The sequence below is a fragment of the Acidisarcina sp. genome, assembly GCA_035539175.1.
Taxonomy (GTDB): Bacteria; Acidobacteriota; Terriglobia; order Terriglobales; family Acidobacteriaceae; genus JANXZS01.
The window spans coordinates 979,302-1,036,972 of the sequence record DATLIY010000007.1 but is presented as its reverse complement, the minus strand read 5'-3'; the positions used below and the strand labels follow the sequence as shown (position 1 = coordinate 1,036,972).

Sequence of the window (57,671 nt, the reverse complement as noted above, 5' to 3'; positions counted from 1 at the left end):
TCAAACCCCACGGTGCGGTTGCGCGAGAGCGATCCGGTGCAGGTCAGCACCAGGTCGCCGATGCCCGACAGTCCTGCCAGCGTCTCGCGGCGCGCGCCGCAGGCTACGGCGAGCCGGGTAATCTCCGCCATGCCGCGGGTAATGAGCGCGGCGGCGCTGTTGTAGCCCAGGCCCAGTCCGGCTACCGTGCCGCAGGCAATGGCGATCACGTTCTTGATCGCTCCGCCAAGTTCCACTCCAATCACGTCGTCGTTGGTGTAGAGCCTCAGCGTCGGGCTGCTGAACTCGTTCTGGATGCGTATCGCATGCGCCATGTTGTCAAAGGCAATCGTGATCGCGGTAGGGAATCCGGCGGCAACTTCGGCGGCAAATGTTGGCCCGCTCAGCACTCCGCAGGCCAGCTTCAGGCCCTGCTCCGCCAGGGTTGCGCGGATCACCTCCGTCATGCGCAGAAAGGTCACATCCTCCACGCCTTTGGTGGCGCTGACGAGCAACTGCCCCGCATGCAGGGATGGGGCAATGCGCCGGTAGGTCTGCCGCAGAAACTCCGACGGCACCACACTGACTACAATCTCTGCTTCGCTTACCGCCTCGCGGGTGTCGGCGGTGATGCGAATCTCCTCCGGCAGAGGGAAGCCCGGCAGAAAGTCGACATTCTCGCCACGCGCCACTATGTCGTCGCAGATCTCCTGCGCATGCGTCCACAGTGTCACTTCGTGGCCACCGCGCCGGGTAAGGCTCAACGCAATTGCGGTTCCCCACGCCCCGCTGCCTAGAACTGCAATCCGGCTCATGCCGCACTTCCTTTCGGTTTGCCAAAGCGAAACTCGCTGCCCGTCAATAGACGGCGAATGTTCTGGTGATGCTTGACGATGATCACCGCCGGCATCAGAAACAGCGCCAATAGAAACAAGGGAGTATGCCATTCCGGGTACAGCCACAGGCCAAGCGGAGGCAACGCGATCGCCGCCAGGATCGAGGCCAGCGAGACGTACCGAGACAGGGCGAAGACCACTGCGAAGACGACGAACGAGCCGAGCGAGGCCAGCGGTAGCAGGAAGAGAAAGACTCCTAAGCCCGTAGCCACTCCCTTCCCGCCCTTGAAGCGCAGCCACACCGGGAAGACGTGACCCAGCAGGGCAAAGAGACCGGCGACCGCCGCCGCATCTCGTGGGTTGATGCTGCCCGCAAAGTAGCTGCGCGCCAGCCATGCCCCGGCAAATACCGCCGCCGCTCCCTTTGCTGCATCCAGCAGCAGCGTCAATGCTCCCAGGCCCTTTGAGCCGGAGCGCAATACGTTGGTGGCGCCGATATTGCCACTGCCCACGGCGCGGATATCCTCATGGCGCACATAGCGCACCAGAAGATACCCAAAAGGGATCGACCCCAGGAGATACCCGGTAAGAATAAGGACGAAGTAGTGTATTGCCAACATTCCGTTGGTAAGTCTATCAGCAGGGAGGCAATCGCCCGTTGTCCGGGGGCGTCGAAGGCCGGAAGGTCAGTGCTGAAGACCTGACTGTAGAGAGGAATCCGTGGTGTCAATGCTGCAAACTCTTGCGTATTGACTTCAGGTCCTCTGAGGCAAATCATGTTTCCCGGTCTTAGATCCTTCGCTGCGCTCGGGATGACAAGCGACAACTGCGCGCAGGATGACAAGAGTTCCGATCCAACAATCCATGTCAGGAGCAATCAGAGATGAAGAAGCAAATCCTCTCCAGGTTTGTTATCACGGCCGGCCTGGTCCTCGCCTTGCCAGGGATCGGATTCGCGCAGACCATAACCCGCATCCAGCCCTCCGGAACAACCCGGCCAGCCGCAGCAACTTCGGTCGACGCTTTGCAGACGGGCACCGCAGTCGGTGGCCCGGAGATCGATCCCGCCTTCACCTCAGACAGTGCGAACAACGCCACCGGTGCGGTCGCAATCAACCGTTCCATCGCGAAGCATGCAGGCGTGCCTATCGGCATTCCCGGCGGTCCGAAGTTTAAGTCCAATCCGGTGCTGGCCGGCAGTTTCGACGGGCTGAATCTGTACCAGCAGCGCTTTGCCAATGGCGGCAACCAGTTCACGACGGAGCCGCCGGATCAGGGGCTCTGTGTCGGCAACGGCTACGTGGTGGAGTCGGTGAACCAGGTCCTCCGGGTGTTTGATACCGCTGGCGCTCCGCTCATGGGCGCGGTGGATCTGAATACCTTTTACGGGTACGCGCCGGCGATCACCCGTTCCGGTCCAAACACGGGGCAATATGGCCCGGAAATCACGGACCCCTCCTGTTACTTCGACGCACAGACACAGCGCTTCTATCATGTGGTAGTCACGCTCGATCGCGTGGGAACCACCTCCGCGCTCTCCGGCCGGAACCATCTCGATCTCGCCGTGAGCAACTCATCGAATCCGCTCGGCTCCTGGACGATCTACAAGATCGACACCACCAACGATGGGAACAACGGCACGCCGGACCACCACTGCGACCAGGGCTTTTGCTTCGGAGATTATCCCCACATCGGTGCCGACGCCTACGGCTTCTACATCACCACGAACGAGTTTTCGCTGTTCGGGTCAGGATTTAACGGGGCGCAGATTTATGCCATGTCAAAGCGCGCGCTTGCTGCTGGCGGGCCGGTCTCGACGGTGCTCTTCAACACTGCGGATTCTCTCGATTCCAATGGGCTGCCGGGCTTTACGGTATGGCCTGCCGTCTCGGCTGCCATGCAATATGACACCAACTCCGGCGGAACAGAATTTCTGCTGAGTTCGGATGCAGTCTTCTTTGACAGTCAGTTTGATAACCGGCTTCGCCAGTGGAGCCTGACGAACACCTCCTCGCTTGACAGCGGCAATCCGCAACTCATCCTTGGCAATCGCTTCGTTGCCGTCAACGGTTACGCTGTGCCGCCGTCCTCCACGCAGAAGGCTGGCGATTATCCGCTGGGTCAGTCGCTGGGCGACCCTGAATCGAGGCTCGACAGCAACGACTCGCGCATGCAGCAGGTGTACTACGCCAATGGCAGGCTGTGGGCGGCGCTGGACACCGGCGTGACCTTTGACGGGATTCACGCGCTGGCTGGGGCTGCATACTTCGTTCTCAACCCAAACAGTGGTCATGTTATGACGCAGGGCTACCTCGCCGTGCCCAATAACAACGTGACGTACCCGGCGATTGCCGCGACAGCGAACGGGAGGGGCGCAATGGCGTTTACACTTACCGGACCGGACTTCTACCCCTCTGCGGGATACGCCTCGGTCGATGCGATTGCCGGCGCGGGCACTGTACAACTTGCGGCCGCCGGGGTGGGGCCATCGGACGGATTTACCGGTTATCCGCAGTACTCGAATCGTCCGCGCTGGGGCGACTACGGAGCGGCGGTGGCGACCGGCAATGATATCTGGCTCGCCAGTGAATACATTGGGCAGAGTTGCACGCTGGCCCAATGGATGGCCGACTCTACCTGCGGTGCTACCCGCGCCAAGCTGGGGAATTGGGACACGCGCATCTCGCGTTTGCAGATAAAGTAGGCTGCATTTCCGGGGGCCGCCGGGAAGCTGGCGGCCTCCTTCGTTACATCAGACGGCCGCTACATCAGGCGGCGGCGCACCATGTCCAGTGCCTGCTGCGTTGCCCACTGGCGAACGCGTTCGCGGTCTCCGCTGAATTGCTTCTCCAGCACATCGGTGTGTTTCCCATCGGAGACGGCAATATATACCAGCCCCACGGGCTTCTCTTCCGTGCCTCCGCCGGGGCCTGCGATGCCGGTGATGCCGCAGCCGAAGGTTGCTCCCACGCGCTCGCGGATGCCGTCGGCCATGGCTTCCGCTACTTCACCGCTGACCACGCCGTAGTCGTCAATCAGCGTCCGCGGAACGTCGGCAAACTCTGTCTTCAGGTCGTTGCTGTAGACGACTGCTCCACCGAGGAACGATCTGGAACTGCCACTGATCCTTGTCAGCCGCTCGGACATAAGCCCACCGGTGCAGCTTTCCGCCACGGCCAGAGTCGCTCCGCGCATTTCCAGGTAGTAGAGGACGATCTGCTCCAGCGTCTCCGCCTGCGAGGAGTAGATCGAGTCGTCCAACTCCTCTTCGATCTTCTCCGCCAGCTCGTCCACGCGATGCTGCGCCAGGTCCATCGCTTTCTTCGCGCATAGCAGATTGATCTGGATATCTCCGGTACCCGCCAGGATCGTCGTCTCCACGTCTCCGTATTTCTGGTAGATGGGAGCGATCCGCGCATCTGCCGCGGATTCGCCGATCATCGCCGCTTTCAGCGTCCGGCGGGCAATAAAGCGCGGCGGCAGCGTGGACTGCAGCAGCGGCATGCACTCATTGTCGAACATGGGCTGCAACTCCGACGGTGGACCCGGCAACAAAATCACCAGCTTGCGATGACCGCCATACACCGTATCCAGCCACTGCCCTGGAGCCGTTCCGTTCGGATTGTCGAGGATGGTTGCGTTCTCCAGCCTGTCGCCCTGCCGCGTATTATTCGGCGTCATCTGCGTGCGCCTCGCCGCAAAGCGGGCATACAGCTTGGCCACAATCTCAGGGTCGCGCTTCAGCGGAATCTTCAGCGCGGTGGCTACCGCTGGCCGTGTCAGGTCGTCTTCCGTAGGCCCCAGGCCTCCGGTCAGGATCAGGATGTCAACCCGGCGCAGCGCTGTCTGGATGGCGTCAACCAGGTGATCCTTCCGGTCTCCCACAATCGTCTTGAAGATGACGCGCACGCCCAGCCCGTACAAGCGGTCGGTGACAAAGAGGGAGTTGGTGTCCTGCCGGTACGGCGTCAGAAGTTCTGATCCGACGGCGATGATTTCACAGTTCATCTGGGCCGATCTGTACCTGATAAATTTGGGCCGATCCGTTTTCTTACGCTCGACCCAATTCACAACCAACGCAGGATGCTACCACTGGAGCCAGGGATTTCTGGACAAAAAACAGCAATGTCTTGCAGGCCAGCCCCTTTTCCCTGAAACGCACCATGCTCCTGCCAGGCTGAGACTAGAAGAAGCGCAGGCCCTCAATCCCCAGGAAAACATGATAAACGGCGGTGCCGGTAGCCAGGACCATCATTCCATCGCGGCCCAGGGCCAGCCCTACCAAATTGGAACCTGCCAGCACCAGCGATGCCTCTCCGGAACGAGTGATGCGGATGACTCCGCGCTTGCCCCCCAGCGAGGCTGTTACATACAGGTTGCCGTGGGTGTCGACCGCCAGTCCCTGCGGGCGTCCCAGGCCGCTGTAATAGACATGCGTGGCCCCGTCGCGGTCGATCGCATATACGTTGTCGTGGCTCGAAGTGGTTGGCCCGGTTACAAAGAGCGTGCCATCCAGTCCAAAGGCAAGGTGGTAGGCCGCTACGCTCGGCTCCAGCGTGGCAAAGACGAAGATCTGCCGGTCCCGCGAAATCTTGAAGATAGTGCCGGAGCGGTCCCCAACATACAGATCACCCTTTTCGTCGAAGGCCAGCCCGGTAGCCACGCCCATTCCTTCGGAGTACAGCGAAGCAGCGCCCTCTGGCGACACGCGATACACCGTGCCTTCGTGCCGCGACGAAACATAGAGATAACCCGCTGGATCCAATGCCAGTCCGGTAGCGTTCATCACGCCCGTCAGAAAGCTCTCCGGTTCGCCATCCGGCGTCACCTTGAAGACCGAGACGGGCGTCTGCTGCCCGCGAGGCCCGGAGAAGGTGACGTAGACATTTCCCGCAACATCGATCACCGGATTGCCGACGGCATGCACACCCTCGGCCAGCAACTGTGCAACCTTCAACTCCAGCGGGTTGCTGTGCACCTCGCCCTGTTGAATCCGCACCTCTCCTGCGCCGTGGGTCTCCGGCACGCGGACGATCATGCGTTGCGAGCGGCTCAGCAGCACTGCCGCCGCCGACCCGTCCACCAGGGCGGTTGGGATTCGGGAGTCGATCGGCCCCAGGTTTGCTCCCCGAAGCTCTACTTCTCCACCCGGCAAGGCTGCTCCGGGCACGACTGCGTCAAGCACCGGCCGCAGCGTTGTGTTCCGTTCGCGATTCAGAAAGGTCATCTCGGTCCCGTCATTCCCATCCGTGCCGTTGGCCCGGTGCGCTCAAAAAATCATTGCGCTAAAACCAATGGCGGGCAAACTGCAAGATAAGCAAAGCATACAGCCCGGCGGCTACATCATCGAGCATGATGCCCCATCCGCCCGGCAGATTTTCCAGTTGCCGCGCAGGCCACGGTTTCACAATGTCAAAAGCGCGAAACAGCAGCAGCGCCAGCAAGGGGTGTCGCCAGTCCACCGGGCAGGCGATCAGTGCGATCCACTGGCCCACTGCTTCATCCACTACCACGTGGCCCGGATCTTCGCGGCCCGTCTCCCGGGCCACGATGGTTCCCGCCGGAATCCCAATCACGGTCGCCAGCAACGCAGCCGCGGCGGTAATCAGGGCAAGGTGCAGCGTCGACGGAGCGGCAAAATGCGCCAGCAGCCACCACAGCAACAGCGCTGCTATGGAGCCCCATGTCCCGGGCCCCGGTTTACCCAGCCCCGCGCCAAAGAAGGTTCCCACGACCCATGCCCAACGCGTCTTCAGTCCCGGGAACCTACTCATCGTTGCTCGAACTCTTCTCCGCTGAAGGAGGCAGATCTTCCAGCACGTCAGGGTCAAGGATGGGCGATGAAATCCGGTACACCCCGCTCGCCCATTTGCCCAGGTCGATCTGCCGGCAACGATCACTGCAGAACGGATAATCCTCGTCCTTCATGGTGACGATCGTTCGGCACGTAGGACAACGGAGAATAGTTTTCTTTGCGGCTTTCTTTTTCGCTGTGTTCATGATGACTGGCAACCCAACTGTATCCTGCTGCGTTACACGATCCTTCCTACCACATCGTATTCATGCGCCTCGGTGATCTCGCAGCGGTAGAAGTTTCCCGGCGTCAGCTCTTCCTGCTCCCCGAAGTCGTTGATATAGATCTTGCCGTCAATCTCCGGTGCGTGGAACTGCGAACGAGCCTCCCACAGCATCGAGGTCTCCTCGGATTCGCCTTCAACCAATACGTCCAGCGTGCGGCCTACCCATTGCTTCTTCGCCTTTTTGCTGATGCCTTTTTGCAGGCGCATCAGAGCCCGCCGCCGGGCCTCAATCGTGCGCTTCACCACCTTGTCTTCATGGTGGAAGGCCTTTGACCCGTCTTCATCCGAGTAGCTGAAGACTCCGAGCCAGTCAAACCGCGCCTCCCGCACAAAGTCGCTCAATACGGCGAAGTCGGCATCCGTCTCGCCGGGGAAGCCGACGATAAATGAGGTCCGCAGCGCGATTCCCGGCACGGTGGCGCGAACCTTCTCCAGCGTCTTCAGGAAGATCTCCGCCCCTGCGCCGCGCTTCATGTTTTTCAGCACTGCCGGCGAGGCGTGCTGCAACGGCACATCCAGGTATTTGCAGATGTTCGGGTGCAGCGCGATGGTCTCCAGCAGCTTCCCGGTGATCTTATTGGGATAGGCGTAGAGGAAGCGCAGCCACCGCAGCCCTTCGATGCGTGCCAGCCTGTCGAGCAGCAGCGCCAGGCCGTCCTTCATGCCAAGATCCTCGCCGTAGCAGGTGGTGTCCTGACCCACCAGCGTAATCTCCTGCACGCCCTGCGCCACCAGCCGCTGCGCCTCTGTCACCACCGACTCAAAGCGGCGCGAGCGAAACTTGCCGCGCAGATTGGGAATAACGCAGAAGCTGCAGGGATGATCGCAGCCCTCGGCGATCTTGATGTAGGCGGAGGAGCGCGGCGTTGCCAGCAGCCGCGGCGTCGTTTCGTCGTAGAGGTACTTCGGAAGCGCAGGCGCTGCGCCGTCCCACTCCGTGCGCGCAAAGCGGCCTTGCTGCTCGCGCAGATCTCCCTCTGCCCGCGAAGACTCGGCAGCGGTCAGGATGTTGAAGGGCGATGGCGCCTGGTTGAGCATGGGCCGCTGCAACCCCGCGGCTGCCAGGATCTGCTCCAACTCGCCTGTGCCCACCACGGCGTCCACTTCGGGGATGTTCCTGCGAATCTCATCGCGATAGCGCTCCACCAGGCAGCCAGCCACAATCAGCTTCTTGCCCGCACCGGTCGCCTTGTGCTGCGCCATCTCCAGAATCGCGTCCACCGACTCCTGCTTGGCCGAGTCGATGAACGAGCAGGTGTTCACCACCAGCACATCGGCGTTCTCGGGAGACGAGGTCATCTGTGCCCCGGCCTGGTTCAGCAGACCCATCATCACTTCGCTGTCCACCAGGTTCTTAGGACAGCCAAGGCTGACGAAGCCCACCTTCACCGGCGCTGCGGAGCCAGGTTGGGCGAGGTCGATGGAGGGACTCGGCAGAGCGTCTGTCGCGTCGATTGCAGGTTTCTGGGGAAGATGCTTCACCCTACTATTCTAACGGAGCCGCCGGTCTTCGGCTTGGTCAGCGGCTGAGTCAGGGGCTTGGTCAGAGGTCGGCCGAGGTCGGGTCAGGGAGTAGAGTCGGGCCCAGCCTGGCGCAATTGCTGCCCGTAAGCATTCGTCAGGTTCCCTCGCGGATGGCTGGTCGCTCGGGAACCTGCAATGACGATGCGCGATGGAGATGCGCTAGAACATATAGCCGAAGCCTACCGAGAGAACCGGAAAGAACGATGCGTAGCTCAGATTGTTGTTGTTGCGCGCTATAAATGCTGCGAGATTCTTCTGGAAGCCCGCGTCCTGCATAACAGGCTGACATCCGATGGCCGGTGGCAGCGTAGGATCGCACGCGCTGCCGCTGAAGTTAACCTTCAATCCGGGCTGGCCCACATAGTAGAACCCAAGTTCTGTAGGGATGCTTATGTGACTCCGTTTGCGCGGGACGATATTGCCGAACCCAAGGGTAAAGCCAGGCGAAGTCCTGCGAAAATCGACCGATCCGCTTCCGTGCAGCGGGTCGGTTGCACTGCTGACGTAATCCTGGCCGTTCAAGGTCACTGTGCTGCCTGGGGGAATCACTGCGGTCGCCTGCATCCGGTTGTTGTTTGCGAAGACGACCTGCGGGCTCAAGCGAAACCGCCCGCCGAATGGAAACCAATCCAGAGATGCGTGCCCGGATCGCAGACGGAAGTCGATGGCGACATTCGCTCCCTGCTCCTGGAAGGAGGTGGAGTAGCTGAAGAAGTCTGAGCCGGCGCGAAGATTGAACTTCCTGGAGAGAGGCGTTGCTACATCGAATCCAACTCCGCCAAGTCCTACGTGCGAGTCAATGCCAATCCTCGAAAAGGGACGAATGGCTTGGGGTATACCAGTGCTGGGAGCAGGAAGAATTGCAGAAGTTGCCGCGGCGGAGTCTGCGTCGGCAGCGCGGTCACGACTCGAGCTGAAAGCGTGCAGCGACTGAAATGAGGCATCTGAGGTTGAAGCTGAATAAGCGGCTCGTCGTCCGGACAGGCTTTGCGACAGTCCGCTATTGTCGAAGAGAAGCATGGTCAGGATAGCTGTACCGAGGATTCTTGATTTCATTCTGTAGCGGGTTCCGCCCTCTATGAAAATGAATGAAGATTGAAGAGAAAACTTTCTCTCCCTACCTCTATCGGCAGCCCGCAGGAAAAGCTAAAAGCCGCCGCTCAAATTCCCGGATCCACAAAGACGCACTTCAAGGCTGTACTTCGCCACGACCTACTTCGATTGGCCCTCGGCGATGGTATGATTCAAGAGTGCCGGGTCCTACGCGACTCAATCCCGCCAACCCCGCCAGGTCCGGAAGGAAGCAACGGTAACGGGTCGTTGTGTGCGCAGTAGGTCGCCCGGCATACACTTAGCCCACCTTCCCGGCTCATGGACAGACGCATCCCCTTCAGTAGAGAATATGGGCTGGAACACGGCCTTCAGGAGATATCCATTGAGCTTAGAAGTGCGTCCGCGTGTGGCAAGACGCGCCAAGATTACAGCCCTCGGTACTTACGTCCCGCCTCGTATCCTCACCAATGCCGACCTGGAAAAGATGGTAGACACCAACGACCAGTGGATCGTGGACCGCACCGGCATCCGCGAGCGGCACATCGTCGATCCCGGAGTGGCAACCAGTGATATGGCTGCGGAAGCTGCGCGCCGCTGCCTCGCCGAACGCGGCATTGCCGCAACCGATGTCGAGGCCATCATTGTCGCCACCGTAACGCCGGACATGCTCTTTCCGGCGACCGCCTGCCTGGTGCAGGACAAGATTGGCGCCAAGGGCGCATGGGGATTCGATCTCTCCGCGGCCTGCTCTGGCTTTGTCTATGCTCTGCAGGTTGGCAGCAAGCTGGTTGAGTCCGGAGCGCACTCCAAGGTCATGGTGATCGGCGCGGACACGATGTCGTCGATCCTCGACTACACGGACCGCTCCACCTGCATCCTCTTCGGCGATGGCGCCGGCGCTGTGCTCCTTGAGCCAGCGGAGGAGGGCGAACTGGGCATGCTCGACTTCGTACACGAGATCGATGGCTCCGGTGCCTGCTCTCTCTATATGCCCGCTGGGGGAAGCCTGCATCGCCCCAGTGCCGAGACTATTGAAAAGAAGATGCACTATGTCCGCCAGGACGGCCAGGCGGTCTACAAATACGCCGTCCGCAAGATGGCTGAAGTCGCGGAGAAGGTACTCACGAGAAACGGCATCACCGGCAAGGACCTCGGCTGCTTCATCCCTCACCAGGCGAATAAGCGCATCATTCTCTCCACCGCGGAGCGCCTCGGGCTGACGCCTGAGCAGGTCATCATCAACATCGATCGCTACGGGAATACCACCGCCGCAACCATCCCGCTGGCCATGGATACCGCGCGGCAGGAAAACCATCTGCATCGCGGCGACCTGGTACTGATTGCCTCGGTTGGCGCAGGGTTCACTACCGGAGCTTCGCTGCTGCGCTGGGAGATTTAGCGGGTCAGCGAAGAAGTGGTCACAGAGTCCGCAGAAAAACGGCCGGCAAGGGGATTCATCCCTGCCGGCCGCGTTTTTTAGAGGCTCGTTTTTTCAGCCGAGGGGTGCTTCGCCGAGCCGCTATCTAGCTAGTTTTGGCGGCTGTCGTTAGCTCGCGCAGCGCCGGAGCCTTCGGTAGCACGCCGCACTCCTCCGCATAGCGGAAGAACAACCTCATCGCTTCCATGCAGCTTTCGTCCATTACGTAGTGGATATTGTTCGTGAGATACGAGCGGATCGCCTCGCGCGAGAGCGAAATCCTCGACGTCCATTCCTCCGCCAGATCGTCGATACGCTGCATCCCGTGATCCCGCGACTGCACAAAATCCTCGACGATAACTTCCTCGCTCACGCCTGCTGCTTGTGGAGCCTCGCTGCGCACGGCCCAGAAAGCGGAAACCCAGGGCGTGCCCGTATGCAGTCTCCACTCGTGTGCCAGGTCGATATATGCCAGCTTTTCTCCGGTGCGCAGTTCGCGGGCTGGCGCATCCTCAAGCGCCATCAGCGCCCGGTCGCCAATCAGCAGAGCCGCATCGCAGTGCTCCAGCATCGCGTCCAGAGAGGGTGCGTGCTGCACAAACTCCGGCTGTCTGCGCCAAACGCGCTGGAAGAGGATCTGTGTGTAGGCCAGCGAAGCACGCGACGAAGTATCCGCCGCCACGGTCCTCACTCCATCCATGGCTTTTGCCTGCGGCACCACCAGCAGGATCGAGCGCACGAAATCAATTGAGGCGATTGCGCAGCCGGGAATAATGGAAAGATTCGGGGTGGTTGGATACGTGGCAATCGGCACCAGTCCGATATCCGCCGTGCCGTCTTTCAACTGTGCGGCGCACTGCGAAGGCATGGTGCGGTGGATGCTGTAGCGTCTTGCGAGTTTGGCTTGTTCGGGATCGTGCTCGAAGTCCCACATCAGCGGGGCCGGATTCAAAAAGTCAATCGCTGCAATTCTTAGTAGGGGAAGTTTTTTTGAGTGACTCACTTTTCCAGTCTACCCCCACACTTTGCCAAGGCTTTGCGGCCTCTTCTCCGCACGTCCGCGGGCTGCGCGCGTCCTGCTCCGCTTGACACCAAACAGCCACGCAGCTAGTGTGAGCGCAACTAGCAAAAAATAAATCTCCCATGCAGGGTGATCTCGAATCGCTCCTGCAGATGGATGTTTTGCGCTGAGATGAAGCTTCCTTCTCTAGTAAAATCCGGCAGTCCCACCGCGCCCGCCGCAGCCGCTCCCTTGCCCGCTCCATGGACAGAGGACCGCCTCGCGTGGCTTGCCCTCTCGCTTACCTCCGGCCTCGGCCCGCGTCGAATCCTGCAGGCAGTCGAGAAGCTTGACTCGCCCGCCCGTATCTTCCAGCTTGCTCTAACTGAGTTGGAGTCGCTCAATTTTCCCGCCGCCGCGGTGCGCTTCGTGGCGGAAGGCAAAGCACGTGCCGAGGCGGAGGAAGAGTGGAAGCGTGTCTACGCCGAAGGGGGATCGCTGCTCACATACTCGGATGACGATTACCCGGAGCGGCTCAAGGAAATCTACGATGCCCCGCCAGTTCTGTGGATTCGCGGCGATCGCTCGCTCCTGGCGCGGCCATCGCTCGCCGTCATCGGCACGCGTCATCCCACGCCATACGGAGCAGGGATGGCGGAGATGCTTTCGCGGGATCTCTCCCATCGCGGCCTGGTCATTCTCAGCGGCATGGCCCGCGGCATCGATAGCGCCGCGCACAAGGGAGCGCTGGCTGCCAAGGCTCCCACCATCGCTGTCTGGGGCACGGGGATCGATGTGATCTATCCCAAGGAAAACAAGTCTCTTGCCGAGCAGATCCTGCTGGGCGGCGGAGCCATCGTCTCCGAATACCGCCTTGGCACGTATCCCGCACCGGCGAATTTCCCTCGCCGCAACCGCATTCTCAGTGGCATCAGCGTGGGCGTGCTGGTGGTGGAGGCAGGCGAAACCAGCGGAACCCGCGTCACGGCCCGCTGCGCCCTCGAGCAGAACCGGGATGTGTTCGCTGTACCGGGAAATGTGACCAGCAAGACGGCATGGGGCCCGAACACCCTCATCAAGCAGGGCGCAAGGCTTGTAGCCACCTGGGAGGATGTCTGGGAAGACCTGCCATCGCAGGTGCGAATCCAATTGGAAGAACAACTTGCGGCGGAATCCGGGTCGGCTGGGGCGGGCGGGTCTGCATCCAATCCACCGGCTTCTGCATCCCTTGTTCAGGATTTGCCGCTGGTGCCGAATGAGAATCTCGTGCTGCAGGCCCTGCATCAGGATGAAGCGCTGCAACTGGACGAGATCATGGAAAAACTTGAGCCGGAACTGACTTCTTCTGAAGTGTTTACCGCGCTGTTTGAGTTGGAGCTCACGGGGCGCATCCGGCAGCTACCGGGAAAAAATTATGTTCGCAGTTTTTAATGAGTCGCTGCGAATTCAGGCCGGTTGGCGATGCATGCCGCGGAAATTTTGCCTCTTCGCAGGTGGATTCAAAACGCAGGACGTGGTAGCTTCCAGAAAATCAGAGGATGAGTCGCGATGCACATTAGCTGCATCCCCTGTAAAGGAAAACAATGAGTAAATCTCTCGTGATCGTCGAATCTCCCGCGAAAGCAAAGACGATCAATAAATATCTCGGCAACGACTACGTGGTGGAGGCCTCCTTTGGCCACATCATGGATCTGCCGAAAAAAGATATCGGCGTCGAGCTTGAGCACAGGACGTTCAAGCCGACCCTCATCGTCACACCAGACAAGGAGAAGCTGGTAGCCAAGCTCAAGAAGCTTGCCGAGAAGGCGGATACCGTCTACCTGGCGCCCGATCCTGACCGCGAAGGCGAAGCGATTGCCGCTCACCTCGCCATCCAACTCACCCCATCGCTGAAGGGCAAGGGCAAGATCCGCCGCGTTACCTTTAATGAGATTACGAAGAAGGCAGTCGTCGAGGCCTTCAAGCATGCCCGCGATGTGGATAAGCACCTCGTGGATGCGCAGCAGACGCGCCGCGTCCTGGACCGCATCGTCGGCTACCAGATTTCACCCCTGCTCTGGGACAAGGTTCGCCGCGGCCTCTCTGCCGGCCGTGTGCAGACGGTCGCCGTGCGCCTCATCGTCGAGCGCGAGCGGGAGATCAAGGCATTCAATCCTGTCGAGTACTGGACGATCGATGCCGTGCTCACTCCACTCCCCTCGGGACCGGAGTTTGTTGCCCGCTTCGTCGGCATCGACGGACGCAAGGCCGAGGTGCCGACCGTCAGCACCGCCAGCCTGCCCGATCAGTCAGCCACCGATGCTGTGCTCGCAGCGCTGCCGAATGCGGCATGGCGCGTGCGTACCGTGGAGAAGAAAGAGCGCCGCAAGAGTGCCGCTCCTCCCTTTACCACCAGCAAGCTGCAGCAGGATGCTTCGCGGCAGTTGGGATTCAACGTCAAGCGCACCATGGGCATTGCCCAGCGCCTCTATGAGGGCGTCGATATCGGCCCGGAAGGCACGGTCGGCCTCATCACGTATATGCGTACCGATTCGACCCGTGTTTCACCGGATGCCATTGCGTCCGTGCGCGGCTACATCGGTAAGAAGCTTGGCAAGGAGTACCTGCCTGCCCAGCCCAACGCCTTCAAGTCGAAGAAGGACGCGCAGGATGCGCATGAAGCGATCCGGCCCACCAACGTCGAGTTGCACCCGGACGAGATTCACCGCTACCTCAGCGAGGAGCAGTACAAGCTCTACCGCCTCATCTGGCAGCGCTTTGTCGCATCGCAGATCGTGCCCGCTGTCTACGACCAGACCATCGTCGATATCGAAGCCAAGGCGGATCGCTCGTATGACTTCCGAGTGACCGGCTCGGTGCTCAAGTTTGACGGATTCCTGCGGGTGTATGAAGAGGCGAAGGACTCCAAGGACGAAGACGACGAGTCGTTGAAGAACTCGCTGCCCGCGCTCAGCGATGGGCAGAAGCTCAAGCTGAACCAGACCTTGCCGGAGCAGCACTTTACCGAGCCGCTGCCGCGATACAACGAAGCTTCGCTGGTCAAGGTGCTGGAGGAGCGCGGCATCGGACGTCCGTCCACCTACTCGTCCATCATCACCACCATCCAGGACCGGAAGTACGTGACCAAGGTTCCTCCGACGGGTCGTGCGGGACGCTTCTATCCAACCGAGATTGGCATCGTTGTCACCGACCTGCTGGTCGCCAACTTCCCCTACATCTTCGATACGCAATACACCGCACGCCTCGAAGAGGAACTGGACGAAATCGAAGAGGGCAAGGAGAAGTGGACCGACCTGCTGCGCGGCTTCTACGGACACTTTGAAGAGGAGCTCCAAAGCGCCGAGAAGCACATGGAAAACATCAAGCGCATGGAGCATCCCACCGATCAGAAGTGCGACCTGTGTGGATCTCCCCTGGTGATGAAGTGGGGCAAGTTTGGCTCGTTCTACGCCTGCAGCGCCTACAACAAGAAAGACAAGAATAGCTGTACCTTTACCAAGGAAAACTTCGAAACCAAACCCGACCTCAACACCGCGGAGGCGCAGGAGGCCGAGCAGGCGGAGGAGTATTGCGAAGCCTGTGGCCGCGTCATGGTGCTCAAGCGTGGACGATTCGGCATGTTCATGGCCTGCCCGGGATACAACGAGGATCCGCCTTGCAAGACCACCCGCAAGCTGGATCAGAAGGTGCAGCAGAAGCCGCCGGTTCCGCTCGAGGAGCACTGCCCCAAATGCGGCGAGCAGTTGGTGCTGCGCAATGGGCAGTATGGCGAGTTCGTCTCCTGCTCCGGCTATCCCAAGTGCAAATACATTAAGCAGAACACCATCGGCGTCCACTGCCCCCTGTGCAAGGATGGGGAGATCGCCGAGAAAAAGGCGCGTCGCGGCAACCTTTTCTACGGCTGCACGAACTATCCCAAGTGCAACTTCACCTCCAACAACAAGCCGGTCGATCAGAAGTGCCCGGAGTGCGGCAGCCCGTACCTGGTGGAGAAGACGCTGAAATCCGGCGTTTATCTCGTGTGCCCCAACAACAAGAAGACCGCCGCCGAGGACGAGGCTCCCAAGCGGAAGAAGAAGGGGGAAGAGCCGGCTGCCGAGACTGTCTCCTGCAGTTACAGCAAGCGCATTGGAGATGCTCCTGTCCCGCCTCCGACGCCAACGCCCGAGACACATGGCCCGGTGCTGGAACCGGATCCTCCTGTCCCTGTCAGTTGAAGGGATGCGGTGCAGGGAAGCTGAAGTGGTTCATAAGAAAGCCCAGGCTCGCGGCGCGAACCTGGGCTTTTCCATTGCTTCGGCGGAACTGCGCTGAGAACTGTGTGACGAGTGATCCCGGCTCGAAGCGCGACCCGCTATACTAGGAACTACCGGACATACTAGGCACTACCGAATCTTCCTCCAACGTTAAGCCGCAATTACGCGATCACGATCATCATAGGAACGCACTCTCCATGGAAAAGCTCGCAACCAACGACGACGCGATGTTGATTCTCAAGCTCTACGAACTCCGTACCGAAGCCCTTCTGCGGGAGGCGCGTGCCTGGATGACGAACGAGTTCTGGCCCGCTAATGCAGAAGAGTTCTTTGCCGTGCAAAGAGCTGCCGGAACGCGCGAAAACGCCTTCCTGAGGCAGGTCACGAGTTATTGGGAGATGGCCTCGGCCTTTGTCCTGCACGGCTGTCTTTCGCCGGAGCTCTTCCTCGACTGCAATGGTGAGAGCATCTTCCTGCTGGCAAAGTTCGATCCGTTTCTCGACCAGATTCGCGAGCAGACGCCAACGTTCATGGCCAAGACGCAGGAGATTGTACGCAAATACCCCGAGGCTACAGCGAGATATGATCGCATCCGGCAAAACGTCGCCAAATTGCGTCCCGTCCGGCAGTAATCTCTTCTGACTGCCGATGCTCCCTGACCAGAGCGGCTCCCAGGGCAGATATCAAAGAACGCTCGACCGACAGAGGCACCAGGCTCCCTGCGCGCCGGCTCCCGGTTCCCGTTTTCACGGGGCCGGAAGCTGGCAGGAACCCTGCTCCGGCGGCAAAAGAAATCCCATTCTGCTAATGTTTAGAAGAAGCGTTTCCCCGCGATCTTGTCGCAGCAAAGGCAAGAGGGTCAGAAAGTCAGCGAGATGGCAAAAGCAATTTGGAATGGAAAGGTAGTCGCCGAGAGCGACGCCTGTGAAACGGTCGAAGGCAATCTTTATTTCCCCGAAGCGTCGATTAACCGCGAATATCTGCGCCCCAGCTCCACGGTTTCTACCTGTCCGTGGAAGGGGCAGGCCCGCTATTACAGCCTGCTGATCGATGGGCAGGAGAATCCGGATGCGGCCTGGTATTATCCCGATCCTAAACCCGCCGCCCGTAACATCAAAAATCATGTCGCCTTCTGGCGTGGCGTCGAAATCGAGAAGTAGGCCGACCCTAGGCAGCCCAAGGCCATTGATTTGAGTGGGCTACAGCCCAGCTTCCGCCGCGCGATGGCACGCTTGTTTGTTAGTAGGCCTGCAACTGCGCGATCGGCAGCTGAATCTGGAAGCAGGTAGCTCCCGGCTTTGACTTCACCGTGACGTAACCCCTGTGTTTGTGGATGATGCGGGTCACAGTGTCCAGGCCGAGCCCCAGTCCTTTGCCTGGCGGCTTGGTCGTGAAAAAGGGTTCGAAGATCCGGTCCTGCAGATCCGGCGGGATTCCGGGACCATCATCCCATACCTCGATCAGGATGTTCTCTCCGGCCTGACGGCAGCTTAGTTTCAGGTGTCCCTTGTCCCGCATGGCGTCGAGGGAGTTTTCAATCAGCGCGGTCCAGACCTGATTCAATTCACTCGCATAGGCGCTGATCATGGGCAGGTCGGGCTGGTAGTTGCGCTCAATCTCCACATTCGTCAGGCGCGATTGCAGCATGGAGAGAGTGGCCTCGATGCCCTTCGGAATGTCGATCTCCTGGATGGGCGCCTGGTCCATGTAGGAGTAGTCCTTGATGGCTCCGATCAACTCGAAGATGCGGTCGGTGGAGTGGAGCATCGCGTCTGCGATCTTCTCGGCCCGCAGCACGGACGCAAACTGCGTCAGCACCACCGCCACCTGCTCCAGATTCAGGAATTCCGCGAGCTCGTCCAGTTGCGCGGTCGTGGTGCCAAGCTCCGCCAGGTCCGGCGCGATCAGCCAGGTTTCGGGGACCCGCCTGCTCTCGAGCCAGCCGATGATGTCATCTTCGCGCTGCGGCTGGTGAGCCTCATCGAGCGCGGCGTTCGCCTTGCCGGATGCGTGGACCGCTCTCTCCCACGCTTCGATCTTTGCGGACTGCTGCTCGTTGAGGCAAAGTCTGCCCATGCGAAATTTTTCATGGCCGTAGACGCGCAACTCCTCCAACAGGCCCGAGGCGGCCCGCTGCGCCGCTGAGGCGGGGTTGTTCAGCTCATGCGCCAGATTGCCAGCCAGTTTGCCCAGGGCGGTCAGCTTCTCCGTCTGCTGCTCGATGCGCGTCACTTCGCGTACGCGATCCAGCAGCACGGAGACGATCCGCTGTCCGAACGAGGGGATGGTCTGCAGAATCTCGGGAAACAGAGAGCGGTCGAACTCCAGCGCCCATGTGTCGGATGTGGTAAAGCCCAGGCCGCCATAGCTCTTCATCCGGGAGAAGGGAAGCAGGGCTGTGATCTGGCCGGCGCGGCCAACAAAGATGGCGGTCGATGGACCACGTTCCCGCCTTACATGAACCTCGCCCTTGAGAATGATCATCATCTTTGTGGCGGGGTCGCCCTCGTGGAAGAGAGTGCTGCCTGCCGGAGCGAACCTCTCGGTTCCGTGGGCAGCCAGCCACTCCAGTTCGCCCTGGGAGAGATCGTGCAGGGGAGCGACGCGCTTCAGCGCAGCCGCGATATCGGGCAGCGGTGTCGGCGGATGATTCCCGGCAAACGCGCTGGTGCCTGAAGCCACTTCGGGAGCGACGGATTCGGAGGGGAGCGAAGTCATCGATTCACCTGTACTAATGGTAAATGAAGGCTGTGGATTACAGAGGAACCCACGGCCGTTGACGCTGCCGGCCGCGCTTTAGTCAGCCGAGGTGGGGTCGATTCTATTCCGCACCTGGAGAATCGAGTTTGCCGGAAATCCGCCCAGCCGGGCGTGCTCGCGGATCGTCGCCTCATCCGGTGCAATATAGATGCAGTAAATCTTGTCGTCGGTGACATACGACTCAATCCACTGGATTTGAGGGCCAAGATTTTTGAGGACGTCACAGGAAGTTCGGCTCACTCCTGCCAGCTCCTCACGGGTGAGTTTCCCAACACCGGGAATATCGCGCTCGATCACAAATCTGGGCATCCTCGGCCTCCGCCGCCAAAGCATATCACGCTCATCGGCGCCCATGAACTGGGTAGAAAGCCAGGGCCCGTTAACCCTAATCGAGCGGCGGCGGAGGGGGCGTTTTTTCGAGTTCCAGCGGTTTAGAGTTCCAGGAGTGAGGATCGCCGCATACCGGGTGTCTGCTAGAGAAAAAGGACAACGAAATCGGGAGAATCGGCTAAGTTTTGTCATCCTGAGCCTCATTTAGCCTTGTGATTCTGAGCCTTATCTAGCCTTATCATCCTGAGTCTTATCTAGCCTTATTATTCTGAGCCTTATCTAGCCTTGTCATCCTGAGCGAAGCGAAGGATCTGCTTCATAACGCGAATCGCGCATCCCAGGCAAAGGACCCGCCACCGCCGTCGTCCTCCGCTTCGTCTGGCGCAATTTCCCCTCGGAACGCCACCCGCTCAAGTAGGGTTAACAGGCTCTAATTTCTGCCCCCAAAATGCACGAACCGGACGGCTTGGCAGCCGCCCGGTTCGTGGAATCCAAAAGTCCAGGGTTGCGAGCTATTTTGCCCGCTCCGGGACTCCGTTTACCATGACGACGGGGTCGAGGAATGGCATCGCGGCGCGCAGCTTGGCGCCCACGGCTTCGATCTGCAGGCCAGCCTCCTGCTTCCGCATCTCCTCGAACTTGTGGCGGCCGGTCTTGTTCTCCTCAATCCAGTTCTTGGCGAAGGTCCCGTCCTGGATCTCGCCGAGGATCTTCTTCATTTCGGCGCGGGTCTGATCGTTGATCAGCCGCGGACCTGCGGTGTAATCGCCATACTCTGCCGTGTCGGAGATGGAGTAGCGCATGTATCCCAGCCCGCCGCGGTAGATGAGATCGACGATCAGCTTGAGCTCGTGCAGGCATTCGAAATACGCAATCTCCGGCTGGTAGCCAGCATCGACCAGCGTTTGAAAGCCAGCCTTGATCAATGCGCTGACGCCGCCGCAGAGGACTGCCTGTTCGCCGAAGAGATCGGTCTCGGTCTCTTCCTTGAAGGTCGTTTCAATCACGCCGGCGCGGGTGCAGCCGATGCCCTTGGCATAGGAGAGCGCCAGGGCATAAGCACCACCGGTCGCATCCTGATGAACGGCCAGCAGGCCCGGAGTGCCGCCGCCCTCGGTAAAGACCTCGCGCACGCGGTGACCCGGAGCCTTGGGCGCAACCATGGCAACATCGACGTCTGCGGGCGGCTGGATGGCGTTGTAGCGGATGTTGAAGCCGTGCGCAAACATCAGCATCTTGCCCTTGGTAAGGTGCTGCTTGATCTCGTCCTCGTAGATCTGAGCCTGCGACGTGTCGGGTGCAAGGATCATGATCACGTCCGCCCACTTGGCGGCGTCCGCGACGGAGAGAACTTCCAGGCCGGCCTTCCGCGCCTTGGCGATGGACTTGCTGGTGGAGGGCAATCCGATCCGTACTTCGCCGCCGGAATCCTTCAGGTTGAGGGCGTGTGCGTGCCCTTGCGATCCGTAGCCGATGATGGCCACTTTCTTCTTCTGGATGAGGGTCAAATCGGCATCTTGATCGTGGTAAGTCTTCGGCATTCTTCTTTTCCTCGTGTAAGTGGAAACAGCTAAACGTTTCGATGGATCAGGTACAGAAGATCAGATTGCGGTCCGCGCTCAGGAGAGCAGGTCGCTCTGATCCGGCATAAAATCCGGTAAGGGTTTGGTTGCGGACAGCAGGCCTTCGCTGGGCGTCGTCATCGCTTCCAGCACGCGGCTCGTGTGCTGGCCACGGCGCATCACCATGCGTCCCGTACGCGAAATCTCCAGGATGCGGTCGGAGCTCTCGTTGAGAATCTGGATCAGGCCCTCAATCTTGCTCTGGACACCGGTGATCTCGATCATCAGTGACTCCGATGTGAGATCGACGACGCGAGCGCGGAAGACCTCCACCAGTTCGAAGATGCGGGACCGTGTCGCAGGTGTGGCGGCAACCTTGATCAGCGCCAACTCCCGCACCACACACGGCGATTGCCCGACATCATCCACATCCAATACATTTTCGAGCTTATACAGGCTGGCTCTCATGCGATGGGCTGCTCCTGCCTCCGCTTCTGCGACCAGCGTCATGCGCGAGACCCCGGCCTGCTCGGAACGACCTACGGTAACCGAGACGATGTTGATGTTCAATCGGCGAAAGAGCGATGCCACGCGCGTCAGAACGCCGGGTTTATCTTCGACCAGTGCAACAAATGTATGCAGCATTCCTTCTCTCTTCCTCTAGCAACACCTAGTTATCCGTGGCGTCTTCGACAATGGGCGTGCGGGCCGGACGGCGGATCATCTCATGCAGAGCCTTGCCCGCGGGAATCATCGGGTAGACCGAGTCTTCCTGTTCTACCAGGAAATTGATCAGGTAGGGACCGGCCGTCTCGCGAGCGGTCTTCACCGCGGTCATCACATCGGCACGCTTGGTTACTGCCTGTCCAGGGATGCCAAAGGCAGCGGCAAGCTTGACGAAATCCGGGCTGAGGAGCGGCGTGGACTGGTAATTCTTCTCGTAGAAGAACTCCTGCCACTGACGCACCATGCCCAGGTAGCCATTGTTGATGATGGCGATATTCACGTTGAGATTTTCCTGGGCAATGGTCGCCAGCTCCGCCATTGTCATCTGGAAGCCGCCATCGCCGGCGATGACCCAAACCTCTTTTTCCGGACAGGCCACCTTGGCGCCAATGCCGGCCGGCAGGGCAAAGCCCATCGTTCCCAGACCGCCCGAGGTGATCAGCGTGCGCGGCTCGTCGTGCTTGTAGTACTGTGCCTCCCACATCTGATGCTGCCCTACATCCGTCACCACCACGGCCTTGCCATTGGTGGCGCGCCACAGGTCGTTGATTACGTGCGCGGCATACAGGTGGCCATTGTCCGGAAGGTTCTGAATGTCGCGGACGGAGGCGTTCCCCTTCATGGTCTGGATCGTGTGCAGCCATGCGGCGCCGTCGCGCTTGGGCAACAGAGGCAGAAGCTCTTCGAGAACCGCTCGCAGATCTCCAATCAGCGCGATGTCGACAGCAACGTTCTTGTTGATCTCCGAAGGATCGATTTCAATGTGAATCTTCTTCGCATTCGGCGCATACGTCGAGGGAAGCCCGGTGACGCGGTCATCGAAGCGCATGCCGCAGGCGATCAGCAGATCGGCCTCCTGGATCGCATGGTTGACCCACGTCTCGCCATGCATGCCCATCATGCCCAGGTTGAGCGGGTGAGAGGCCGGAAATGCGCCCAGCCCCAGCAGCGTGCAGCCGACGGGAATCTGTGCGCGCTCGGCAAGAGTGCGAACCTGCTCCATCGCGCCGGAGCGCAGAATACCCTGTCCAGCAAGGATCACAGGACGCTTGGCTTCGAGAATCATGCGGCCGGCTTCCGCGAGCGCATCCGCGTTCACCGAGAGCATGGGATGCGGACGATACCGTCCAGGCGCTGCGGCGGCAAAATCGAAGTCCGCTACCGCCTGCTGCGCATCTTTGGTGATGTCGACGAGCACCGGGCCCGGCCTGCCGGAAGCAGCAATCTGGAACGCCTCCCGCAACACCGGCGCGATGTCCTCCACCTTGGTCACCAGGTAGTTGTGCTTGGTGACGGGCAGCGTGATGCCGGTGATGTCGACTTCCTGAAAGGCATCGGAGCCGAGGAGCTTGCTGGAGACCTGACCGGTGATGCAGACGATGGGAACGGAATCGAGCATCGCGGTGGCTATGCCCGTCACCAGGTTCGTGGCGCCCGGTCCGGAGGTGGCAATGCACACGCCAACCCGGCCCGAGGCCCGTGCATAGCCGTCAGCCATGTGGGCCGCGCCCTGCTCGTGACGTACCAGAATATGTTGAACCGGGAACTTGCGCATGGCATCGTATACCGGCAGAATTGCTCCGCCGGGATAGCCGAAAACTTCGCGTACGCCCTCTCCCGCCAGCGTTGCCCAGACAATCTCCGCACCGGTCAGGCGTGCAGCTTGAGTTGGATTTGCAGGATCTCCGCTTTTTCTGGTGTCGCTCATGCCCCGTCTCCTTGATTCGTAACTACTACAGGTACGAAATAGTCCTAATTTGTAACCGCTCCTGTTGCAGCGGAAGAAACGCGATCGGTGTACTTGCGGAATACGCCCCGTGCGTAATGCGGTGCAGGTGCGGTCCACTGCTTCATGCGGTTGGCGATCTCCTCCGCCGAAATCTCCACCGTCAATTTGCGGTTGGGAATATCGAACTCGATGATGTCCCCATCGCGCACCGCGGCAATCGGGCCGCCGACCGCTGCTTCCGGCGCAACGTGTCCTGCCATCAACCCGCGTGTGGCGCCGGAAAAGCGTCCGTCCGTCAGCAGGGCAACACTCTCGCCCAGATCGGTTCCCGCAATGGCCGCCGTAACCGCGAGCATCTCCCGCATTCCAGGGCCTCCGCGCGGGCCTTCGTAGCGGATCACCACTACGTCGTCCGGCTTCAGGCTGCCGGATTGCACTGCCGCGAAGGCCTTCTCCTCCGTGTCAAAGACGCGGGCCGGTCCGCGATGCGTAAGCCGCTTGTGTCCCGCGACCTTGATCACGCAGCCATCCGGTGCGAGGTTGCCCTTCAGGATGACCAGTCCGCCGGTCGGCTTGATCGCCTGGTCCACCGTGTGGATCACGGGCTGTCCGGGTGTCTCTTTCGCCTGAGCCGCTTCCTCGGCGAGTGTCTTTCCTGAGATGTTCAGGCATTCGCTGTTCAGCAGTCCCGCAGAGATCAGGCGCTGCGCCAGCAGGCGGCTGCCACCCGCGGCCTGGTAGTCCGCAGCCATGTAGTTGCCGCCGGGCTTCAGGTCGCAGAGCAGGGGAGTGCGGGCCGAAATGCGGTCAAAGTCGTCGATGGAGAGCGGAATGCCCATCTCATGAGCAATCGCCAGGAAGTGCAGTACAGCGTTGGTAGAACCGCCCGAGGCCGCCACGCTGGCGATCGCATTCTCAATTGACTTCAGCGTAATCAGCTTGCTGGGGCGCAGGTCATTGCGGGCCGCCTCCATGATGAGGACACCGGCCTGCCGCGATGCTGCATGCTTGTCAGGAGAGAGCGCCGGTACTCCGGAGAGCCCCATCGGCGAGATGCCCATGAACTCGCACGCCATTGCCATGGTGTTTGCGGTGAACTGACCGCCGCAGGCTCCGGCGCCAGGACAGGCAGCCGCTTCCAGCACTTCGAGCTGGGCGTCGTCGATCTTTCCTTCGGCCCGCGCGCCGATGCCTTCGAACACATCCTGAATCGTGATGTCCTTGCCGTTCACGTGTCCGGGCGCGATCGATCCGCCGTAGAGCATAAGCCCGGGAATATCCAGGCGCGCCATGGCCATCACGGTGCCGGGAAGGTTCTTGTCGCAACCGGCGATGCATACGATGCCGTCAAAGAGATTGCCCCGTGCTACCAGCTCAATGGAATCCGCAATCACCTCGCGGCTGATCAGCGAGGCCTTCATGCCTTCCGTGCCCATGGTGATGCCGTCGGAGATGGTGATGGTATTGAACTCCATCGGTGTCCCGCCTGCCGCACGAATGCCTTCCTTCACTGCCTCCGCAATGTCGCGCAGATGGAAGTTGCAAGGGCCGATCTCCGTCCATGTATTCGCAATGCCGATGATTGGCTTGTGCAGATCTTCTTTGGAGAAGCCAACGCCGCGAAGGTAGGAGCGCGCTGCCGCGCGGCTAGGACCTTCGGTGAGAGGGATGCTGTAGAATTTGGCGCCGTGCTTCTTATCGTCTTGGGTCATCGTGCGGTCTCTGCTTTCTCCTGTGGACGGGGCGCAAGCCAGAATGCGCCGTCGTGCCTGTGTTCAAAGGTGTCCAGGGCAGCCGCGTGACGCAGCGTCAGCCCGATATCGTCAAGGCCTTCCAGCAGGCACTCGCGACGGAAGGGATCAATGGAAAAGCTTGCGGCGAATCCATGTTCGTCATGGATCGTCTGGTCTTCGAGCGAAACGGTCAGCTTATAGTTCGCGATGGACTGCGCCCGCTCCATCAGTGTGGCTACCTGATCCTCAGGCAGAGTCACCAGCAGGATTCCGTTCTTGCCGGCGTTCGAAAAGAAGATGTCCGCGAAGGACGGCCCAATAACGCAGCGGAAGCCGAAGTCCGAAAGTGCCCAGGCGGCGTGCTCGCGAGACGATCCGCAGCCGAAGTTCTTTCCCGTGATCAGAATCTCCGATCCCTTGAATCGCGAATCGTTCAGCGGGAAGGCTGGGTCAGGCTGACCATCGGCACCCTTGCGCCAGTCGAAGAAGAGAAAATCTCCATACCCGGTGCGCTCAATGCGTTTCAAAAACTGCTTGGGAATGATCTGGTCCGTATCGACATTCACGCGATCCAGCGGTGTGGCCTGCGAAGTAAGTTTCCGAAAAGGCTTCATCGTTAGTTTCCTGCCTTTCCGCCCTTGAATTTCCATTGGCGAACATCGGTAAAGTGGCCTTCAATCGCGGCTGCTGCGGCCATCATGGGGCTGACGAGATGCGTTCTGCCTCCGCGGCCCTGCCGTCCTTCAAAATTTCGATTGCTGGTGGAGGCGCATCGTTCGCCGGGCTGCAGAATGTCTGGATTCATGCCCAGGCACATCGAGCATCCAGGCTCACGCCAGTCAAAACCAGCCTCGCGGAAGATGGCATCCAGCCCCTCGCGCTCGGCCTGCGCCTTTACCTGCTGCGAGCCGGGAACCACCATCGCGCTAACCTGCGGGTGCACATGGTATCCGGTGATAACCTTCGCGGCGGCACGCAGATCCTCGATGCGCGAGTTGGTGCAGGAGCCGATGAAGACGCGATCGATCGCCACCGATTCCAGCGCCGCGCCCGGCTTCAGGTCCATGTACTCCAGCGCGCGTTCGAAAGCACGGCGATCCGCATCGTTTGTGGCTGCCGCAGGATCGGGTACGCTGGCCGTGATAGGCGCAACCATCCCCGGACTAGTTCCCCAACTGACGAAGGGTGCCAGATCTTCTGCGCGCAGCACCAGTTCGCGATCAAACTTCGCGCCGGGGTCACTCGGCAGCTTCTTCCACTCCGCAACGGCCTTCTCCCACATGGCGCCCTGCGGCGAATAGCGGCGGCCTTCCAGGTAGCGGAAGGTAGTTTCATCGGGAGCGATCATGCCGGCGCGTGCACCTGCCTCGATGCTCATGTTGCACAGCGTCATGCGGCCTTCCATCGAGAGCGAGCGAATGGCGGAGCCGGCATACTCAATCACGCAGCCGGTTGCGCCGTCGGTGCCGATGCGGCCGATAATCGCCAGCGCGATGTCCTTCGCGCCAACCGCGGGAGGCAACGTGCCCTCGACAGAGATGCGGAAGGTATTGGGCCGCGATTGCGGAAGACACTCGGTCGCGAGCACGTGCTCGACCTCGGAGGTTCCGATGCCAAAGGCGAGTGCTCCGAAGGCGCCATGGGTGCTGGTGTGGCTGTCTCCGCAAACGATGGTCATGCCGGGCTTGGTCAGCCCCAGTTCCGGGCCGATTACGTGGACGATGCCTTGCTCAGGCGACTGAATGTCGTAGAGCTCGATGCCGAATTCTTCGCAATTGGCGCGCAGCGTTTCGATCTGCTTCCGCGCGATGGCGTCTTTGATCACCAGGCGATCCGGCGATGTGGGAACATTGTGATCCACCGTGGCCACGCAGCGATCCGGACGCCGGACCGTGCGGCCAGCCAGGCGTAGACCCTCAAATGCCTGCGGAGAAGTCACCTCGTGCAGCAGATGCAGATCGATATACAGCAGAGACGGTTCGCCGGCGGGCTCCGTCACCAGGTGAGTCTCCCAGACCTTTTCAAACAGCGTTTTGGGTTGCATCGACATCTCTGTTTTTGTCCTGCCTCTTGATTCCGTTTGACTGCGCTAGACCGCATGCCGCGACTGGCGGCGGTCAATAATTTCGTTGAGCACGCTATACACCTGGTTGCCCATTTCGCTGGTCGAGGAGACATGTGTCTTCTCGTCGCCGCGCGCCAGATCTGCGGTGCGGTATCCCTGTTCCAGCACAGTACGAACGGCTGTCTCTATCGCCTGTGCATCCTGCTCCAGGTTCGCGGAGTGCCGCAGCAGCATGGCCGCGGTGAGGATTGCCCCGAGCGGGTTCGCAATGCCTTTGCCCGCAATGTCGGGCGCCGAACCGTGCACCGGTTCATAGAGGTTCACCGCGCCGCCAACCGTACCGGAAGGGAGCATGCCCAGCGAACCGGTGATCACTGCCGCTTCATCGCTCAGGATGTCGCCGAAGAGATTCTCCGTGAGCACCACGTCGAAGTTGCGCGGCGTATTCATCAGGTGCATCGCGCAGGCATCGACATACTGGTGTTCCAGTGTGATCTCGGGGTACTGCTGCGCGATCTCCGTCACGGTCGCGCGCCATAGCTGGGACACCTCAAGCACGTTAGCCTTGTCGACGGAGGTGACCTTCTTGCGGCGCTTGCCCGCGACCTCAAATGCAACCCGGGCCACACGCGCAATCTCCGCGCGGGTGTAGCGCATCGTGTTCCATGCCTCCTGGCCTTCACGATCCCAGGAGCGCGGCTCGCCGAAGTAGAGTCCACCCAGAAGCTCGCGAACAAAGAGGATATCCGCGCCTTCCACCACCTCGGGACGCAGGGGCGAGTTGCCGGCCAGCGCAGGATAGGCAAACGAGGGCCGCAGATTTGCAAATCCGCCTAACGCATGCCGCAACTGAAGCAGTCCAGCTTCGGGCCGCCGGTCCGGGGGCAGGGAATTGAACTCGTTGCCGCCAACCGCGCCCAGCAGAACCGCATCGCTCTCGAGAGCAGCCTCCAGCGTTTCCTCGGGCAGTGGAGTGCCCAGTTGCTTGATCGCGGTGCCGCCAATGGGCATCTCGCGAAAGCGAAAATCATATCCGTTCAGTTCCGCAACAGCCCGCAGAACCTGTGTTGCCTGCCCGGTAACCTCCGGTCCAATGCCATCTCCGGGGACAACTAGAACGTTTAACTTCATGGACCTCTCCCTGTCGTCGTAAAGAACTTCTCTGTGGTGGTTCGGCCGGCTTAAGCTACCGAGCCTTCAAGGGGCTCCGCGATGCTGCGAACGCCATCACCGCGCTCCTGCTCGTGCCGAAGATGTGCGGGCACCAGGGCGATCAGGTCCTGGTCATATACCGCCTTTTTGCGATCGGCCAACTCGATGAAGCGGTGATAGGCCGCTTCCAGATCGTGCATGCTCAACTTGTAGCCGAGCTCGGAGAGCCGATGCGCCAGCGCATGGCGTCCGGAGTGTTTCCCCAGAACCATACGGTTATGCGGAACACCTACCGAATCCGGCGTCATGATCTCGTACGTCAGAGGATTGGCGAGGACCCCGTGCTGGTGGATTCCGGCCTCGTGAGCAAATGCATTGTTGCCGACAATCGCCTTGTTGGGCGCGGGCGAAAAACTGATGCACTGGTCCAGCGTCTTGCTGGTTGGATACAGGCGATCAATGTGCAGGCCATGTTCCAGTGGGTATTTGTCCCGGCGAACATGCAGAATAGCCGCAATTTCTTCCAGCGCGGCGTTTCCGGCACGCTCTCCGATGCCGTTGATCGTACATTCGACCTGCCGTGCTCCGGCTTCCACAGCCGCCATACTGTTGGCTACCGCCAGTCCGAGATCGTCATGGCAGTGCGAGGACAGGATTACGTTTTCGAGCGCCGGAATCTGCTCCCGCAAGCGGCGGAACATGGCGCCGTATTCGGCGGGAGTGGCGTAGCCGACTGTGTCTGGCAGGTTGATGACCGTTGCGCCCGCCGCGACTGCCGTGGCAACCATGGCGCGAAGAAATTCGGGGTCGCTGCGCGTGGCGTCTTCCGGGGAGAATTCAATATCGTCGCAGTAGCTCCGGGCCAGCCGCACACACTTGTCGGTCTGCTCCAGCGCCTGTTCGCGAGTGATCTTGAGCTTGTACTCCAGATGAATGTCGGAGGCGGCCAGAAAGACGTGGATCCGGGATCGATCGGCATGCTCCAGGGCACGCGCGGCAACTTCGATATCCTGCTGGCGCGCCCGCGCCAGCGACGTGATGCGCGGCCCGCGAACTGCCCTGGAGACCGCCTCGATCGCGGCAAAGTCTCCGTCGGAGGCAATCGCGAAACCAGCTTCCAGAACATCTACGCCCAACGCCTCCAGGGCATGGGCCATCGTGAGTTTTTCCTCGATGGTCATGCTGCATCCGGGCGATTGCTCGCCGTCGCGCAGCGTTGTATCGAAAAAGAAGAGCCGTTTCTCTGTCATCGAGTCCTGCCGGGGAAGTTCTTCAAGCTTTGCTTGGTGTCTCAGTATCTTAAATTTGACATGTATAACGCAAGCTTATTCTTCTTTTAGATTTCATTCGTTTTGCTTATAGTTATTACGGAACTTTCAGCCGATCCAGGGAAACATTATGGAACTCTCGCAGCTTGAAACCTTTCTCGCCGTCGTCGAGGAGCGCGGATTCTCCCGCGCAGCGGTTCGCCTCCACCGCAGCCAGCCTGCCGTCAGCCAGGTGATTCGCAAACTGGAGGAAGATGTGGGAGAGGTGCTCTTTGAGCGCGCCTCGCGGGACGGTTCGCTGACCGCCGCCGGCGAGTTGTTGCGCGACTACGCGAAAAAGCTCTTGAGCCTGCGCAGGGAGGCATCCAGCGCGCTCGAGGAGCTGCGATCTCTCGAGAGGGGCCGCCTCCACCTGGCCGCGAATGAGTACACTTGCCTCTACCTGCTGCCGATTCTCGATGAGTTCCGCCGCCTGTGTCCCCAGGTCGGAGTGACGGTCCACCGCTCGCTTGCCAGCCGCATTCCCGATGAACTGATGCAGCGGACGGTCGAGATGGGAATCGTCTCCTTCCGCCCCCGCGAGGAGGAGCTCCGTTCCATCTCCGTCTATACCGACGAGCTGACGTTTGTGGTCAATCCGAATCATCCCCTGGCTCGTGAGAAGCGTGTCTCCATCCGCGACCTCGGCGCGGAAAATTTCGTGGCCCACAACGTCTCTTCCACTCTGCGCAAACAGGTGATCGAGACCTTCGCTCAGCACAAGACGCCTCTGAATATGGGGGTGGAGTTACCCAGCCTTGAGGCCATCAAGCGCTTTGTGGCCATGGGGAACGGCGTCGCGCTGGTGCCGGGGCTGACGGTGCAGAGAGAGCTGGAACAGGGGGAGCTGGTTCGTGTTCCGGTGACGGAGCTGCAACTGGAACGGCAGCTTCGTATCCTCCATCGCAGAAACTCCAGCCTCTCGCATGCCGCTGTCGCCTTCCTCAAGGTGGTGCGCTCTGTGGCCGCGCGCCGGGGTGCTCCCTTCCAATATCATCTGGAGCGCTCCGCTGAAGCGCCCTCCACGTAGATTCGAGCGAAATGGCGGCGGGAACGTTCCGGCTGGGGCAGGGGAGGGAAGCACGGAGGCACCCGCAATCCGGTAGACGCGATTCTGGGTGAGGAAATGCCGCGAAATCCCCGGAAAGCTATCGAGAATAGCATCTTCCGGCCCGAAGTCGTCGCATGCAGACGCCGTGGCAGGTACAATTGCCTGAGTGGGTCCGTGGACCCGTATTTTTGAGAATTCGACAAGCCCGAGAGGCATAGCGCCTGCCGGCTGGTTGAGCAGGCGAGAGGTTCACTTAAGCATGAAGAAGAGTGCTCTATTGTTGATTCTACTGCCGGTTTTGGCAGTAGCGGGTTTTGCGCAGGAAAGCAGGCAGGATGTCAGCCTGAGCGTGTCGGGGATTATCCCTCCATACATTAGCGGCAATGCGGTGCGGCAGACAGGCACCAACGGGCTCGGCGGATTGGCGAGCTACCGCTACATGCTGACTCCACGGAGTGCAGTGGAGCTGAACTACCAGTACACGCAGAACGCGAACAAGTATGTCACCTCCTTCCTGCCCAACATCCGCATCCATACACGGATGCAGGAGATCTCGGCCGCATACGTCTTCAATTTCAATTTCAAGCACCTGAACCCATTTCTTGAGGCAGGCGTGGGCGGCTATATCTTCAGCCCACTCAAAGACTCCAGCACCTCGACTCTGGATGCGAAGAAAAGCACCAGCGTGGGCGGATTGTATGGCGGCGGCATTGCCTACGAGATCAGCCCGAGCTTCGATATCCGCGCAGAGTATCGCGGCATCATCCTGAAGGCTCCAAGCTTCGGACTGGAACAGTTCCGGACGAATCGGTATTACAACATCTCCAACCCCGTGGTTGGCATCGCCTACCACTTCTAGGTCTTGCCTGCAGGAAGAGCACAAAGGAAAGAGCGGTCAGCGAGTTACTCTCTGCTGACCGCTCTTTTTTGCGCCAGGAAACGAAGCTGCCTAGGTTACTCCGGAAGCGAGGACAGCACCCAAGTCTCCCGGGAGCCTTGCTTCTTCACGGAGTGGCTACTCTGCCGGCATGCTGCTAACCGGGTAAGGACTACTTAAAGACCCGATAGGAAGCGCCGAAGCTAAACCCGGAGGGCGACAGGCCCTTGTTCAGGAAGCCAGGCCACATCTGGTATTCATAATCGACTACGCGCACTTTGAGGCGAGGCGTCAGCCGATAGTCGAGGCCCCCACCGAAGGCCATTGCGAAGAATCCGCCATGTGCGTAGCTGTTGGTGAGGTTGATCTCGCCCACGCCGAAAAGCACCTTGCCGTAAGGATCAAATCGGTTGTGCCGGAAGTTGATTTTCGGTCCGATCATGTACGTATCTTCATGCACATCCTGACGCTGATTGAAGCGCAGCAGGCGGGCTTCTCCCTCGGCGCCATATCTGTCGGTCAGGTTCACGTCAAAAAATCCCCCAATACCCATGAGCCAATTGCTGCCAAAATCGGGTTTAAAGGCGCTATAAGTGCCGCCAGCAAAGATGGAACCTGTCCCACCCCTGGCGGCCGGGACGGCCTGTGCATTGAGGGCGATGGGGATAACTAGAAAAGGGGCTAGTAAAAGCAGCTTCTTTTTGAGCGCTAGCATAATCTCCTCGCTTTCAATATAGATGCAAAAAAGAGCGGGCTGAACATTAAGTCCAGTCCGCTCTTGAATTTCCGTACCGCCCACACCGAAATGGGGCGTTTGGTTCCGTTTTATTGTGCTGCCGCAGGAGCCTGTTCCGCGGAGGCGGTTCCGGTGGCTGGAGCCGCTGGCGCCGGAGCAACGGTTGGCGGTGCGTAGCGGGAGAGCTTCAGGATAATCGGGGTCAACTCCAGAGGCATCTTGTCGCGTGCGTTGAGTAGCGGCACCGGCTTGACGTTCATGTAGACGACCTTATCGTCCCAGGGATCGGTCTTCAGACGGCTGCCGAGGGGAAGAGCTGCAATCTGGTCCAGCTTATCCTGGTCCAGCTTGGGCGATCCCTTCATCAGGTCGGAGAGCCAGGGCGTTCCATCGGCGCGCAGAAGGCCATCACCGAGCCGTGGCGAATTGAGTGCCGACAATTCCTTGCCGCGAGCCTGGAGCTGTGCGAAGAACAGGCCGGCGTTGGGAAGCTTGTCCTTGTACACCGAGTTGTTGAGCAGCTTGAGGGCTGTCTTGGCAGCGTCGGTGTCGTCGGTGTCGGAGTGCTGCATGTTGATGCGCGAGAACGTCGCCTCGTCCGGGAACAAGAGACGATCGTTAAAGGCATAGCGGGTGTCGATGTGATGGCCAAGAACGATGTGCGCAAGCTCAAAGCTCAGCACGGCGGCCACTCCTTCTTCCGAGGGGAGCACGTCGATCAGGCCCTTGCTCAAAAGAATGGTGTTACCGACGGCCAGCGATTCCAGCGGCGCCGTCAGCATGACGCGGCACTTGATGTTCTCCGTCAGCGCGAGGTTGTTGCCGATCACGATGTTGTTCGTGATCGTCTCCAGAACCTTATCGAAGTCGCTGGGAGGAGCGATCAAGCCGGCCTGGACGAGACGGTCCAGAACGTTCTCTTCCGCCTGCGAGATCCAAGCGCGTTGCGCCTGAAGCGGGCTTACATCGGAAGACTGGTCGCTCTTATCGGTCACGTCGTCGATCTTGATGGAGGCATTGTCCGAGTCGTGCGTCGGCAGCTTGAGCGAGTAGCCCCAGAAGTGGGTCTGCGCGCGAAAGCCTACGGCCTTCTCGGTATCGCCACGCTGCGTCTCTTCGGCGTAAACCGCCACCGGTAGCCAGACGTCCGGCTGCAGGTTCATGCGCCAGCTGTCAAAGTGGAAGTAGCGCGGCGACTCGTCTTCGCTGTTTCCCGTGTACGTACCATTGAAGCGGACGATGTTGCCATCCTGATCCTCAATCCAGATACGGCCGGAGAAGCGGCCCGAGCCCAGGCCCGGCTTCGGATGGACATCGAAGACCATCGTGCGGACGCTGCCGAGAAAGTCGCGGCGGACGTACGCAAAATCATAGTGTTGCTGGTCGAAGCTGACCGGATCGACAAACATCATCTGCATGAAGCCAGTCGAAACATATTCCAGCTTGAACGCCTTGGAAAGCCCCGTAATTGCCTTCAGGGAGCCCTTCAGGAAGCCCTTATTCTCCGAGCGCTCGGAGTCGTAGGATTTATCGGTGAACGTACGGCCAAAATCGACCCGGCTCAACAGGTATTGATCCGAGAGCGGCACCGCATACAGCTTCGGGTCGGGACGCATATTCTGGATATACGTCTCTACCAGCGGGGTCCGCTTCTGGATTGCTTTAATGGTGATCTTTTCCCGGGCGACAGCCTTCTGAATCAACGCGCTCTGATCCGCAGTGAGTGGCGTCGCCGGCTCAAATTTGGCAGCTTTCTTCGCCTCTGCCGCCACAACGGTCAGGCAGAGCAGCAGACTTGTCATCCATAACTTCCGCAAGGTCATTTCCTGGCTCCTGAATTTCTTTTACTTGTGTACTACGCGTTCCCTATATACCTTCCAGAGCTGACTCCCCAACACTATGCAAGCTGGAACGTGACGTGAATCAGCGTCGTGTGGTCGACAGCCTGGCCATCTCTCATAGCCGGCTTGAAGCGGATCTGTTCTGCAACCCGCATCGCCTGTTCATCCAGCCCGTGTCCCAAACCATTTACCACACGCAGAACCTGCACTTGTCCAGTAGCCAAAAAACGTACCTGAAGCGTTACCTCTCCTTGAATCCGGGCTTTCTTTGCCTCCGCCGTATATTGCGGGGCCGGTTCGGAGAGTACCTCTGGCAGAGTGAAGCTTGGCTTTGCAGGTATTGCTGCCGGAGCCACACCCGTGCCACCAATTCCTGTCGTACCCAGACCACCCGTGGCGACCGAGCCTCTGCCAGTGCCTGTTCCCCCGGGTGTCCCACCAATCATACCGTTCTTGAAGCCGGAAGATGCTACTGTTCCGCGATCCGTGCCTCCGGGAACGCCATGAGCTACCCCTGAACCGAAGTTAACCCCCTGCACCGATCCCCGGCGGGCGGCGCCGGCACCCGGAGCACCCACTCCAGGCGCGTTGGCAAAGCTGCCTACTGCGGCAAGCTGGCTGGGACCTTTTGCGTTGGGGTTCGGCTTGACTCCCACCGGATCTCCAAAACCACCCACCTTGGTACTGGGTGCGCTCCGGTTATTGGCCACCGGCGTCGGCGCTGCGCTTGCGAACAGGCCAACCTTCGGCTGCGGAGGAGGAGCTACTGCCTTCGGCGGAGCTGGCGGAACAGCCGGCAGGACCGGCGAGTTCAGCTTGACCTCCTGTACCTTGGGCGGCTCGATCTTCTGCAGTTGCTTGGGCAGTGCGATCTTGGGCTGCGGCAGCAGTTCCGGCTTTGGCGGCGGCGTGTACTTCACCTTCGGTACCGGCGGACGCGAAATCTTGGGTGGCTCGCTCGGGAAGACCAGCTCGGTCGTCTGGAGTGTCTTCAACTGAGCCTGATGATGTATCGAAGCCATGGTGAATAGAACCAGAAGCCCCGCGATGACGAGGTTCGTGACGGTGCTTACACCAAACGATCCCCACCGGGCTTCCGGTTCGGGGAGGAGTCCGAAATTTGCGCGATTCAGAACGTCTTCCGGCATAGATAGAACCTATTCATTTCGCTTAAGTCGTCGTGATGCTAATTGAATCCGGTCTTTCAACTTTCGCTGATTCTGTCGAACCGGACCGTCAGGGGAATGAGAGCGAGTCTTGTCCAAAGATCGAGAATTCAAGCGATATTTTTCAGCAGAATTCTTCCAAGTGCTACAGAACCCGTTGCCCTGAGTGAGCCTTTTTTCTCAGGGTTGAACGTACGATAGCGCACATTGCTGGCGATTGCAGTCACCCGAAAGTTGTGCAAGCTGAGGACGACTTACCACCTTTATTGTAGCGTGATCCTGCTCACTCGTTCCCCGGTCTCCTAAGACCGCCATGTGATTAGAAGCGCATCTGGCGCTTTTGGTTTGCGTAGTCTCTGAATTCGTTGCCTTTACAATCAAGGAGATCAGTCGCGGACATTAATGCGCAAGAGGAGAGCTTCATTGAAAATTCTTGTAACAGGCGGAGCGGGATATATCGGCGGTACAGTCGCTAATTTGCTGATGCAACAAGGTCATACCGTCACGGTTTACGACAATCTCTGCCACAGCAGGCGGGAGATGGTCCCGGCCGGCGTCACTTTTATCGAAGGCGACGTCGCGGATCGCGCGCAACTTGAAAAACTTTTCACCGCGACGAAATTTGATGGCGCCATGCATTTCGCCGCTTTGATTGAGGCTGGCGAGAGCATGCAGAAACCCGAGCTCTACTTTCGCACTAACACTGCCTCCACGCTGGCGCTGCTGGAGGCGATGATCGCCACCAATGTCAAGCGCCTGGTCTTTTCCTCCACTGCCGCGGTGTATGGCGAGCCAGCCAGCACTCCGATTCGAGAAGACGCCGCCTTGCAGCCGACCAATGCCTATGGCGAGTCCAAGCTGCTGGTGGAGCATATGCTTCGCTGGATGCACCAGATCCACGGCCTGCATTACGCAAGCCTGCGCTACTTCAATGTTGCCGGAGCCATCCCGGGGCGTGGCGAGGCGCATGAGCCTGAGTCGCACATCATTCCGCTGATCCTGGATGTGGCGCTCGGGCGCAGGAAAAATATCAAGATTTTTGGCACGGATTATCCCACTCACGACGGTACCTGCATTCGCGACTACATCCACGTCTCCGACCTCGCGCAGGCGCATCTGCTGGCTTTCGAGGCCCTGTCCCAGCGCGACAAGCTGATCTACAACCTGGGCAATGGAGTGGGCTTCACGGTGCGCGAAGTTGTCGAGTCGGCACGCCGTGTGACAGGGCACGCCATCCCGGTAGAGGAACAGCCAAGAAGGGCCGGAGACCCGGCGGTGCTGATCGCCAGCTCGGAGAAGATCGGCAACGAGCTAGGCTGGAAGCCTCAGTTCACGCAACTCGATGACATCATTTCCAGCGCCTGGGAGTGGCACAAGCTGCGTTACGCCAATAGCAAGTAGGAAGAATCCGTGGATTGCCGCCTGAAACCATACCCGGGCCGTATGCGGCCAAGTGGGTGGTCAGGCGGGCGGCAATCCCTTCCCGAGGGCATGCACGCTATCCATTCGTCTTCCCGCCATTTCTCGCCTCCAACTCGCGTCTTATCCTCCCACCGCAGATGCAGAATTAACAATCCAAACGCTGTTTCTTCTTGACACGGATTGCTGCAAGCCAGCTATGGTTGCGGAGCATTCTATGCATTGAGCGACCCTCCCCTTAGGGTCTGCCGGGGGCATTCATGAACTCAGTAGCCAGCGCAACTGGTTTTGTAGATGACGCGTCTTCTTCCGGGCTTGGTCACGTGATTCTCGCCTCCTCGGCGGGCACATTGATCGAGTGGTACGACTTCTACCTGTACGCCATTCTCACCGTCGTTCTCTCCGGCCAATTCTTTCCCGGGAGCCTCGCAACAGGTTTTCTCTTCAGTCTGGGAGCTTTATGGGCTGGCTTCGCAGTCCGTCCCTTTGGAGCGGCATTTTTCGGGCACGTTGGCGACCTGGTAGGCCGCAAGAACACATTCCTTGTGACTCTTTCCGTGATGGGCCTCTCTACCTTTGCTGTGGGTCTGCTGCCGACGTATAAGCAGATTGGCATGGCGGCGCCGGTACTGCTTGTGCTTCTGCGCTGCCTGCAGGGCCTCGCGCTGGGCGGCGAGTATGGCGGCGCCGCCACTTACGTCGCCGAACATGCGCCGGATCATCAACGCGGACTCTACACCAGCTATATCCAGACAACGGCTACATTGGGGCTGTTTGCGGCGCTGCTCATAGTGTTGATCGCACGCATCCAACTGGGCGATGCCGCTTTTCAAGCATGGGGATGGCGCATCCCGTTTCTGCTGTCCCTGGTGCTGGTGATCTTTTCGCTGTGGATCCGCCTTCGTCTGAAGGAATCCCCGCTCTTTGCCCGCCTCAAGCGCGAGGGGAAGACATCGGCTTCACCAATCACCGATATTGGCCGCAAAAACTGGGGGTTGATCCTGCTGGCTCTCTTCGGAGCCACCGCGGGCCAGGCAGTCGTCTGGTACACGGGGCAGTTCTACGCGCTCATCTTCCTGACCAAAACCCTGGGCGTGAACTACAAAGACGCGTACGTGATCATCGCCATCGCACTTGTCGCGGCGACTCCATTCTTCGTGCTCTTCGGTTGGCTGTCGGATAAGTTGGGCCGCAAGCCGCTCATCCTTTCCGGTTGCGCGCTGGCCGCGTTGACGTACTGGCCGATCTATCATGCCATGGCAGCGGCGGTCACCAAAGTCAATGGCGCAGTCCTGGTGAACCGGCCGATCATGGTCCTGCTCATCTTTATCCAGGTCCTTTACGTCACCATGGTCTATGGACCTATCGCGGCCCTGCTGGTCGAGCTTTTCCCCGCGCGGATTCGCTATACCTCGATGTCCATCCCCTATCACCTGGGGAATGGTGAGTTCGGCGGGCTCACTCCGCTGGTGGCTACCTGGCTGGCTGCGTGGTGGCTGACGAATCACCCGGGCGACGTCAACGCGAAGTACATGGGGCTGGTCTGGCCGATTGCGGTTGCCACGCTGACATTCTTCGTTGGCCTGATCTGGCTTCCCGAAACCAAGGATCGCAGAATATGGGATGAGTTCAACGACTAGCGCATGTTTCTCCAGAGCCTGCTCCGGCTATCGTCCATTGCCGTAGGACGAAAGCATCTTCTGTACAGGATGACAACAGCATTGGTTCGAGGCGACAGGTCCTTCACTTCGTTCAGGATGACAAGACCGTTGTGGAGCGCAATATTGTCATCCTGAACGAAGTGAAGGACCTGTTCTTGGACTTTCGGCGTTCTCCAGAAATCGTTTTCTATTGACAGCTCCCGCGACCCGAAGGCTATACTTTGCCCGCCGCTCGCATCTGCATTTTTCTCCACTGAAATCAGGGGCTAATTCCCCTGGAATCTATACATAATTTTTGGGGTCACGAGAAAATGCTGAGGCGAGAAAACGTTTGCTGAGTCGCCCGATTCCCAGGAGGATTCCTTTGAAGTTTCCTGTCTATGCGATGACCATTCTCTCCATAATCACCACCCTCTCAATCGGTTGCGGGGGATCAGGCACCTCCTCCACCACCACTTCGAGTCCGGGTGCTGGCTCCAGTTCCACCCCGGACAGTGGAACGCTCACCAGCGTCAGCGACAATCTGCAATACAGGATCAGGAACGCAAGCAGCGGTCTGGAGCTGAGCATCTCCGGGCAAAGCCAGGTCGCCGGAGCGAGCGTGGTGCAGGCAGGTGACGCCGGAACTCCGGATCAGCTTTGGCACTTCGTCCCCATGGGCAATCAGCAATTCAACGTGGAAAATCTGGCGACACATCAGGTCATGGGTATTACGAATGCTTCGAAGGCCAGTGGGGCGGCGGCGGTTCAATGGGCCGATAACGGAACCAGCGATCACCTGTGGCAGTTCTATTTGCTCGCGGATGGCAATTACCTGATCAAGAACGCAAATAGCGGCCTGTATCTGGAGGACGGCGGTTCGAATGCCACCTCGGCGGCGGTGATCGATCAAGGCGCGCGAGCTACGACCGGAACCGGCTGCACCTGCCAGGAGTGGGCACTGACCTCCACCGGCAATTCGCCTTACCCTGCGCCGCTCCCGGTTGCCGGCGCAGGCGTCTCTGTCCACGACCCCTACATGCTGAAGGACACGGGCGGTACTTATTGGCTCTATGGAACACACAGCACACTGGCAAGCTCCGCAGACATGGTGAATTTCACCTTCAGCCAAACTTGCACCGCGGCCCAGCGCGGAGGCTATGCGAATTGCCCGGACATCGGTCCGGACCTTGCTTTGTGGAGCGGTCTACAAACTCCGCCTTCGTGGAACAATGGCCAGAACACAGACATTTGGGCGCCTGACGTGCTCTATGCGAATGGCACGTATTTCCAGTACTACTCGATCCCGATCGAACCACATAGCGGCGCGCAGGCAATCATCGGCCTGACGACGAGCGCGAATCCCAACGGGCCGTGGACGGATGCCGGCCAGATTATCGAGTCTTACGGCTCCACGACCGGATCGACGACCAGGTTCAATGCTATCGATCCGGCTCCTTTTGTGGATGCCTCAGGCAACCGGTGGCTGGTCTTCGGATCATGGGAGGACGGCATCCACGTGATTCAACTGGACCCGGCCACAGGCCTGCGACTCAGCTCGAACCCGACCATTTACAACATTGCGCAGCGTGGTCTTCCTTCGGCGGGAGAAGAGGGCCCCTTCATTTACCCTTTCAATGGCTGGTACTACTACTTCGCGTCGATTAACGTCTGCTGCAGTGGAAACAGTTCGACTTACAGGATCATCGTCGGCCGATCGAAGAGTCCCACCGGGCCGTATCTGGATCGTGGCGGGCTGGACCTGATGCAGGGTGGAGGGACGATTCTGCTCAGCGCCCACGGCAACGTCAACGGTCCCGGTGGCCAGAGCGTTTTCACCGACGGCAGCCAGCCGACGCTCGTTTACCACTATTACGACGGCAACAACAACGGCTGGCCCGCATTGGGCATCAATCGCCTCGGATTGGATGCCGACGGCTGGCCCTACGTGGAGTAGCGCCCACCCTGGCACTTGAAATCGGGCGGAATCACGGCAGGACTTGCCGATCTATAAGCCGACGAATTACTGTGAGTCACACGAATGGCGGACGTCCCTCTCGATGGGTGTCCGCCAATTTCAGCTGAAAACATGTGCTGTGCACATGGTCGTGTAACCGAGGCGGGTGGGTAAGCCATGCGCCGGAACTCAAGGCAATAACCCAGGGTGAAAGGTAAGGAAAGCGGATGGCGTCTTCGACTACCAATGTGAATCTGGATTCCACACTGCGGGAAAACCGGGTATTTCCGGTGCCCGAGGAGTTTGCGCGGCAGGCCCACATCAAGAGCTTTGCGCAGTATGAAGAGCTCTACCAGCGGTCCATCAAAGACCCTGAGACATACTGGGCCAGCGTCGCCAGCGAACTGCACTGGTTTGAGCCCTGGACCAGCGTGCTCGAGTGGAATCTGCCCTGGGCGAAGTGGTTTGTCGGCGGCAAGCTCAACCTCTGCTACAACTGCGTCGACCGGCACGCTCTCGGCAGCCGCAAGGACAAGGTTGCGATCCTGTGGGAGGGGGAGCCGGGGGAAGTTCGCAAGCTTACCTTTGGGGATCTGCACGTAGAGGTTCAGAAGCTGGCCAACGTCCTTAAGGGCCTTGGCATCCGCAAGGGCGATCGCGTTGCCATCTACATGGGTATGACTCCGGAGCTGGCAATTGCGTTGCTGGCCTGTGCGCGCATTGGCGCCATCCACTCTGTGATCTTTGGCGGTTTCGCCGCCAATGCGTTGGTGGATCGCATCAACGACGCGCAGTGCGTGGCGGTGCTCACGCAGGATACTTCGTACCGCCGCGGGTCTGAGGTCAAGCTCAAGCAAGTGGTAGATGAGGCCATCGCCAACACTCCTTCCGTCAAGCATGTGGTGGTTTACAAACGCTCCGGAACTCCGGTCAACATGCAGTCCGGCCGCGATCACTGGTGGCATGAGCTGATGGCGTCAGCCTCGCCGGAGTGTCCCGCGGAGCCGATGGATTCGGAGGATCCGCTCTACATCCTGTACACCTCCGGCACGACGGGGAAGCCCAAGGGACTGGTGCACACCACGGGCGGCTACGCGGTGCAGACCTATATCACCAGCAAGCTCATCTTCGATCTCAAGGAAGACGATGTCTACTGGTGCACGGCCGACATTGGATGGGTTACAGGCCACTCCTACGTGGTCTACGGCGCGCTGCAGAATGGCGTGACCACCGTGATGTACGAGGGCGCTCCGAATTTTCCGGCGCAGGACCGGTTCTGGAAGATCATCGACGACCATAGAGTAACGGTCTTTTACACCGCTCCCACGGCGATTCGTTCCTTCATCAAGTGGGGAGATCAGTATCCGGAGAAATACAATCTCGACAGCCTGCGCCTGCTGGGTACGGTCGGCGAGCCCATCAATCCGGAAGCCTGGATGTGGTATCGCGAGAAGATCGGCAAGAATCGCTGCCCCATTGTGGATACCTGGTGGCAGACGGAGACCGGCGCGATCATGCTGTCTCCAATTCCTGGAGCCATCCCCACGAAACCGGGTTCGGCTACTCGCCCGTTTCCTGGAATTGTGCCAGAGGTTGTTACAAGATCCGGCGACCCGGTGCCGGTGGGCAGCGGAGGTCTTCTCGTTATCCGCAAGCCATGGCCCGGAATGGCACGCACCATCTACAACGATCCTGACCGTTACGTCCAGGCGTATTGGAGCGAGATTCCCGGCTCCTACTTTACGGGGGATGGCGCGCGCTGCGATGCGGATGGCTACTACTGGCTGATGGGGCGCGTTGATGACGTCATCAATGTCTCCGGGCACAGGCTGGGGACGATGGAGGTAGAGTCTGCCCTGGTCGCTCATCCCAAGGTGGCGGAAGCCGCTGTGGTTGGCCGTCCGGATGAACTGAAGGGCCAGGCGATCTCGGCCTTCGTGACGCTCGAGTCCGGCTACCAGCCCTCGAACGAGCTTAAGGAAGAGCTGCGTAAGTGGGTGGCCAAGGAGATCGGCTCGCTCGCTCGTCCCGATGATCTGCGCTTTACCGATGCGCTGCCCAAGACGCGCAGCGGCAAGATCATGCGCCGCCTGCTGCGCGAACTCGCGACGCATGGCGAGATCAAGGGAGACACAACTACGCTCGAGGACTTCACGGTCATCTCCAAACTGCGCGAGGCCGACGAAGGATAGGCGCAGCAAGTTGGCGAAAAAAAGCAAACGGTCAGCGAGAGATACTCGCTGGCCGTTTTTCTGGTTGATGCTGAAAAGCAGGTCCTTCCCTTCGCTCAGGATGACAATCTCAGTGGAGTGCTCAGGATGACAATCTCAGTGTTTTGGGACGAAGCATCATCCGCTCAGGATGACAACATCGTGTTTTTTAAGACGAAGCATCATCCGTTCTGGATGACAATCTCGGTGGAGTGCTCGGGATGGCAACCTTAGCAGACGCTCAGGATGGCAACGTTAGCGGAGTGCTTCCCGGCTACGCTACTTTGCTGCCTCCATCCGCAAGACCACGCGGAAGCGAGCCTGTCCGCTCATCATGCGTTCATAGGCCTCGGCGGCTTTTTCCAGGGGATACTCTTCGATCATTGGACGAACCCCGGCAAGCACGCTGAAGTTCATCGCGTCTTCACTGTCGATGGAGGTGCCGGATGGCCATCCGCTGACGGATCTACGGCCACCAACCATGAGCATCGGACTGATCTCGACCGGGTCCATGGAAACACCGACAATGACGAGCTTGCCGTTGATGCCGAGTCCCGGAATCACCGAGGACATGGCTTTCCCGTTCGTCACTGTAGCCAGAATCACCCTGGCACCTCCCAGCCTGGTTAGCTCCGCAGCCGGGTCCTGCGTTGTCGAATCGATGTAGAGGTGTGCCCCCAGCTTTTTGGCAAGAGCTGCCTTATCCTGGCCGCGAGCAATCGCTACCGTCCGGAAGCCCATCCTGGCTGCGAACTGCACGCCGAGGTGCCCCAGGCCGCCGATTCCGTGGATAGCCACCAGATCTCCAGCGCGCGCTCCACTATTGCGCAGCGCGTTAAAGGTCGTCATGCCTGCGCACATCAGCGGCCCTGCTTCCACGTCGGAGAGATCCTCCGGGATCAGCGCCAGCGCGGCAGCCGGAACGATCACGAACTCCGCATAGCCGCCATCGAAGTGGATTCCCGATATAGCGCCATTCGGGCAGGTGAGGAAGTCTCCGCGACGGCAGGATTGGCAGTGTCCGCAGCTTCCGCCGAACCAGCCGACGCCCACGCGCTGGCCCGGCTTCCACTCCGCCACTCCATCGCCAATAGCATCGATGACTCCGGCAATCTCGTGTCCCGGTACGCGCGGAAGCTGGATTCCCGGATAGGCACCCATCACAGTGAGAACGTCGCCATGGCACAGTCCGCAGGCGTGCACACGCACACGCACCTGTCCCGGGCCGGGATCGACTATCTCCCGCTCCACTATCTCCAGTGGGCCGTTTGGCCGAGCTACCTGGACAGCACGATATGTTTTCTTCGACATGAATTCTCCTGATTGCATTGTGGAATGTATAGCGAGCCGAGTCTGGTCGCCGAAGATCTGGGCGCGGATCGAGGCCCATGTACTTCTTGAGATTCAATCCAACGCCGTTATGCTCCAGAAAAACAGCAGAATGTCCTGTTAAATAACAGCGAACTGTCTTTTAGAAGGAAATGTTCGATCGAAGAGTTTTAGGAGAGGGCTATCTTGACGCGGCGCTGCGGCGGAGTGCGACGACGGGCATCGGCAGCGTGAGATAAAACGAGCTTCCCTTGTCGGGAACGCTCTCTGCCCAGATATCTCCGCCATGCTCTTTCACGATGCTGCGGCAGATGGCCAGTCCCAGGCCGGTTCCACCCATGGCACGCGAGTCGGAGGCATCCACCTGCTGGAACCGCTCGAAGATGATGCCGAGCTTGTCGGCCGGGATTCCGCGGCCCTCATCATGCACCTCGATCTGCACCATCCCCTTGGCGTTCAGGCGTGCGCACAGGCGAATCTCGCCGCCCGGCGCGGAGAATTTGATGGAGTTGCCGATCAGGTTGGTCAACGTCTGCAGGATGCGGTCGCCGTCGGCCCACACATCCACGGAGTCGGACTCGATGCGGAATCGCACCTCAGCCTTGGTCGCACTGGGCTGCATAACCTCCGCGGCCCGGTGCAGCAGGTCGCCTGCGGGATGCACCGCGCAGCTCAGGTTCGACTTGCCGCTGCCGATACGCTCGAAGTCCAGAATGTCGTTTACCAGACGGGCAAGCCGGTCGCAGTTGCCCACGGCGAGGTTCAGCATCTGCGCCGTCTTCTCCGGGCGTTCGTTCAGCAATCCGCCGGCGAGCAGTCCCAGAGCGGCCCGCAGGGAGGTCAGCGGGGTGCGCAGTTCGTGGCTGACGGTGGAGATGAATTCGTCCTTCATGCGCTCCAGGCGGCGGCGTTCGGTCACATCCTGGAACGCGACGACGATGCCGGTGGTGCGTCCATTGTCGACCAGTGGACAGGCTACGTATTCGACCGGGAAGCTGGTGCCGTCCTGACGCCAGTACACCTCGTCGCGCACCCGGATCGGCGTATCGCGGTGCAGGCTGGTGTTGATGGGGCAATCTTCCGCCGCGTAAGGGGTGCCATCCGCGCGGGTGTGATGCACGAGCTGGTGCATGTTTCTGCCCAGGATTTCTTCTACGCCGTAGCCCAGCATGTTTGCCGCGCTGGGATTCAGGAAGCTCAACCGGCCATCCATGTCCATGCCATAGATGCCATCGCCCACCGATTCCAGAATCGATTCGCGCTGGCGCATCAGCGCATGCAGCTTCTCTTCCGCATCCGTCTTCTCGGTGATGTCGATGCCATGTCCCAGGATGAATGGCTCCTCGTCCGGCAACGCGATCAACTTGTTGCTATACGCCATCACGCGCACGCCACCGTGCTTGTGACGCAGGTAGAGCAGTCCCTTGTCTTCGTGGGTGTTCTGGATGGTAAGCAGGTACCGCTCAAAATCGTCGCGGTACTTTGTCGGGACCAGGTCTGCCATCCGCTTGCCCACCAGTTCATCGATGGAGTAGCCCAGGTCCTGCGCCGCATGCGGATTGATGGACAGGATGCGCCCTTGCAGATCGTGGGTACACACCATAGCCAGGCTGCCTTCCACCAGTTGGCGGTACCGCGTTTCGCTGGCGCGCAAGGCCACCTCGGCTTCGCGCTGCTCGGTGATGTCCACTCCCGTGGTGATGATGAAGTTCACCTCGCCATTGGCATCGGTCAGAGGAGTCGCTGTCCATGCGATGCGGCGCTTGCGTCCGGCTCGCGGCAGCCAGTGGATCTCGTAATTTCCCACCAGTTTGCCGGCGCGTGCTTCTTCAATCATCTGCATGGCATAGGCGCGTTCCTGGGAGAGGAAGAGTTCCTCGGGAAAGGAGCGCCCGACCAGCTCGCCGAAGCTGTAGCCCGACATCTTTTCGCAGGCACGGTTAAAGCGCACGATGCGCCCGGCGGTATCGAGCACCAGCACCAGCGCGCTGATCGTGTCCAGTACCGCGGAGACGAAGTTGCGCTCCACCGTCAGCGCCCGTTCGATGCGCTGCCGCGCGCGCACGCCGCGCTCCTGCATCCGAATCCGCGCGTAGAGCTCGATGCGTGTCACCACCTGCGCCGCAAGAATCTGCAGCATACTCGCCTGCTGCCCGGTAAAGGCATTCGGCTCCGGAGAGAGAACGGCGAGCGTGCCGATGACGTGGCCCGAGGGCGAGACCATCGGGGCTCCTACATAGGAACGGCAGTGAATCCCGGAAGCGAGAGGTATGCCTTCCGGGGGGAAGCGCAGATCCTCGCATGCGTCGGCGATCAGCAGTGGCTTGGTGCTCTGCATCGCATACTGGCATGCAGAAGAGACGCGTGAGGTTTCGCGTGCTTCGAATCCATAGCGAGCCTTAAACCATACCCGGCTGGCATCGATAAAACCCACATAGGCATAGGGTCCACGACAGATCTCTGCCGCCAGTCGCGCGATGTCGTCGAGCGCTGGATCGGGAAGGCTGTCGAGTGTTTCGTATTGCAGCAGAGCCCTCAGCCTCTCGGCTTCTTCTCGCTGCATGACCAATGGATCCGGTGACATTTCTGGCGGCTTCAATCCTCAATTTGCATTGTTGCAAAGAGGACCCTCATGCACGCTGCAACCTTAGAGCCATTCACCAGTTAGGTACATCCCACCTCGGTGCTTAAAGCTGTGTTACCAGCGGGTATGACCCTGCATCGAACAGGGAACTAACTTGATTCCTCTGTCGAAAATGTCATGGTATTTTGCAGCAATCGCCTGCTGCGGGAGGCTCGTCGTTGCTGGAGTCGAGCACAACCTTCCAGCTCCCATCGGACTGCTTGCGCCAGATCGTCATATATCGCCCGGCGGACACAATGGAGTTCCCGTTTCGGTCTTTGGCGTGGCCTTCGTAATGTCCCCAGGTAAAACCCATGTCGCCTGAAGGCGACATCTGCCCGCCCTGCGGAGTCCAGGTCAACTGATATTCCCTCGGCGACCACGTTGCCGCCGCGGCAATCGCAGCCCGACCAGTGACGGCTGCCTTGCCGTTCGAGAGAGTTACCGCATCGTCTGCGAAGTACGAGGAGAACGCGGCGCCTCCTCCCGTGGCCGTAGCCCGCGCAAAACGTGCCTCCAGATCGAAGAGGAAGGCGCGTCCCGGATTCTCGGATGGGTCCGTGAATTGGCTCGATGAGGGGGGCGTGGCAAGGGGATCGAGCATCTGCCCCTGCAATCCGGGAGCAACTGCGAGCGCGAGGCTGGCGAACAAAATCGTCTGTGCAAGAAATGGCTTCATGGTGATGGGTACCGATCCGTGCATGAAAACCTGCCCGGTATCGCTTGCAGGTATGGTATCGCCCACATGGGAACGCGTGCAGCACGTATTGTCGAGTCTGCGGCCTCTGAGCGTGCGAGGATTTCCGCCATCGTCGAGCCGCCTATCGGATACGCTGGAGGCGACGCAATTTCTCCATGCAATTTCTCCGTCGGGGAAGGAAAGCCGGGGAAGGGAAGCAGCTTTGCAGCCAGAGCAGCACGACAGTCCAACCGTAGCCATGGCACAGAGAGAGCGGAGAACTCCGGGCTTCCTGCCGGCGGGCGCAGTGCTCTTCCTGGCTGGCGTCCTTTTGTCCGTCTACTGGCATCCTGAGCCGCGGCTGCACCTTCTGCCCTTCGCCCTGCGAATTGCGGCGCTGCTGATTGCGGCATGGGCCGCGGTTCGCCGCCGCTCGCTCACCGTCTGGATCTTCTGGGCGATGCTTGCCGGCATCGAACTCGGGCTGGATGCGCCCGCCACCGCCGTTCATCTGCGCGTGCTGGGCGATCTCTTTCTACGCATGATCAAGACCATCGTTGCTCCCCTCATCCTCGGCTCGCTGATTACCGGCGTGGCGGCGCAGGGGAGTGCGAAGGGCATTGGCCGTCTGGGGCTAAAGTCGCTGGTCTATTTTGAAGTGCTGACGACGCTGGCGCTCTTCATCGGGTTAGCCGCCATCAACATCAGCAAGGCTGGCGTAGGCCTGGCCGTCCCGCAGCAGATGGCCGCCAGCGGTATCGCGCTGCCTCCGCCCGTGCCGCCGCTGAGCTGGGAGCAATTCCTGCTGCACATCGTTCCGGAGAACATCGCCAAGTCCGTTGCCGAGAATCAGATCCTGCAGGTGGCCGTGTTCGCGGTGATCTTTGGCATAGCCCTGGGCCGGCTGCCGGAAGCGAAACGTGCTCCGCTGCTGCGCGTTGCAGAATCGCTCACAGAGACGATGTTCCAGTTCACCAACATCGTGATGTACTTTGCGCCAATCGGCGTAGGAGCGGCGCTGGCTTATACCGTAGGTCACTCCGGCCTGGGAGTCATGGTCAACCTTGGCAAGCTGCTGCTTACGCTTTATCTCGCTCTTGCCGCCTTTGCAGTTCTTGTCCTGCTTCCGGTGGCGTTGCTTGCCCGTGTGCCGGTGCGGCGTTTTCTTCGCGCCGTGTCGGAACCGGCAACGATCGCCTTTGCCACCAGCACCTCTGAGGCGGCCATGCCGCGCGCCATGGAGGCAATGGAAGCTCTCGGCGTGCCGCGGCGCATCGTCAGCTTCGTCATTCCTGCCGGTTACAGCTTCAACCTCGACGGCTCAACGCTCTATCTGGCGCTGGCCTCCATCTTCGTCGCGCAGGCGGCGGGCCTCTCCATGGGATGGAAGCAGCAGCTCATGATGGTCGCCACGCTCATGCTGACGAGCAAGGGCGTAGCCGGAGTTCCTCGGGCTACCCTGGTTGTGCTGCTGGCCACCGCCTCCACCTTTCGCCTGCCGGTGGAGCCGATCTTTCTCATCCTCGGCATCGATGCCGTCATGGACATGGGCCGCACCACCATCAACGTCGTCGGCAATTGCCTTGCGAGTGTGGTGGTGGCGCGGTGGGAGGGAGAGTTTGGCAGCGAAGACCCTTCTTCTGGAGCAATTTCCGCGCTGGAAGGTTGACGGCACACGTTTTCGCTCCAGAGAGGGCCGGCCGGATCTCTCCATAACTGGTCCGGCCAGATGAGATCCAAGGGGATATGAGGGGGTATCCGGAAGCATGTATCCGGTCAAAACCCTTTTCAGTCCGCGCGGCTTGATATACTCACTGTTAAGGCTCCCTCCGTTAGGAGTCTTTTTTCATGCGTGCCGCGTACGGCTCGGGAGCGAGTTTCCCCCGTGCCGGAGCGAACGGTCCAACGAATGCCGAACTTACTCGATCAGATCAATTCGCCTGCCGATATCAAGAGCCTTTCGATCTCACAACTGGAGACACTGGCACAGGAGATACGGGATCGCCTTATCCTTGTCCTGTCCAAGACCGGTGGCCACCTGGGACCGAACCTTGGCGTTGTAGAGCTCACGCTCGCGATGCACTACGTCTTTGACACGCCGAGGGATAAGTTTGTCTTCGACGTCAGCCACCAGGCTTACATTCACAAGCTGCTCACCGGGCGCCGCGAGCAGTTTGAGACCATCCGCCAGCCCGGCGGGCTCAACGGCTTCATGATGCGCTCCGAGAGTCCCCACGACTCCTTCGGCGCCGGTCACGCAGGCACTGCGCTCTCCGCTGCTCTGGGCATGGCTGTGGCCCGCGACCTGGCAGGCACCCGGGAGCACGTCATCGCGCTCGCCGGAGATGCTGCCTTCACCAACGGCATCTCCTATGAAGCACTGAACAATATTGGCGAATCGACACGCCGCCTGATCGTCATTCTCAACGACAACGAGTGGTCCATCGATCGCAACGTCGGCGCCATTGCCAGCTACCTGCACAAGATTGTCACCAATGAGCGCTATACCTCGCTGCACGACACCGCAGGCCGGCTGCTGGAGCGGCTCGGCGGCAAGACGGCCGTCAACGTCGTTCGCAAGGCGGAGGAGGCTGCCAAGGGCATGCTTTGGCCGTCCATGTTCTTTGAGGAGTTTGGCCTGACCTACTATGGCCCGCTCGACGGACACAACATCGGCCTCATGATTGAGACCCTGAAGTTTCTCAAGACCCAGGACCGCCCTGTACTGCTGCACACCATTACGCAAAAAGGACGCGGCTTCCAGCCAGCTCTCGACAAGCAGAAGAAGTTCCACGGACTGGGACCCTATGATCCGGAGACCGGGGAGACCAAGTCCTCCAGCCAGCCCACCTACTCCGAGGTGTTTGCCAATACGCTGGTCAAGCTGGCGAACGAGAACGACAAAATTGTGGCCATTACCGGTGCCATGCCGAACGGCACCGGGCTCGACCTCTTTCGCCCGCACCATCCGCGGCGCTACTTCGACGTAGGCATCGCAGAGGAGCACGCTGTCGTCTTTGCCGCGGGCATGGCGACCCAGGGGTTCAAGCCCTTCTGCGCCATCTATTCCACATTTCTCCAGCGCGCCTTCGATCCCATCGTGCACGACGTCTGCCTGCAGAATCTGCCGGTCGTCTTCTGCATGGATCGTGGCGGTCTTTCGGGAGACGATGGTGCTACCCATCACGGCCTCTTCGATATCTCCTACCTCAGGGGAATTCCAAACATCATCCACATGGACCCCAAGGATGAAGACGAACTGGCGGACATGATGTACACGGCGATGCTGCAGCCCGGTCCCTGCGCGATCCGTTACCCGCGCGGCATTGGCCCGGGAGCGATTGTCAAAGAGCATCCTGTCGCTCTGCCCATCGGCAAGGGAGAGGTTCTCGCCGACGGCCGCGATGTCGCGGTCTTTGGCCTGGGAAGCATGGTCTCCCTGGCAAAGGAACTTGCGCAGGCCCTCGAACTTAAAGGATTCTCCGCGGCAGTCATCAACCCGCGCTTCGTCAAGCCGCTGGATCGCGACCTGCTCGCGGCCTATGCAAAGAAAGTAACCGCGATTGTTACGTTAGAAGATCATGTGCTGATGGGCGGCTTCGGCAGCGCCGTCATTGAAGCGTTGAACGAAATGCAGATCGACGTGCCGGTGGTGCGGATCGGCTGGCCCGATCAATTTATCGAGCACGGCAAGCCGGACCAGTTGCGCGCGAAGTATGGGCTGAGCGTAGCGGCCGCGCTCGAACGTCTGGCTCCTATTCTGGCCAATCGTCAGGCAGTTGCGGTCAGCCACGCAGGTTAGCGGACCGCTTCGGCGGCCTCTAGAATCGTCGGATCAGAAAGACCCCAAGGACCATCAGGACCGTGCCGAGGAGGCGCATCGGGTTCAGCGCGTGGCGCGGAAAGCCGAGCCACCCATACTGATCCAGCAGCAGCGACATTGTGATCTGTCCCGCGATGACAAGCGCAAAGAACACGGTTGCGCCCAGTCGCGGCGCCATCACGACCGTGGCGAGCACATAGGCTGCCCCGATCAGTCCTCCAGTCCAGGCCCACCAGCGGATCTCGCCGATCTGCTCGAGCGCCGGCCATGCGTTCCGGGGTAGAAGGGTGAATGGAATAAGAAAGAGAAAGCCGACGAGAAAGGAAGCCATGGTGGCCCAGACCGGCTGCCCACTCTCCGCGCCAAGCCTCCCGTTCACTCCTGCCTGCACGCTAAGGCCGCAACCCGCGGCGAACGCAAACACTAGAAAAATCAGGAATCCCATCGACACCTCATCTCGTCAGGCTGGCCCGCGGCTATGCGGAACCCCGCTTCGTGAGCTACCGTATATCAAGCGCGCTTTTTCCCAAAAAAGTTTTCGCGAAGGTTGTCCTGGAGAAGATGCAGAGCCCAGCAGCAGGTCAGAACCAGAGCAGATCGCATACCGGCCATCACAATCGCTGGTTACTCGTAATCGGAGCATTCAAGGCGCTGAAGGCAGTCCTTTTTGTCCTGATGGGCATCGGTGCCGTGCATCTGCTGCACAAGGACCTGGTGGACCTGTTTTCGAAACTGCTCACCGATCTCAACTTCGATCCGGAGAGCCGCTTCGTCAACATGGTGCTGGACAAGGTAGCCCTCCTCAACGATCACCGGCTACGGCTGATCACCACTGCGATCTTCAGCTACGCCGTCCTGGACGTCATCGAGGGCGTGGGTCTTCTGCTGGAGAAGCCATGGGCGGAATTCCTCACCATCTTCATCACGGCCTCCTTCCTGCCCTGGGAGCTGTTTGAGGTCGTTCGCCATCTTACCTGGGTCAAGCTTGCGCTCTTCCTGGTGAACGCGGTCGTGGTGGTTTACCTGCTCTACGATGTCCGCCTCCGGGCTCGCGCCAGGGAGAACCTGGAGGAGGTGGAACTCAGAATCCAGGAAGAATCGGAAAATTCCGTACCGCCGCAGGCCTCATCTGACAAGTAGGTAGGCGAGGTCAGAACCACACCAGTTAACACTATTCCTAGTACCACCCTCCCAAAATGGCCCCTTCCGTGGGGTTTTCCACAAGACATCCACGAAACCCCAGGATTTCGTGATATTTCCGCTTTGACACGTCCTCCGACTGCGCTACGATGTGGACGAAAGTGGTCGAAAGTGGTCAAGCAAAGAGCACTTCCGGCCGATATACACCTCAACTCGGTGGAAAGGGGAACGAACATGCGCGATCAAATTCTACGCGGTGGAGCAATCGTCACGATTTACGGCGTCGGGATGTTCTTTGGAATGCTGTTCCTGTTCCGGTAATGACAGTGGTCCCCAGATCTGCGGCCGTCAGGCCAATCGAGTGTTTCCCCGGAGCTGGATGTCCGGGATTTTTGCAGTCTTGGTAAAGCGGGTTTTGGAATGTTTCGTGGGAATCACCCAACCCGAGTGGACGAAAAGGGCCGCCTCAAGCTGCCGGCAGACTTCAAGCGCCTGGTGGATGAGCAATATGGGGCCCAGTTTTACATCACCAGCAAGGATGGCCGGGTGGCCGAGATTTATCCCTTGCAGGAGTGGGAAAAGATTGAAGAGAAGTTGGCGCAGATTCCCAACTTCAACCCTGCGAAGAAGAAGCTGCTGGACCGGGTGAACTACTACGGGCAGATGGCGGAGATCGATGCGCAGGGGAGATTGCTGATTCCACAGATCTTACGGGAGTCAGCCAAGGTTACGGGCGACGTAGTCGTCTTCGGGATGCAGACCTATCTCGAAGTGACCAACCACGACGCCTTCCGTCAGCACATGGATTCGAATCCGCTGACGGCGGAAGACGAACAGGCATTGGCGAGCTTTGGCCTATAAGCCAGCTCAAATCGCCCCCAAGGGGGAGCACATGGTCGGTCAGGACGAGCGGCATGTGCCGGTTCTTTTACAGGATGCGATCCAGTATCTCAATGTGCGGCCAGGCGGAACGTATGTAGACGCGACGCTGGGCATGGCCGGGCACTCCAGCGCGATTGCGCGGCTCTTAGGGCCACGCGGCAAGCTGGTGGCCTTTGACCGGGATCCGGAGGCGATGGCAATCGCCCGGGAGAACCTGGCCAGGCTGGCCGGCGAGCTAGGGGCAGAGATGCCCACGGTGGAGTTGGTCGACGAGGAGTTTTCGACAGCCGGCGAGAAGTTGCAGGCTGCCAGCGTCGATGGAATCCTTGCCGATTTCGGCGTCAGTTCGATGCAGCTTGGCGAGGCGCACAGAGGATTTAGTTTTCAGGCGGAAGGACCGTTGGATATGCGCATGAATCCGCGTATCGGGGTCACCGCCGCACAAGTGGTAAATCAGGCGGACGAAAAAGATCTCGCCAACCTGATTTACGAATTCGGAGAGGAAAGGAGGTCGCGGAGAATCGCCAGAGCCATTGTCAGGGCGCGGCCGATTACAACAACGGCGGAATTGGCCAGAGTTGTAGCGGCTTGCGCCCCGGCGATGAAATCCGGGCGGCATTTCATTCATCCCGCAACCAGGACCTTTCAGGCACTCCGAATTTACGTGAACCGCGAGCTGGACGAGATCAAGGCCCTGCTGGAGCAGGCGCCGAGGCTGCTTAAGCCGGGCGGAAGGCTGGTGGTTATCAGCTTCCACTCTCTCGAAGACCGGCTGGCGAAGGACGCGCTCCGTGAAGGAGCCGGACAGGGAATTTATGAGGTGCTCACCCGCAAGCCGGTAACGGCTTCGGAAGAGGAAAAGGATCGCAATCCAAGGTCACGCAGCGCGAAGTTACGCGCTGCAGAAAGAATCGAGCAGCACAGGAAATTCGCGGCAGATACTTCGTCGCGGGAAGAGTCGGGTCCGAGGTCGTCCCACCGCAGTTCAAGGCGAAAGTAAGACGACATTTGGTAGCACCTCCCTCCACCAGTTAGCGATCCGGGCCCGATCGCTCTAGAGGGAAGCAGTTTTGTAGAGCTCAGAAGCGGAGAGAAGACAATGGCTACACAGGTATTAGCGGGAATGATGCAGGCAGTCCGGCCAAACGCCGAAGCACTGGCGGAACGGAATCTGTCCCTGTTTGCCGCGCAGCAGCGCGCGCGCCGCGGACCCACGCCTGAGGTTTTCTTTGTCAAGCACCTCGACAACTCACGGCTGGTGAAGGCCGCCGACCCGGTGCGTACCCGCGAAATGCGCCTGTTCTCCGCCGCCATGACGCTCGTGTTCCTGCTGGTGATGGTCTATGGATGGCAGCACTTCAGCTCCATCGAGTCTGGTTATCGTGTGGAAGCGGAGAAGCAGCAAAGGGAGTTGCTGAGGGAGCAGAACCGGCAGCTTCGCCTTACGGAAGCCCAGCTCTGCGACCCTGGCCGTATTGACCGCATGGCGCGCCAGCTTGGTCTGGATGCTCCGAAACCTGGCCAGGTGGTTCGCCCCGAGTCCGCTCCTGAGGCTAATACGCCGGTTCTGGCTGAGGCCTCGCCCGCAATGCCAGCCTTGCGCTGACAGGAGAGGCGCTGTTGCAGTGAATGCCGGTGGTTTTCCTTCGCAAAACAGGCTCAAACCAGAGGTTATAACCTCGGTACGCCGTATCCGCTTTCTTGGGGTTGCGGCGCTTCTGCTCGTCTGGGTTTTGCTCATCTGCGGCAAGCTGGTCTGGCTGCAGGTGATTCGCCATCATGACTATGTAGAGCGTGCTGCCCGCCAGCAGCAGCGCACCTTTGAGGTCGCTCCGCGCCGCGGCGTCCTCTACGATCGGAACCTGAACGAGCTGGCGATGACCGTGCTGGTCGATTCGGTCTATGCCGTCCCCTCTGAGATCACAGATAAGGACAATGCTGCGGCCGCACTGGCGCGCATCGTGCACGTGGACCCGGCGGATGGCTTTACCTCGGCGGCGCAGATTGCTGCTCGCCTGAATGCCTCCAGGAACTTTGCCTGGGTAGCAAGGAAACTCGATGCTCCCACGGTGGATCAGGTGAAGGCTCTCAATCTGAAGGGCATCTACTACCAGAAGGAGTTCAAGCGGTTCTACCCGAACAATCAGATCAGCGCCCAGGTTCTGGGCTATGTCGGCACCGACGACAATGGTCTTGGCGGCCTGGAGCGCCAGTTCGACGAGGAACTTCATGGCACCCAAGGCAGGATGCTGACGGCGCTCGACGCCAAGCGCCATGTGCTTGGGAGCGAAGAGCATGAGCCACTCCCGGGACAGAATCTGGTTCTCACCATCGACGAGAACATCCAGTTCATGGCCGAGCGCGCCCTCGATGCCGCGATGGAACGCACCAAGCCGCTGAACGGCACCGTCGTGGTGCAGGATCCGCACACCGGACAGATTCTCGCGCTTGCCATCCGGCCCGCCTACGACCCGAACGATTTCCGCCACGCCAACAAGGATCTGCTGCGAAACCACGCGGTCAGCGATGTGTATGAGCCCGGCTCCACCTTCAAGCTGGTTACCTACTCCGCCGCGCTGGAAGAGAAGGTTGCGCGTCCCGGAGACATCGTCGACTGCCAGAATGGAAAGATCACCATCTTCGGACGCACGATCCACGATTCGCACGCCGGGTTGGGCCGCGTCACGGTGGAAAAGGCGCTGTGGGAATCGAGCGACGTTGCCGCCGTCAAGCTCGCCATGAAGATGGGCAATGAGAAGTTTTATCAATATATCCGCAGCTTTGGGTTTGGCGCACGCAGCGGCATTGAGCTGCCAGCCGAGACACGCGGCCTCGTCCGGCCAACCCGCCGCTGGGGAGCAACCAGTATTGGCTCGCTGGCCATGGGGCAGGAGGTTGGAGTTACGCCGATCCAACTGGTGACCATGGTCTCGACGATCGCCAATGGAGGCACGTATCTGCCTCCTCATATCGTGCTCGCCAGCACCCCTTCGATGAAGGGAAGCCCGAATCTTAAGCCGATGGCCTTCCATCCCGGGGACACGGTGCCCGAGCCTTTACCAGAGGGCGCGCATCGCGTCATCTCCACCATGACCGCTGCGCAGATGCGCAAGATGATGGAAGGCATCGTGCTCTACGGCACGGGTAAGGCTGCCAGCCTCAACGGCTACTCCTCTGCCGGCAAAACGGGAACGGCGCAGAAGATCGATGTTGTCACCCACACCTATTCGCACACCAAATATGTAGCCTCCTTCGCAGGATTTGCGCCGGTGAACAACCCGGTCATCAGCGTAACCGTCATTATCGACTCGCCCAGCGCGGGTGGCAGCTATTATGGCGCTGCGGTCTCGGCGCCGGTCTTCCGCGACGTCGCGCAACAGGTGCTGGAGTATCTTGGTGTTCCCCACGATACGGAGTTGCGGTCCCAGCCGCCAACGCTTCCGGAGAAGGATCTCGCCGATGCGCCTCCAGACCACACCGGAGACCTGACGGCGCTCTTCGCCGAGGTGAACGATCTTCCAGCGGATGATCCTCTCCGCACTCCTGCGGAGCCGAAGCAGCAGGCCGTCGCGGATGCCTCAGCGCCCTCCTCAGTGCGGTCTCAGGCGGCAGCATCTTCCTCCGCCAAGGCCGCCTCCACTGCCAAAAACGCACCGCCGGAGAAGATCGTGCCGCCGCCTGCCGCTCCTGCCACAACGCTTGCCAAGGCGGAGCAACTCTTCAAGGCAGCCACCACAGCCCCTCCCCCGGGCAAGGGCGCGGTGGTGGTTGATTCGGGGAAAAAGGTCTCCGTGCCAACCTTCGTCGGCCTGGCCATGCGTAAAGTGGTGGAGCAGGCCGGAGCCGCCGGACTCGGGGTACAGATTATCGGCAACGGAATCGCCCGAGAGCAGGCCCCTGCGCCGGGAACCATGGTGCCCGTCGGCACCCTCGTCGTCATCCGCTGCGGCCGGTAAGGGTTAACAGACCCTGAGCCAAGAACCGCTCTTTTGCTGAATTCCATTTAGAATCACCTTTCCTATGAAATTCGATGAATTGTTATCCGGTGTGGAATTTGTGCTGCGTCGCGGAGGGGATACGGAGATCTCCGGGGTGGAGTATGACTCGCGGCGAGTGCGTCCGGGCTCCTTGTTTGTCGCGATGAAGGGCGGCACGACGGACGGGAACCAGTACTTGAAGAAGGCCATCGCCGCGGGTGCCGTCGCGGTCGTCACCGACTCCGGTGAGGCCTTCGATCATCTGGAGATTTATGCATCTGATCTAGCCGTAGCGGAGGTCGAGCGCGGACGTCCTGCTCTCGAAGCCCTGTCTGCCAATTTCTTCCGCCATCCGGAGAAGAAGCTGGCCCTGAGCGGAGTTACCGGCACCAATGGCAAGACCACTACGGCCTTTCTGCTGGACGCGATGCTGAACGCCGTAGGGCGCACGACCGTCCTGGTCGGCACCATCGAGTACCACGTTGCCGGGGAGGTTCGACCGTCGCCCCACACCACTCCCGAATCTCGCGATCTGCTGGAGCTGTTTGCCGCGGGCGTGGCGGCAGGAGCCACCGAGGCGGTCATGGAGGTGTCCTCGCATGCCTTGCAGCAGGGACGGGTCTTTGGCATAGGCTTCGACGTGGCGATCTTTACCAATCTGACGCGCGACCACCTCGACTATCACCGGACCATGGAAAAGTACTTCTCCGCGAAGGCGAAGCTGTTTGACGGATCGCAGGCCGCGGTGCCGCGGGTTGCTGTGCTCAATATTGAGGATCCATACGGCGTGCGGCTGGCGGAGATCGCGCGTG

46 protein-coding genes and 1 other RNA gene (2 of these 47 cut by a window edge) are annotated in these 57,671 nt (G+C 59.9%); 21 read left to right on the top strand and 26 right to left on the bottom strand.

Annotation, left to right across the window (positions count from 1 at the left end; translation table 11 throughout):
• Both VM554_07060 and plsY read right to left on the bottom strand, forming a co-directional pair.
• Positions 1-794, bottom strand: the 5' portion of a protein-coding gene (locus VM554_07060; protein ID HVJ08125.1) for an NAD(P)H-dependent glycerol-3-phosphate dehydrogenase. Its footprint begins 214 nt before the window's first position; the window shows 794 of its 1,008 coding nt (coding positions 1-794); its start codon is at positions 792-794; its stop codon lies off the left edge, out of view.
• Entirely contained in the window at positions 791-1,435 is a 645-nt protein-coding gene (gene plsY, locus VM554_07055; GenBank protein HVJ08124.1) for a glycerol-3-phosphate 1-O-acyltransferase PlsY, read from the bottom strand. The genes VM554_07060 and plsY overlap by 4 nt, the downstream gene beginning before the upstream one ends.
• Before the next feature lie 263 nt (positions 1,436-1,698).
• On the opposite strand from plsY, the gene VM554_07050 reads away from it, so the two are divergent.
• Positions 1,699-3,519: a hypothetical protein gene (locus VM554_07050; GenBank protein HVJ08123.1), complete on the top strand. Its 1,821-nt coding sequence runs from the start codon at positions 1,699-1,701 to the stop codon at positions 3,517-3,519.
• 59 nt (positions 3,520-3,578) lie between these two features.
• On the opposite strand, the gene VM554_07045 is transcribed toward VM554_07050, so the two are convergent.
• The 6 genes from VM554_07045 to VM554_07020 form a co-directional block, all read right to left on the bottom strand.
• Positions 3,579-4,823: a competence/damage-inducible protein A gene (locus VM554_07045; protein HVJ08122.1), complete on the bottom strand. Its 1,245-nt coding sequence runs from the start codon at positions 4,821-4,823 to the stop codon at positions 3,579-3,581.
• Positions 4,824-4,998: 175 nt separating this feature from the next.
• Positions 4,999-6,042: a hypothetical protein gene (locus tag VM554_07040; protein ID HVJ08121.1), complete on the bottom strand. Its 1,044-nt coding sequence runs from the start codon at positions 6,040-6,042 to the stop codon at positions 4,999-5,001.
• 58 nt (positions 6,043-6,100) lie between these two features.
• Complete coding sequence (locus VM554_07035; GenBank protein ID HVJ08120.1) at positions 6,101-6,589, bottom strand: phosphatidylglycerophosphatase A; 489 nt, start codon at positions 6,587-6,589, stop codon at positions 6,101-6,103.
• Positions 6,582-6,815, bottom strand: coding sequence for a DNA gyrase inhibitor YacG (gene yacG / locus VM554_07030; GenBank protein HVJ08119.1), 234 nt, complete (start codon positions 6,813-6,815; stop codon positions 6,582-6,584). Before yacG ends, VM554_07035 begins: the two co-directional genes overlap by 8 nt.
• 32 nt (positions 6,816-6,847) lie before the next feature.
• Positions 6,848-8,377: a 30S ribosomal protein S12 methylthiotransferase RimO gene (rimO, locus tag VM554_07025; GenBank protein HVJ08118.1), complete on the bottom strand. Its 1,530-nt coding sequence runs from the start codon at positions 8,375-8,377 to the stop codon at positions 6,848-6,850.
• Positions 8,378-8,578: 201 nt separating this feature from the next.
• A complete protein-coding gene (locus tag VM554_07020) occupies positions 8,579-9,475 on the bottom strand; it encodes a hypothetical protein (GenBank protein ID HVJ08117.1) in 897 nt (298 codons plus the stop codon).
• A gap of 195 nt (positions 9,476-9,670) precedes the next feature.
• Between VM554_07020 and ffs the strand changes: the two genes are divergently transcribed.
• Positions 9,671-9,768, top strand: an RNA gene (gene ffs / locus VM554_07015) — signal recognition particle sRNA small type.
• Between the two features lie 86 nt (positions 9,769-9,854).
• Entirely contained in the window at positions 9,855-10,871 is a 1,017-nt protein-coding gene (locus VM554_07010) for a beta-ketoacyl-ACP synthase III (GenBank protein ID HVJ08116.1), read from the top strand.
• A 124-nt stretch (positions 10,872-10,995) separates the two neighbouring features.
• Here VM554_07010 and VM554_07005 read toward each other — a convergent pair whose 3' ends face one another.
• Positions 10,996-11,892: a menaquinone biosynthesis protein gene (locus VM554_07005; protein HVJ08115.1), complete on the bottom strand. Its 897-nt coding sequence runs from the start codon at positions 11,890-11,892 to the stop codon at positions 10,996-10,998.
• Between the two features lie 189 nt (positions 11,893-12,081).
• Here VM554_07005 and dprA point away from each other — a divergent pair, with 189 nt between their 5' ends.
• The 4 genes from dprA (at position 12,082) to VM554_06985 (ending at position 17,305) form a co-directional block, all read left to right on the top strand.
• Entirely contained in the window at positions 12,082-13,320 is a 1,239-nt protein-coding gene (dprA, locus tag VM554_07000; GenBank protein ID HVJ08114.1) for a DNA-processing protein DprA, read from the top strand.
• Positions 13,321-13,472: 152 nt separating this feature from the next.
• Entirely contained in the window at positions 13,473-16,106 is a 2,634-nt protein-coding gene (topA, locus tag VM554_06995; GenBank protein HVJ08113.1) for a type I DNA topoisomerase, read from the top strand.
• Between the two features lie 236 nt (positions 16,107-16,342).
• Positions 16,343-16,777 carry a hypothetical protein gene (locus VM554_06990; protein HVJ08112.1) on the top strand — a complete coding sequence of 145 codons (435 nt, stop codon included), beginning with the start codon at positions 16,343-16,345 and terminating at the stop codon, positions 16,775-16,777.
• A gap of 243 nt (positions 16,778-17,020) precedes the next feature.
• Positions 17,021-17,305, top strand: coding sequence for a DUF427 domain-containing protein (locus VM554_06985; protein HVJ08111.1), 285 nt, complete (start codon positions 17,021-17,023; stop codon positions 17,303-17,305).
• Between the two features lie 79 nt (positions 17,306-17,384).
• Here VM554_06985 and VM554_06980 read toward each other — a convergent pair whose 3' ends face one another.
• From VM554_06980 to VM554_06935, 10 genes are all read right to left on the bottom strand, one after another.
• Entirely contained in the window at positions 17,385-18,863 is a 1,479-nt protein-coding gene (locus tag VM554_06980; protein HVJ08110.1) for an ATP-binding protein, read from the bottom strand.
• A gap of 78 nt (positions 18,864-18,941) precedes the next feature.
• Complete coding sequence (locus VM554_06975; protein ID HVJ08109.1) at positions 18,942-19,214, bottom strand: DUF4242 domain-containing protein; 273 nt, start codon at positions 19,212-19,214, stop codon at positions 18,942-18,944.
• Between the two features lie 533 nt (positions 19,215-19,747).
• Entirely contained in the window at positions 19,748-20,776 is a 1,029-nt protein-coding gene (ilvC, locus tag VM554_06970) for a ketol-acid reductoisomerase (protein HVJ08108.1), read from the bottom strand.
• A gap of 78 nt (positions 20,777-20,854) precedes the next feature.
• On the bottom strand, positions 20,855-21,442 hold the full coding sequence (gene ilvN, locus VM554_06965) for an acetolactate synthase small subunit (GenBank protein ID HVJ08107.1): 588 nt from the start codon (positions 21,440-21,442) through the stop codon (positions 20,855-20,857).
• Between the two features lie 25 nt (positions 21,443-21,467).
• Complete coding sequence (gene ilvB, locus VM554_06960) at positions 21,468-23,231, bottom strand: biosynthetic-type acetolactate synthase large subunit (protein ID HVJ08106.1); 1,764 nt, start codon at positions 23,229-23,231, stop codon at positions 21,468-21,470.
• Positions 23,232-23,275: 44 nt separating this feature from the next.
• Positions 23,276-24,964 carry a dihydroxy-acid dehydratase gene (gene ilvD / locus VM554_06955; GenBank protein ID HVJ08105.1) on the bottom strand — a complete coding sequence of 563 codons (1,689 nt, stop codon included), beginning with the start codon at positions 24,962-24,964 and terminating at the stop codon, positions 23,276-23,278.
• Complete coding sequence (leuD, locus tag VM554_06950) at positions 24,961-25,599, bottom strand: 3-isopropylmalate dehydratase small subunit (protein ID HVJ08104.1); 639 nt, start codon at positions 25,597-25,599, stop codon at positions 24,961-24,963. Before leuD ends, ilvD begins: the two co-directional genes overlap by 4 nt.
• Positions 25,600-25,601: 2 nt before the next feature.
• Entirely contained in the window at positions 25,602-27,035 is a 1,434-nt protein-coding gene (gene leuC / locus VM554_06945; protein ID HVJ08103.1) for a 3-isopropylmalate dehydratase large subunit, read from the bottom strand.
• A 39-nt stretch (positions 27,036-27,074) separates the two neighbouring features.
• Positions 27,075-28,181: a 3-isopropylmalate dehydrogenase gene (gene leuB, locus VM554_06940; protein ID HVJ08102.1), complete on the bottom strand. Its 1,107-nt coding sequence runs from the start codon at positions 28,179-28,181 to the stop codon at positions 27,075-27,077.
• Positions 28,182-28,231: 50 nt separating this feature from the next.
• Entirely contained in the window at positions 28,232-29,452 is a 1,221-nt protein-coding gene (locus tag VM554_06935) for a 2-isopropylmalate synthase (GenBank protein HVJ08101.1), read from the bottom strand.
• A gap of 148 nt (positions 29,453-29,600) precedes the next feature.
• Between VM554_06935 and VM554_06930 the strand changes: the two genes are divergently transcribed.
• Entirely contained in the window at positions 29,601-30,539 is a 939-nt protein-coding gene (locus tag VM554_06930) for a LysR substrate-binding domain-containing protein (protein ID HVJ08100.1), read from the top strand.
• 298 nt (positions 30,540-30,837) lie between these two features.
• Positions 30,838-31,419: an outer membrane beta-barrel protein gene (locus VM554_06925; protein ID HVJ08099.1), complete on the top strand. Its 582-nt coding sequence runs from the start codon at positions 30,838-30,840 to the stop codon at positions 31,417-31,419.
• A gap of 190 nt (positions 31,420-31,609) precedes the next feature.
• On the opposite strand, the gene VM554_06920 is transcribed toward VM554_06925, so the two are convergent.
• The 3 genes from VM554_06920 to VM554_06910 form a co-directional block, all read right to left on the bottom strand.
• Positions 31,610-32,152 (bottom strand): outer membrane beta-barrel protein, encoded by a 543-nt coding sequence (locus VM554_06920; GenBank protein HVJ08098.1) that lies wholly within the window; start codon positions 32,150-32,152, stop codon positions 31,610-31,612.
• A 110-nt stretch (positions 32,153-32,262) separates the two neighbouring features.
• Positions 32,263-33,996 carry a M48 family metalloprotease gene (locus tag VM554_06915; protein ID HVJ08097.1) on the bottom strand — a complete coding sequence of 578 codons (1,734 nt, stop codon included), beginning with the start codon at positions 33,994-33,996 and terminating at the stop codon, positions 32,263-32,265.
• A 74-nt stretch (positions 33,997-34,070) separates the two neighbouring features.
• A complete protein-coding gene (locus VM554_06910; GenBank protein HVJ08096.1) occupies positions 34,071-35,162 on the bottom strand; it encodes a TonB family protein in 1,092 nt (363 codons plus the stop codon).
• A 441-nt stretch (positions 35,163-35,603) separates the two neighbouring features.
• Here VM554_06910 and galE point away from each other — a divergent pair, with 441 nt between their 5' ends.
• The 4 genes from galE (at position 35,604) to acs (ending at position 42,388) form a co-directional block, all read left to right on the top strand.
• Positions 35,604-36,581 (top strand): UDP-glucose 4-epimerase GalE, encoded by a 978-nt coding sequence (galE, locus tag VM554_06905; GenBank protein ID HVJ08095.1) that lies wholly within the window; start codon positions 35,604-35,606, stop codon positions 36,579-36,581.
• A gap of 278 nt (positions 36,582-36,859) precedes the next feature.
• Positions 36,860-38,239, top strand: coding sequence for an MFS transporter (locus VM554_06900; protein HVJ08094.1), 1,380 nt, complete (start codon positions 36,860-36,862; stop codon positions 38,237-38,239).
• Positions 38,240-38,624: 385 nt separating this feature from the next.
• Positions 38,625-40,196, top strand: coding sequence for a family 43 glycosylhydrolase (locus VM554_06895; GenBank protein HVJ08093.1), 1,572 nt, complete (start codon positions 38,625-38,627; stop codon positions 40,194-40,196).
• Between the two features lie 227 nt (positions 40,197-40,423).
• A complete protein-coding gene (gene acs / locus VM554_06890) occupies positions 40,424-42,388 on the top strand; it encodes an acetate--CoA ligase (GenBank protein ID HVJ08092.1) in 1,965 nt (654 codons plus the stop codon).
• Between the two features lie 297 nt (positions 42,389-42,685).
• Here the strand turns inward: acs and VM554_06885 are convergent, their stop codons facing one another.
• The 3 genes from VM554_06885 to VM554_06875 form a co-directional block, all read right to left on the bottom strand.
• On the bottom strand, positions 42,686-43,717 hold the full coding sequence (locus VM554_06885; protein HVJ08091.1) for an alcohol dehydrogenase: 1,032 nt from the start codon (positions 43,715-43,717) through the stop codon (positions 42,686-42,688).
• 199 nt (positions 43,718-43,916) lie between these two features.
• The gene (locus VM554_06880) at positions 43,917-46,298 is read right to left on the bottom strand and encodes a PAS domain S-box protein (protein HVJ08090.1); all 2,382 of its coding nucleotides are present in this window, start codon (positions 46,296-46,298) and stop codon (positions 43,917-43,919) included.
• 196 nt (positions 46,299-46,494) lie between these two features.
• Positions 46,495-47,061: a nuclear transport factor 2 family protein gene (locus VM554_06875; GenBank protein ID HVJ08089.1), complete on the bottom strand. Its 567-nt coding sequence runs from the start codon at positions 47,059-47,061 to the stop codon at positions 46,495-46,497.
• Here VM554_06875 and VM554_06870 point away from each other — a divergent pair.
• Both VM554_06870 and dxs read left to right on the top strand, forming a co-directional pair.
• On the top strand, positions 47,060-48,706 hold the full coding sequence (locus VM554_06870; GenBank protein HVJ08088.1) for a dicarboxylate/amino acid:cation symporter: 1,647 nt from the start codon (positions 47,060-47,062) through the stop codon (positions 48,704-48,706). The genes VM554_06875 and VM554_06870 overlap by 2 nt on opposite strands.
• A 240-nt stretch (positions 48,707-48,946) precedes the next feature.
• Positions 48,947-50,839 (top strand): 1-deoxy-D-xylulose-5-phosphate synthase, encoded by a 1,893-nt coding sequence (dxs, locus tag VM554_06865; protein ID HVJ08087.1) that lies wholly within the window; start codon positions 48,947-48,949, stop codon positions 50,837-50,839.
• Between the two features lie 19 nt (positions 50,840-50,858).
• Here the strand turns inward: dxs and VM554_06860 are convergent, their stop codons facing one another.
• Positions 50,859-51,305 carry a DMT family transporter gene (locus VM554_06860; GenBank protein HVJ08086.1) on the bottom strand — a complete coding sequence of 149 codons (447 nt, stop codon included), beginning with the start codon at positions 51,303-51,305 and terminating at the stop codon, positions 50,859-50,861.
• 116 nt (positions 51,306-51,421) lie between these two features.
• Here VM554_06860 and VM554_06855 point away from each other — a divergent pair, with 116 nt between their 5' ends.
• The 6 genes from VM554_06855 to VM554_06830 all read left to right on the top strand — a co-directional run.
• A complete protein-coding gene (locus VM554_06855) occupies positions 51,422-52,000 on the top strand; it encodes a DUF2127 domain-containing protein (GenBank protein HVJ08085.1) in 579 nt (192 codons plus the stop codon).
• 420 nt (positions 52,001-52,420) lie between these two features.
• Positions 52,421-52,861 (top strand): hypothetical protein, encoded by a 441-nt coding sequence (locus VM554_06850; protein HVJ08084.1) that lies wholly within the window; start codon positions 52,421-52,423, stop codon positions 52,859-52,861.
• On the top strand, positions 52,851-53,882 hold the full coding sequence (gene rsmH / locus VM554_06845; GenBank protein ID HVJ08083.1) for a 16S rRNA (cytosine(1402)-N(4))-methyltransferase RsmH: 1,032 nt from the start codon (positions 52,851-52,853) through the stop codon (positions 53,880-53,882). Before VM554_06850 ends, rsmH begins: the two co-directional genes overlap by 11 nt.
• Before the next feature lie 99 nt (positions 53,883-53,981).
• Positions 53,982-54,488: a hypothetical protein gene (locus VM554_06840; GenBank protein HVJ08082.1), complete on the top strand. Its 507-nt coding sequence runs from the start codon at positions 53,982-53,984 to the stop codon at positions 54,486-54,488.
• A gap of 19 nt (positions 54,489-54,507) precedes the next feature.
• Complete coding sequence (locus VM554_06835; protein ID HVJ08081.1) at positions 54,508-56,838, top strand: penicillin-binding transpeptidase domain-containing protein; 2,331 nt, start codon at positions 54,508-54,510, stop codon at positions 56,836-56,838.
• A gap of 64 nt (positions 56,839-56,902) precedes the next feature.
• Positions 56,903-57,671, top strand: the 5' portion of a protein-coding gene (locus VM554_06830) for a UDP-N-acetylmuramoyl-L-alanyl-D-glutamate--2,6-diaminopimelate ligase (protein ID HVJ08080.1). The gene runs 749 nt beyond the window's last position; 769 of the gene's 1,518 nt are visible here — the first part of the coding sequence; the start codon lies at positions 56,903-56,905; its stop codon lies beyond the right edge, outside the window.

Coding starts and splice junctions, on each gene's coding strand:
- plsY (HVJ08124.1), bottom strand. CDS start 1,435: ATGTTGGCAATACACTACTTCGTCCTTATTCTTACCGGGTATCTCCTG.
- VM554_07050 (HVJ08123.1), top strand. CDS start 1,699: ATGAAGAAGCAAATCCTCTCCAGGTTTGTTATCACGGCCGGCCTGGTC.
- VM554_07045 (HVJ08122.1), bottom strand. CDS start 4,823: ATGAACTGTGAAATCATCGCCGTCGGATCAGAACTTCTGACGCCGTAC.
- VM554_07040 (HVJ08121.1), bottom strand. CDS start 6,042: ATGACCTTTCTGAATCGCGAACGGAACACAACGCTGCGGCCGGTGCTT.
- VM554_07035 (HVJ08120.1), bottom strand. CDS start 6,589: ATGAGTAGGTTCCCGGGACTGAAGACGCGTTGGGCATGGGTCGTGGGA.
- yacG (HVJ08119.1), bottom strand. CDS start 6,815: ATGAACACAGCGAAAAAGAAAGCCGCAAAGAAAACTATTCTCCGTTGT.
- VM554_07020 (HVJ08117.1), bottom strand. CDS start 9,475: ATGAAATCAAGAATCCTCGGTACAGCTATCCTGACCATGCTTCTCTTC.
- dprA (HVJ08114.1), top strand. CDS start 12,082: ATGAAGCTTCCTTCTCTAGTAAAATCCGGCAGTCCCACCGCGCCCGCC.
- topA (HVJ08113.1), top strand. CDS start 13,473: ATGAGTAAATCTCTCGTGATCGTCGAATCTCCCGCGAAAGCAAAGACG.
- VM554_06990 (HVJ08112.1), top strand. CDS start 16,343: ATGGAAAAGCTCGCAACCAACGACGACGCGATGTTGATTCTCAAGCTC.
- VM554_06985 (HVJ08111.1), top strand. CDS start 17,021: ATGGCAAAAGCAATTTGGAATGGAAAGGTAGTCGCCGAGAGCGACGCC.
- VM554_06980 (HVJ08110.1), bottom strand. CDS start 18,863: ATGACTTCGCTCCCCTCCGAATCCGTCGCTCCCGAAGTGGCTTCAGGC.
- VM554_06975 (HVJ08109.1), bottom strand. CDS start 19,214: ATGCCCAGATTTGTGATCGAGCGCGATATTCCCGGTGTTGGGAAACTC.
- ilvC (HVJ08108.1), bottom strand. CDS start 20,776: ATGCCGAAGACTTACCACGATCAAGATGCCGATTTGACCCTCATCCAG.
- ilvN (HVJ08107.1), bottom strand. CDS start 21,442: ATGCTGCATACATTTGTTGCACTGGTCGAAGATAAACCCGGCGTTCTG.
- ilvB (HVJ08106.1), bottom strand. CDS start 23,231: ATGAGCGACACCAGAAAAAGCGGAGATCCTGCAAATCCAACTCAAGCT.
- ilvD (HVJ08105.1), bottom strand. CDS start 24,964: ATGACCCAAGACGATAAGAAGCACGGCGCCAAATTCTACAGCATCCCT.
- leuD (HVJ08104.1), bottom strand. CDS start 25,599: ATGAAGCCTTTTCGGAAACTTACTTCGCAGGCCACACCGCTGGATCGC.
- leuC (HVJ08103.1), bottom strand. CDS start 27,035: ATGTCGATGCAACCCAAAACGCTGTTTGAAAAGGTCTGGGAGACTCAC.
- leuB (HVJ08102.1), bottom strand. CDS start 28,181: ATGAAGTTAAACGTTCTAGTTGTCCCCGGAGATGGCATTGGACCGGAG.
- VM554_06935 (HVJ08101.1), bottom strand. CDS start 29,452: ATGACAGAGAAACGGCTCTTCTTTTTCGATACAACGCTGCGCGACGGC.
- VM554_06930 (HVJ08100.1), top strand. CDS start 29,601: ATGGAACTCTCGCAGCTTGAAACCTTTCTCGCCGTCGTCGAGGAGCGC.
- VM554_06920 (HVJ08098.1), bottom strand. CDS start 32,152: ATGCTAGCGCTCAAAAAGAAGCTGCTTTTACTAGCCCCTTTTCTAGTT.
- VM554_06915 (HVJ08097.1), bottom strand. CDS start 33,996: ATGACCTTGCGGAAGTTATGGATGACAAGTCTGCTGCTCTGCCTGACC.
- VM554_06910 (HVJ08096.1), bottom strand. CDS start 35,162: ATGCCGGAAGACGTTCTGAATCGCGCAAATTTCGGACTCCTCCCCGAA.
- VM554_06900 (HVJ08094.1), top strand. CDS start 36,860: ATGAACTCAGTAGCCAGCGCAACTGGTTTTGTAGATGACGCGTCTTCT.
- acs (HVJ08092.1), top strand. CDS start 40,424: ATGGCGTCTTCGACTACCAATGTGAATCTGGATTCCACACTGCGGGAA.
- VM554_06885 (HVJ08091.1), bottom strand. CDS start 43,717: ATGTCGAAGAAAACATATCGTGCTGTCCAGGTAGCTCGGCCAAACGGC.
- VM554_06880 (HVJ08090.1), bottom strand. CDS start 46,298: ATGCAGCGAGAAGAAGCCGAGAGGCTGAGGGCTCTGCTGCAATACGAA.
- VM554_06870 (HVJ08088.1), top strand. CDS start 47,060: ATGAAAACCTGCCCGGTATCGCTTGCAGGTATGGTATCGCCCACATGG.
- VM554_06875 (HVJ08089.1), bottom strand. CDS start 47,061: ATGCACGGATCGGTACCCATCACCATGAAGCCATTTCTTGCACAGACG.
- dxs (HVJ08087.1), top strand. CDS start 48,947: ATGCCGAACTTACTCGATCAGATCAATTCGCCTGCCGATATCAAGAGC.
- VM554_06860 (HVJ08086.1), bottom strand. CDS start 51,305: ATGGGATTCCTGATTTTTCTAGTGTTTGCGTTCGCCGCGGGTTGCGGC.
- VM554_06855 (HVJ08085.1), top strand. CDS start 51,422: ATGCAGAGCCCAGCAGCAGGTCAGAACCAGAGCAGATCGCATACCGGC.
- VM554_06850 (HVJ08084.1), top strand. CDS start 52,421: ATGTTTCGTGGGAATCACCCAACCCGAGTGGACGAAAAGGGCCGCCTC.
- VM554_06840 (HVJ08082.1), top strand. CDS start 53,982: ATGGCTACACAGGTATTAGCGGGAATGATGCAGGCAGTCCGGCCAAAC.